Source organism: Flavobacterium sp. CFBP9031 (assembly GCF_034044945.1).
GTDB lineage: Bacteria > Bacteroidota > Bacteroidia > Flavobacteriales > Flavobacteriaceae > Flavobacterium.
The window spans coordinates 115,343-173,013 of sequence record NZ_JAXCWF010000013.1; the positions used below are offsets into that span (position 1 = coordinate 115,343).

Annotated in this window: 37 protein-coding genes and 1 pseudogene (2 of these 38 running past the window's edge); 18 read left to right on the forward strand and 20 right to left on the reverse strand. The window is 36.0% G+C overall.

What is annotated here, in order from left to right; all coding sequences use genetic code 11:
- The 3 genes in view from SOM12_RS20015 to SOM12_RS20025 are tightly spaced (at most 55 nt apart) and all read left to right on the forward strand, a layout consistent with a single transcriptional unit that may run on beyond the window.
- Positions 1–7,535, forward strand: the 3' portion of a protein-coding gene (locus SOM12_RS20015; protein ID WP_320495088.1) for a PKD domain-containing protein. Its footprint begins 3,286 nt before the window's first position; the window shows 7,535 of its 10,821 coding nt (coding positions 3,287–10,821); its start codon lies off the left edge, out of view; it ends in the stop codon at positions 7,533–7,535.
- Between the two features lie 55 nt (positions 7,536–7,590).
- The gene (locus SOM12_RS20020) at positions 7,591–8,514 is read left to right on the forward strand and encodes a type IX secretion system membrane protein PorP/SprF (RefSeq protein WP_320495089.1); all 924 of its coding nucleotides are present in this window, start codon (positions 7,591–7,593) and stop codon (positions 8,512–8,514) included.
- 12 nt (positions 8,515–8,526) lie between these two features.
- A complete protein-coding gene (locus SOM12_RS20025; protein ID WP_320495091.1) occupies positions 8,527–10,455 on the forward strand; it encodes an OmpA family protein in 1,929 nt (642 codons plus the stop codon).
- 99 nt (positions 10,456–10,554) lie between these two features.
- On the opposite strand, the gene SOM12_RS20030 is transcribed toward SOM12_RS20025, so the two are convergent.
- The 9 genes from SOM12_RS20030 to SOM12_RS20070 form a co-directional block, all read right to left on the reverse strand.
- Positions 10,555–10,968 carry a 3-hydroxyacyl-ACP dehydratase FabZ family protein gene (locus SOM12_RS20030; RefSeq protein WP_095927837.1) on the reverse strand — a complete coding sequence of 138 codons (414 nt, stop codon included), beginning with the start codon at positions 10,966–10,968 and terminating at the stop codon, positions 10,555–10,557.
- A gap of 145 nt (positions 10,969–11,113) precedes the next feature.
- Positions 11,114–12,094, reverse strand: coding sequence for a glycoside hydrolase family 43 protein (locus SOM12_RS20035; protein WP_320495092.1), 981 nt, complete (start codon positions 12,092–12,094; stop codon positions 11,114–11,116).
- A gap of 204 nt (positions 12,095–12,298) precedes the next feature.
- Positions 12,299–13,477 carry an aldose epimerase family protein gene (locus SOM12_RS20040; protein WP_320495093.1) on the reverse strand — a complete coding sequence of 393 codons (1,179 nt, stop codon included), beginning with the start codon at positions 13,475–13,477 and terminating at the stop codon, positions 12,299–12,301.
- A 23-nt stretch (positions 13,478–13,500) separates the two neighbouring features.
- Positions 13,501–14,523 (reverse strand): glycoside hydrolase family 43 protein, encoded by a 1,023-nt coding sequence (locus SOM12_RS20045; protein ID WP_320495095.1) that lies wholly within the window; start codon positions 14,521–14,523, stop codon positions 13,501–13,503.
- 99 nt (positions 14,524–14,622) lie between these two features.
- Entirely contained in the window at positions 14,623–16,431 is a 1,809-nt protein-coding gene (locus tag SOM12_RS20050; RefSeq protein WP_320495097.1) for a glycoside hydrolase family 2 protein, read from the reverse strand.
- 354 nt (positions 16,432–16,785) lie between these two features.
- On the reverse strand, positions 16,786–17,808 hold the full coding sequence (locus SOM12_RS20055) for a glycoside hydrolase family 43 protein (RefSeq protein ID WP_095927554.1): 1,023 nt from the start codon (positions 17,806–17,808) through the stop codon (positions 16,786–16,788).
- A gap of 124 nt (positions 17,809–17,932) precedes the next feature.
- A complete protein-coding gene (locus tag SOM12_RS20060; RefSeq protein WP_320495098.1) occupies positions 17,933–19,108 on the reverse strand; it encodes a cellulase family glycosylhydrolase in 1,176 nt (391 codons plus the stop codon).
- Between the two features lie 272 nt (positions 19,109–19,380).
- Positions 19,381–20,904 (reverse strand): RagB/SusD family nutrient uptake outer membrane protein, encoded by a 1,524-nt coding sequence (locus SOM12_RS20065; RefSeq protein ID WP_320495099.1) that lies wholly within the window; start codon positions 20,902–20,904, stop codon positions 19,381–19,383.
- Positions 20,905–20,920: 16 nt separating this feature from the next.
- Entirely contained in the window at positions 20,921–23,935 is a 3,015-nt protein-coding gene (locus tag SOM12_RS20070) for a TonB-dependent receptor (protein WP_320495100.1), read from the reverse strand.
- Between the two features lie 395 nt (positions 23,936–24,330).
- Here SOM12_RS20070 and SOM12_RS20075 point away from each other — a divergent pair, with 395 nt between their 5' ends.
- The gene (locus tag SOM12_RS20075; RefSeq protein ID WP_320495102.1) at positions 24,331–28,260 is read left to right on the forward strand and encodes a two-component regulator propeller domain-containing protein; all 3,930 of its coding nucleotides are present in this window, start codon (positions 24,331–24,333) and stop codon (positions 28,258–28,260) included.
- A gap of 73 nt (positions 28,261–28,333) precedes the next feature.
- Here the strand turns inward: SOM12_RS20075 and SOM12_RS20080 are convergent, their stop codons facing one another.
- The 7 genes from SOM12_RS20080 to SOM12_RS20110 all read right to left on the reverse strand — a co-directional run bounded on the left by SOM12_RS20080 (position 28,334) and on the right by SOM12_RS20110 (position 36,024).
- Entirely contained in the window at positions 28,334–29,041 is a 708-nt protein-coding gene (locus tag SOM12_RS20080) for a LytTR family DNA-binding domain-containing protein (protein WP_320495104.1), read from the reverse strand.
- Positions 29,041–30,201, reverse strand: coding sequence for a sensor histidine kinase (locus SOM12_RS20085; protein ID WP_320495105.1), 1,161 nt, complete (start codon positions 30,199–30,201; stop codon positions 29,041–29,043). The genes SOM12_RS20080 and SOM12_RS20085 overlap by 1 nt, the downstream gene beginning before the upstream one ends.
- A gap of 49 nt (positions 30,202–30,250) precedes the next feature.
- On the reverse strand, positions 30,251–30,979 hold the full coding sequence (locus SOM12_RS20090; RefSeq protein WP_320495107.1) for a CPBP family intramembrane glutamic endopeptidase: 729 nt from the start codon (positions 30,977–30,979) through the stop codon (positions 30,251–30,253).
- Positions 30,980–31,184: 205 nt separating this feature from the next.
- Positions 31,185–33,389, reverse strand: a complete 2,205-nt coding sequence (locus SOM12_RS20095) for a TonB-dependent receptor (protein ID WP_320495109.1) — start codon at positions 33,387–33,389, stop codon at positions 31,185–31,187.
- Between the two features lie 68 nt (positions 33,390–33,457).
- Positions 33,458–34,084 carry a GNAT family N-acetyltransferase gene (locus SOM12_RS20100; RefSeq protein ID WP_320495111.1) on the reverse strand — a complete coding sequence of 209 codons (627 nt, stop codon included), beginning with the start codon at positions 34,082–34,084 and terminating at the stop codon, positions 33,458–33,460.
- Between the two features lie 398 nt (positions 34,085–34,482).
- Positions 34,483–34,869 carry a DoxX family protein gene (locus SOM12_RS20105; RefSeq protein ID WP_095927562.1) on the reverse strand — a complete coding sequence of 129 codons (387 nt, stop codon included), beginning with the start codon at positions 34,867–34,869 and terminating at the stop codon, positions 34,483–34,485.
- Between the two features lie 141 nt (positions 34,870–35,010).
- Entirely contained in the window at positions 35,011–36,024 is a 1,014-nt protein-coding gene (locus tag SOM12_RS20110; protein ID WP_320495113.1) for a zinc-binding alcohol dehydrogenase family protein, read from the reverse strand.
- Positions 36,025–36,429: 405 nt separating this feature from the next.
- Between SOM12_RS20110 and SOM12_RS20115 the strand changes: the two genes are divergently transcribed.
- On the forward strand, positions 36,430–36,987 hold the full coding sequence (locus SOM12_RS20115; RefSeq protein ID WP_320495114.1) for a GNAT family N-acetyltransferase: 558 nt from the start codon (positions 36,430–36,432) through the stop codon (positions 36,985–36,987).
- A gap of 7 nt (positions 36,988–36,994) precedes the next feature.
- On the forward strand, positions 36,995–37,429 hold the full coding sequence (locus SOM12_RS20120; RefSeq protein ID WP_095927565.1) for a DoxX family membrane protein: 435 nt from the start codon (positions 36,995–36,997) through the stop codon (positions 37,427–37,429).
- 91 nt (positions 37,430–37,520) lie between these two features.
- Here SOM12_RS20120 and SOM12_RS20125 read toward each other — a convergent pair whose 3' ends face one another.
- Together SOM12_RS20125 and SOM12_RS20130 are read right to left on the reverse strand one after the other, a co-directional pair.
- On the reverse strand, positions 37,521–38,021 hold the full coding sequence (locus SOM12_RS20125; protein WP_320495117.1) for a hypothetical protein: 501 nt from the start codon (positions 38,019–38,021) through the stop codon (positions 37,521–37,523).
- 99 nt (positions 38,022–38,120) lie between these two features.
- Positions 38,121–38,984: a helix-turn-helix domain-containing protein gene (locus SOM12_RS20130; protein ID WP_320495119.1), complete on the reverse strand. Its 864-nt coding sequence runs from the start codon at positions 38,982–38,984 to the stop codon at positions 38,121–38,123.
- Between the two features lie 285 nt (positions 38,985–39,269).
- Here SOM12_RS20130 and SOM12_RS20135 point away from each other — a divergent pair, with 285 nt between their 5' ends.
- From SOM12_RS20135 to SOM12_RS20145, 3 genes are all read left to right on the forward strand, one after another.
- Positions 39,270–40,106 carry a sulfite exporter TauE/SafE family protein gene (locus tag SOM12_RS20135; protein WP_095927568.1) on the forward strand — a complete coding sequence of 279 codons (837 nt, stop codon included), beginning with the start codon at positions 39,270–39,272 and terminating at the stop codon, positions 40,104–40,106.
- The gene (locus SOM12_RS20140) at positions 40,093–40,500 is read left to right on the forward strand and encodes a DUF1634 domain-containing protein (protein WP_095927569.1); all 408 of its coding nucleotides are present in this window, start codon (positions 40,093–40,095) and stop codon (positions 40,498–40,500) included. Before SOM12_RS20135 ends, SOM12_RS20140 begins: the two co-directional genes overlap by 14 nt.
- 107 nt (positions 40,501–40,607) lie before the next feature.
- Positions 40,608–41,630 (forward strand): LLM class flavin-dependent oxidoreductase, encoded by a 1,023-nt coding sequence (locus SOM12_RS20145; protein ID WP_320495120.1) that lies wholly within the window; start codon positions 40,608–40,610, stop codon positions 41,628–41,630.
- A gap of 401 nt (positions 41,631–42,031) precedes the next feature.
- Here SOM12_RS20145 and SOM12_RS20150 read toward each other — a convergent pair whose 3' ends face one another.
- A complete protein-coding gene (locus SOM12_RS20150) occupies positions 42,032–44,470 on the reverse strand; it encodes a TonB-dependent receptor (protein ID WP_320495121.1) in 2,439 nt (812 codons plus the stop codon).
- A gap of 239 nt (positions 44,471–44,709) precedes the next feature.
- Between SOM12_RS20150 and SOM12_RS20155 the strand changes: the two genes are divergently transcribed.
- The 3 genes and pseudogenes from SOM12_RS20155 (at position 44,710) to SOM12_RS20165 (ending at position 49,121) form a co-directional block, all read left to right on the forward strand.
- Positions 44,710–45,987, forward strand: a complete 1,278-nt coding sequence (locus SOM12_RS20155) for an acetyl-CoA C-acetyltransferase (protein WP_320495122.1) — start codon at positions 44,710–44,712, stop codon at positions 45,985–45,987.
- Positions 45,988–46,375: 388 nt separating this feature from the next.
- Positions 46,376–48,284, forward strand: a pseudogene (locus tag SOM12_RS20160) (fumarate reductase/succinate dehydrogenase flavoprotein subunit).
- A gap of 90 nt (positions 48,285–48,374) precedes the next feature.
- The gene (locus SOM12_RS20165; RefSeq protein ID WP_095927573.1) at positions 48,375–49,121 is read left to right on the forward strand and encodes a succinate dehydrogenase/fumarate reductase iron-sulfur subunit; all 747 of its coding nucleotides are present in this window, start codon (positions 48,375–48,377) and stop codon (positions 49,119–49,121) included.
- A 340-nt stretch (positions 49,122–49,461) separates the two neighbouring features.
- On the opposite strand, the gene SOM12_RS20170 is transcribed toward SOM12_RS20165, so the two are convergent.
- The gene (locus SOM12_RS20170) at positions 49,462–50,211 is read right to left on the reverse strand and encodes a 4-hydroxy-tetrahydrodipicolinate reductase (RefSeq protein WP_320495125.1); all 750 of its coding nucleotides are present in this window, start codon (positions 50,209–50,211) and stop codon (positions 49,462–49,464) included.
- Between the two features lie 362 nt (positions 50,212–50,573).
- On the opposite strand from SOM12_RS20170, the gene SOM12_RS20175 reads away from it, so the two are divergent.
- The 6 genes from SOM12_RS20175 to SOM12_RS20200 all read left to right on the forward strand — a co-directional run.
- Positions 50,574–51,005 (forward strand): DUF1810 domain-containing protein, encoded by a 432-nt coding sequence (locus SOM12_RS20175; protein ID WP_095927574.1) that lies wholly within the window; start codon positions 50,574–50,576, stop codon positions 51,003–51,005.
- 149 nt (positions 51,006–51,154) lie between these two features.
- Complete coding sequence (locus tag SOM12_RS20180; protein WP_095927575.1) at positions 51,155–51,505, forward strand: hypothetical protein; 351 nt, start codon at positions 51,155–51,157, stop codon at positions 51,503–51,505.
- 229 nt (positions 51,506–51,734) lie between these two features.
- Complete coding sequence (locus SOM12_RS20185) at positions 51,735–52,430, forward strand: ABC transporter ATP-binding protein (protein WP_095927576.1); 696 nt, start codon at positions 51,735–51,737, stop codon at positions 52,428–52,430.
- 1 nt (position 52,431) lies between these two features.
- The gene (locus SOM12_RS20190) at positions 52,432–54,732 is read left to right on the forward strand and encodes a TonB-dependent siderophore receptor (RefSeq protein ID WP_320495127.1); all 2,301 of its coding nucleotides are present in this window, start codon (positions 52,432–52,434) and stop codon (positions 54,730–54,732) included.
- A gap of 191 nt (positions 54,733–54,923) precedes the next feature.
- Positions 54,924–56,375: a DUF3526 domain-containing protein gene (locus SOM12_RS20195; RefSeq protein WP_320495128.1), complete on the forward strand. Its 1,452-nt coding sequence runs from the start codon at positions 54,924–54,926 to the stop codon at positions 56,373–56,375.
- A 1-nt stretch (position 56,376) separates the two neighbouring features.
- A protein-coding gene (locus SOM12_RS20200; RefSeq protein ID WP_320495130.1) for a DUF3526 domain-containing protein crosses the window boundary here: on the forward strand, positions 56,377–57,671 show its 5' portion. 55 nt of this gene lie beyond the right edge of the window; 1,295 of the gene's 1,350 nt are visible here — the first part of the coding sequence; its start codon is at positions 56,377–56,379; its stop codon lies beyond the right edge, outside the window.

Here is a 57,671-nt window from a genome sequence, read left to right on the forward strand (position 1 = left end):
CTCAACCTGCTGGAAGCGTAGCTGTAATAACAACTCCCACTGCACCATTGACTACTGTTACAGGTTTAACAGTGCCTGGTTTATATATTTTGGAATGGGTCTTTGAAAGCCCTTCCTGCAGAACATTGTCTGACATTGTAAGAATTGTAATGAATGCTCCTCCAAGTACAGCAAATGCAGGACCTGATGATACAGTTGCTTGTCAAACCACTTACAAAACAGCTGCTGTGCCACCAACAGTTGGTATTGGTACATGGACATTTGATTCTCAGCCTCCTGGTGGAAATGCTGTCATTGACAATCCAAACAGTCCTGTTACTACCCTATCTAATATTAATGTTTTAGGCACTTATGTATTGACTTGGACGGTTACTAACGGTCCTTTTACCAATCCTTCATTATGTCAGCCAACCTCAGATACTGTCAACATCACTTTTAATGATAATCCACCGACCGTAGCCAACGCCGGCCCCGATCAAGAAATCTGTAATGCTACAACAACAACGATGGCGGGGAATACTCCACTTATTGGCACAGGACTATGGACACAAGTTTCTGGACCTAATTCGGCTACAATATCAGCTCCAAATAATCCAAACTCGCTGATGTTAGGATTAATTCCTGGCACTTATACATTTAAATGGACAATAACCACAACCGGATGTATTTCTGAAGATACTGTTTTAGTGACCATTTATGCAAATCCTTCAACTGCAGAGGCAGGACCAAATCAAATAGTTCCCCAATTTACAGCTGTAAATTTAAATGCAACCGTTCCTACAGTCGGCACTGGTCAATGGAGTCAGGTTTCTGGGCCAAGCGTTATAGGTTTTATGGATGTAAACTCTCCTACTTCAGCAGTAACCGGAACTGTTCCTGGAATATATACTCTACAATGGACTGTCAGCAATGGTAATTGTGCTGTTTCATCAGATACTATGAACCTGACCATTTTATCGATTGCAGATCTTGAATTAACAAAAACAGTAACACCAACAACAGGAAGCGTTGGAGATGTGGTTACTTTCAATATAAATGTTTTTAATAACAATTCATTGGGCGGATCTGCTACAGCAACCAATGTTGCCATCCGTGATTATATTCCAATGGGATTTGCACTAGTTGCCGGAACGGTGACTTCAGGAGGAATCTACAATGTTGGCGATAACACCATTACTTGGAGCGGTGTAACAATTCCGAGTGGCAGTATCTTAAATTTATCATTTAAAGCTACTATTCTAGGCGGTGGATCTTATGTAAATAATGCAGAGGTTTTTGCATCCGATCAATTTGATCCTGACAGTACGCCTAACAACCAAAACCCTGCAGAAGACGATCAGGACAGCGCGACAGTAGTGCTTGATGTAGCCGATTTATCACTGCAAAAAACCGTTTCACCAACAACTGTCAGCATAAACGATAATGTTGTGTTTACCATTAGAGTTACCAACAGCGGCCCTAATAATGCAACTGGAATTACAGTATCAGACCAATTGCCTCCAGGCTATACTTATGTAAGTGACAATGGTGGCGGAAAATATAATAATGCCACAGGAATTTGGAATGTTGGCAATCTAAACAATGGAAACTCTCTTGCTTTACAAATTACAGCCAAAGTAAACGTTGTTACCTCCGCAAATGATTATATCAATACCGCTGAAATAGAAACGGCCCATCAGTTTGATCCCGACAGTACTCCTGGAAACGGATTACCAGAAGATGATATATCAACAGCTTCTGTTTCGCTAAAACAAGCAGATTTGGAACTTACCAAAGCGGTAACCCCAACTTCTGCGGCGGCTGGAGACCAAGTAGCTTTTACTATTAATGTACTTAACAGAGGACCTGGAAATGCAACAGGAGTTGCCGTACAAGATGTTATTCCTGTGGGATACACCCTTATACCGGGATCAGTATCTGCTGGGGGAACGTATCAGGTTGCTACAGCTACACTCGAATGGAAAAATCTACTATTGCCTGCAAACTCTACTGTTGATCTGACCTTTAATGCTTTTGTAAATCCATTAGGAAATTATTTAAATGTAGCACAAATAACAGCTAGTGATTTGCCAGATCCAGATAGTACACCAAATAACAACGTCGCTTCTGAAGATGATCAAGACGATGTAGAAATTACTTTTATTGGTCCTTCTGCCGATTTATCTTTAACCAAAAATGTAGTTACGGGTAATACAAGTCCTGTCGTTGGAAGCCAAGTCTCGTTTGAACTTAAAATAACAAACGACGGTCCAAATAATGCAACTGGAGTACAGGTAACCGATTTACTGCCTTCTGGTTTTCAATACGTAAATTACAGTTCGTCTGCTGGAACATATGACAGTACTACGGGAGTATGGAATGTTGGTACGGTCGATGTTGGCGTTACAGAATCACTTATTCTGGATGCAAAAGTTTTGCCAACCGGAGATTATAAAAATATAACACAAGTTACTGCCAGTAATCTTCCTGATCCTGATAGTACGCCTAATAATGACGATGGAGATCAAAGCGAAGATGATGAAGATAGTATAATACTAACTCCTATACCGCCAGCAGCCGATTTATCATTGACAAAAACAGTGAGTAATGCTACTCCTTTGGTAGGCTCTGTGGTAACGTTTACTATTATCACCACTAATAGTGGTCCTCAAGATGCAGCCCAAGTTCAAGTAACCGATTTACTGCCTTCTGGATATACTTTCACTACTTTTAATGCTACAAGCGGAACTTATGACAGTACAACTGGTTTATGGACACTAGACATATTAGAAAGCAGTGAATCTGAGACATTACAGATTAATGCAATAGTTAATCCAACAGGAGATTATACGAATATTGCAGAAGTCACCAATAGTGATACTACAGATCCTGACTCCACACCCAATAACGGAGTGCCAACAGAAGACGATTATGGAACTGCAACCACTACTCCTATTCCACAATCCTCAGATCTATCTTTAACAAAAACCGTTAATAATACTACCCCTTTAGTAGGTTCGTTAGTTACTTTTGAAGTAGTTGTAACCAATAATGGCCCTCAGGACAACTTTGGCGTACAAGTGACAGATATTCTTCCGTCTGGATATACTTTTACTGGATTTACCATTTCTACAGGAACTTACGATACGACTACAGGAATATGGACAGTGGGTAATTTAGTTACCGGTGATGCAGAAACACTTCAAATTGTAGCGAGGGTAAACCCAAGTGGCGATTATACAAATAAAGCCGAGGTCACAGCTGCTAATCTTCCCGACCCAGACTCAACTCCAAATAATGGAGTTACAACCGAAGACGATTATGCAGAAGTTACAACAGTTCCTGTTCCAACATCGGCAGATTTATCTTTAACTAAAACCGTAAACAATGCTACTCCACTTGTGGGTTCGCAGGTGATTTTCAGTATTCAGGTAACCAATTCTGGTCCGCAAGAAGCAAATTCTGTGGCCGTTACCGATCTACTGCCTTCTGGATATACCTACGTATCTTATAGTGCAACAACAGGTAGTTATGATTCGTCAACAGGAATTTGGACAGTTGGAAATATGCCTATTTCAGATTCTTATACTTTACAAATAACTGCCACAGTGAATGCTACAGGAAACTACACCAATAGTGCCGAAATTACAGCAAGCAGTCAGCCTGATCCTGATTCGACTCCTAATAACGGAATTACAACTGAAGACGATTATGCAGAAGCCACAACAACTCCAATAGCAACATCTGCTGATTTATCATTAACTAAAACAGTAAATAATACTACGCCTCTAGTGGGGTCACAAGTAACTTTTAGTCTTCAGGTAAACAACGCAGGACCACAAGCCACAGATAATGTTACAATAACCGATTTACTGCCTTCAGGTTATACCTATAACTCTTATAGTGCAACCGCTGGAAGTTATAATTCTTCGACAGGTTTATGGACCGTTGGAAATGTCGCAATTGGTGCTACTCATACTTTACAAATAACAGCGGTAGTAAATACTGCAGGAAACTACACTAATACAGCCGAAATTACAGCAAGCAATCAGCCTGACCCTGACAGTACGCCTAATAATGGAGTTACGACAGAAGATGATTATGCAACAGCGACAACTACTCCAACAGCTCTTTCTTCTGATCTTTCGTTAACAAAAACGGTTAGCGATTCAACTCCGATTGTTAATACAGAAATTACATTTGAAATAATTGTTACCAATAGCGGGCCAGAGGACAATACAAGTGTTCAGGTAACCGACTTACTGCCTGCAGCATTTACATTTACTAGATATACCGTTTCAAGAGGAACTTATGATCCAGCAACAGGTTTATGGAATATTGGAAACTTGCCAAAAAATCAATCAGAAACACTGCAAATTGCAGCAATAGCAAATGCAATTGGAAATTTTGTGAACATAGCAGAAGTAACCGCAGCTGGTCTTCCTGATCCTGATTCAACTCCAAACAACGGAGCAATATTGGAAGATGACTATGCAATTGCTCCAGTAGGTGTGAGAGCAGATACACCTCCTCCTCCGCCAGTTTCTGATTTATCATTGACAAAGACAGTTAATAATTCTGTACCGTTAGTTGGTTCTCAAGTTACTTTTGAAGTTATAATTACCAACAGCGGAAAAGATGACAATAAAGGTGTTCAAGTTACAGATTTGCTCCCTTCCGGATATACACTTACTGGATATACAATTTCTACGGGAACCTATACGCCAGCAACAGGTTTATGGAACATTGGCAATATCGTAAACGGAAAATCTGAAACTCTTCAAATTACAGCAACTGTAAACGGCTCTGGAAATTACACTAATATTGCAGAAGTAACTGCAGCTGATTATGAAGATCCTGACTCAACTCCAAACAACGGAGTTACCACAGAAGATGATTATGCATCAGTAACAACTACTCCAAACCCATTAGCGGCCGATTTATCTTTAACTAAAACAGTAAATAATGCGACGCCACTTATAGGTGCGCAAGTCATTTTTGAAGTAATTGCAACCAATAATGGCCCTCAAAATACTACAGGAGTGGAAGTGACAGATTTACTACCTTCTGGATATACTTTTACTAACTACAGCACCACAAAAGGAACTTACAATCCAGCAACTGGAAAATGGGCAATTGGTTCATTCTTAAACGGAGATTCGCAAGTATTACGAATAACCGCTGTTGTAAATTCGACAGGGAATTATGTAAATATTGCCGAAGTTACTGCTAGTAATCTACCAGACCCTAATTCGACTCCAAATAACGGAATCCCAACAGAAAATGATTATGCTGAAATTGCAACAACTCCTGTTGTTCCTATGGCCGATTTATCACTTACAAAAGCCGTAGTCGGCGGTAATATTAGTCCAATATTTGGTGCTACCGTTACTTTTGAAATAACCGTAAAAAACAGTGGTCCGCAAACTGCAACAGGTGTTCAAGTAAAAGATTTGTTGCCGAGCGGTTACGAATATGTCGTATACAGCTCAACAGCTGGGCAATATTTTAATACAACCGGAATATGGGATATTGGAACTATACCAACAGGAAGCTCAGAATCTTTACTCATAGGCGCAAAAGTGAACACAACAGGTGATTATAATAATATTGCCGAGGTTTATGCTTCAAATGAACCGGATCCAGATTCAACACCAAACAATAATGTTAGCGGTGAAGATGATATAAGTTCTGTATTATTAACGCCAGTTCCTGCTGTAGCCGATCTTTCTATTGAGAAAAAAGTAATCAATAACATACTTAATCCTGCTGTAGGATCGCAGATTTCATTCTCCATAACATTAACCAACTCAGGTCCAAGCAATGCTACTGGAATTATTGTCAAAGATGTACTTCCTTCTGGATATGATTATATTTTCTATAATTCGACTTCGGGAGCTTATAATCCGGCAACAGGAGAATGGACTCCTGGAATTATACTTGCTGGCAATAGTCATACTTTAATTTTAAATGTTTTTGTAAAAGCTCCAACAGGTACTGCAGACGAATATTTAAATATAGCAGAAATTATGACTGCAGATCAACATGATCCGGACAGTACACCAGGCAATGGAATTGCGACAGAAGATGATTACGACAGTATTTCTGTTACGCCTGTAATTGTAATGGCAGATTTATCTATTAAAAAAACAGCTCTTAATCAGGATGCCGTTCATGATGTGGGCTCAACGGTTATTTTCACAGTTACCGTTACGAATGATGGGCCTGCAGATGCATCTGGTGTAAGAGTAAAAGATTTGCTTCCCCCTGGATTTACCTATCAAACAAGTAGTCCTACAAGTGGTTTATACAATTATGTGACAGGTATTTGGAATGTCGGAAATATTCCAACGGGAACTGATCAATCATTAGATATTTACACCACAGTGAATAAGCCATCAGGTATAACAAATCAATACATAAATACAACTGAGGTTATTGCCAGTAACCTTCCCGATCCTGATTCGACTCCAAACAACGGAGTTACAACAGAGGACGATTATGACAGTTTACAAATCAAAGTTGCCGTTGCCGATTTAAGTCTGGAAAAAACAGCCAGCAACAAAAACGCCAATGTAAACGAAGTGGTAACATTTACTATTCAGCTTAACAATGAAGGGCCTAGCACCGCTACCGGAGTTGCTGTTGAAGACTTGATACCGCTTGGATTCAAGAACATTTCAAATATCAATAATGGAGGTATTTTTAGCAAAAATATTATCAAATGGGTCGATTTGACTGTTCCTGTAGGAGGCATTACGTTAACGTACGAGGCAACTGTTGCCAATCCGCTTGGACTGGAAAATGCTGATTTTGTTAATATCGCTCAGGTAACTGCCAGCAATCAATTTGATCCAGATTCGACTCCAAATAACGATAACGGAGATCAAAGCGAAGATGATGAAGATTCTGAATTTATCAATATCCCTTCCACTGATATAGCGATTAACAAGGAAGTCGATAAAACAGATGTTCCTATGGATACTCAGGTAACCTTTACCATTACAGCAGAAAACTTAGACAATTTAACGGCAACAAACGTAGAAGTTCAAGATGCTCTACCAAAAGGATATTCATTAGTAAATTCAACCGTAAGTTCAGGCACTTATGATCCTAAAACCGGCATTTGGAGCATTCCATCAATCAATGCCGGAGCTATACAAACCCTAACTTTAGCGGTTAAAGTCGTCGATTTTAATGATTATCTAAACACAGCACATTTGACAAAACTGGATCAGATAGACACCAATTCGGCAAACAATCAGGATAGCGCGACTGTTTCGCCAAACTGTCTGAAAATCTATAACGAGTTTTCACCAAATGATGATGGCCAGAACGATTTCTTCTACATCGATTGTATCGAAAGATATCCTAATAATCAGCTGGAAATCTTTAACCGCTGGGGTAATTTGGTTTATTACCAAAAAGGCTATAAAAACACTTGGGACGGAAAAGCGGAAGGTTCTGCCAAAACGCTTCCTGAAGGCACCTATTTCTATATTCTGGATTTAGGAGACGGATCTAAAAAAACCTCTGGATGGCTTTACCTCAAATAGAACCATCCAGAAAATGAAAAGTTTAAGAATAGGATTAACCAAAATAAAATTGGCTATGATTAAAAATATAAAAAAGGTTTTCGCGATAATAACTCTATTCTCGGCATATGGAGCCTTTGCACAGCAAGACCCGCAATACACGCAGTATATGTACAATACACTCACCGTAAACTCGGCATATGCCGGTTCGTTAGGACATTTAGCCATAACAGGAATTTACAGAACACAATGGGTTGGTATTGAAGGAGCTCCAGACACGCAAAGTTTTTCATTGGATACTCCAGTCGGAAAAAATGTAGGTCTTGGAATTTCGATCGTAAACGAAGAAATCGGACCCACAGAAGAACAATATTTGGATGCCAATTTCTCATATAGCATCAAATCTGGCGAAACACACAAACTTTCCTTTGGTATAAAAGGCGGCGGACGCGTCATTAATATCGACTGGTCTAAAGGAAGCTACAAAGATCCCGATGTGCAATTTCGTGAAAACATTACCAATAAATTCCTTCCTGTAGTTGGCGCTGGATTGTATTGGCACGGAGAAAGAGATTACATCGGACTTTCCGTTCCGAATTTCATGACCCGCGAACGTTATACTTATGATGATATCAGCGAAGATTTAGTCAATCAGAGAATACATGTTTATCTTATTGGAGGTTATGTTTTTGACCTTTCGGCACATACCAAATTTAAACCCGCTGTTTTCCTAAAATATGTGGCCGGCGCTCCAATTATTGCCGATATATCAGCCAATTTTATGTTCAACAATGCTCTAACGCTCGGTGTTTCCTATCGTACATCAGACTCCGTAAGCGGTCTGGTCGGAATCCAGATTACACCAATGATTATGGCTGGTTATGCCTACGATTACACCACAACCGCTTTGCAGAATTATAATAGCGGTACGCACGAAATTATGCTTCGTTTTGAACTGGTTTCACGCAAAAAAGGATTAAAATCACCAAGATTCTTTTAATACGGATAGTCTATGAAAAGAACAATTACTATACTCGCATTATTGGTTATACAGCTGATTCATTCACAAACCAAAAACAAAACTGCCGATGCTCTTTTTGATAAGATGTATTATGTGGAAGCTGCAAAATCGTATGAGCTTTCCATAAATAATGGTGATGCTTCCAAAGAAACGCTTCAGCGACTTGGAGATGCTTATTATTTTAATACCAGAATGTCAAGCGCATCAAAATGGTACGGAAAGCTGATTTCAGAATATCCAAATGAGGTTTCTGCCGAATATCTTTTTCGTTACGCACAGTCGCTGCAGGGAATTCAGAATTATGATCTGGCTAAAAAATGGATGAAGAGCTTCGCCGAAAAACAAAAATCGACCGATGCTAGAGCGAAGAACTTCTCGCTAAAAAATGTCACATTAGAAGATATCGAAAACATAAAACCTTCTTTTATACTAGAAAACTTAGACATCAACTCTACTTATTCTGATTTTGGTCCGATGTATTACAAAGGCGATTTAGTTTATTCGACAACAGTCGATTCTTCGTATTTAAAAACAGACAGATACGGATGGAACGATCAGCCTTATTTAAATATGCAGCTGGGCAAAATAAGCGAAACACAATCGAATGTGACTTTTAAAGAACGTTTCGGAAAAGACATTACAACCAAGTATCACGAAGCCTGTATCGCCTTTTCTCCCGATGAAAAAACGATTTATTTTACCCGAAACAATTATAACGGAAAACTGAAACGAGATAATAAAGGCATCAATAATCTTAAAATTTATTCGGCAACAGCTGTAGAAAGCGAAAATGGCGCCACAAATTGGACCAATATTCAGGAACTGCGCTTTAATAGCGATAGCTATTCAGTCGGACATCCTGCGGTAAGTAAAGACGGAAAAAAGCTCTATTTCGTGTCGGATATGCCTGGAACAATTGGTTCGACAGATATTTTTGTAGTCGATATTTTAGGCAATAATCAATTCTCTGAACCCAAAAATTTAGGCGAAAAAATAAACACAACAGGACGCGAAATGTTTCCGTACATCACCGATCAAGCATTGTATTTTTCTTCTGACGGATTTTTAGGTTTAGGAGGTCTAGACGTATTCGAAAGCAGAATAAACGATGGCGTTTTTGAGACACCAGCAAATCTGGGAGCGCCATTAAACAGCAATCGAGACGATTTTGGCTATATCGTTAACGAAGCCACCAACAAAGGTTTTGTCTGTTCGAATAGAAAAACAGGAAAAGGCGATGATGACATTTACTCTTTTGAAAGATCTTGCAATCAAGCCATAAGCGGTTATGTTTTTGATGCCATTTCAAACAACAGAATTGCAGGTGCCATGGTAACGCTGAAAAATGCAAACGGAATAAAAGTGGCCGAAACTGTTTCTCAATTGGACGGAATATACGATTTCAATAACAATGTAAATTGCAATACTCCTTATACGATTGAAGTTACAAAAGAGAATTATAATGCCAATACTAAAGCAATCGTAACAGCAAACAGTTCAGGAAAAACAGAAGCTCTTGTAGGCTTAGATCCTGCTTTAATTGTTCGCGAAAATGGAGTTCTAAAAATAAAAATCGGAATTATTTTCTTTGATTTAGATAAATCTGATATTCGTTATGACGCTGCAATAGAGCTCAATAAAGTAGTTCTCTTAATGCATCAGTACAACACGGTTGTGATCAAAATAGAATCGCATACCGACTCCCGTGCCAATGATCAATACAATTTAGAATTATCTGACCGAAGAGCAAAAGCCACAAGAGATTATCTAATTTCTCAAGGAGTTGCACCAGAAAGAATAGAAAGCGCAATTGGCTACGGAGAAACCCAATTAATCAACAATTGCTCCAACGGAGTTCCCTGCACAGAAGCACAACACCAAATCAACCGCCGAAGCGAATTCATCATCACAAAAATGTAAAAAGAAAAGCGTCCCAAGATTATCTCAGGACGCTTTCTTTATTTCTCAATCGCTCTTGCCTCTACCAGATCTTTTCTCTTGCTTCTATTCTCTATTCTCCTACTGCAACTTCACACACATCCATTCCCCTTTCATAATCAATCTATCCTCATCAAAAGCTTCACCCGATTGTTTTATGATTTTTTCGCTTGTGCGAATGTTTTTTACAACAAATTTAACGAGTTTATTGAACTCAACACCCGCAAAAAATTCAACATTATCCATACTAACCAATCCAAAAACGCCATCTGCAATCCCTAAAAGCTTTATACCTGCACCGCCACATTGTGCCATCGCTTCAATCAAAATAGTTCCCGGAACAAAATTAAAATCGGGAAAACTGCCCTGAAGCCAGGCATCTTTATCTGTAAACGTCTTTAAACCAACGATTGTGTCTGTGGTATAAGAAATAATTTCATCTACAAAGAGAAATGGAGCACGATGCGGAATTAAATCTTCTATTTTTTTAGTCATGTCTGTAATTTTTAACAATGTACGAATCTGAACTGAAATAGACAATATTAAAATGGCATCTGTGTTAAAAGCAGGTTAAAATGTTAAAAAAAGGGCCAACTCAAATTGAGTCAGCCCCGCGTTATCAACCCTAAAATCACAAGCTTTATTCTTGCAATAAAACAAAACTTTTAGCATCTGCTTTGATTTTATTTCCTTCAAAATCAATATCGATTATTCCCGCTTTTCTTGGAGAAACACCGCTATTGCTAAAATGTGTATGCAGTACATACTTCATTTTTCCGTTTGTATCATAGAAAACATCACCGTGACCTACTCCATTTATCCCCACATCTTTTCGGCTGATTATCGGGCTTTCAGTTGCTTTTTCCCAAGGCCCAAACGGACTCTTAGCTGTTGCATAACCTACTGCATAATCAGGGTTTCTAAAATCGTTTGCAGAATAAATCATGTAATACAAATCATTGTGTTTCAATACCGTTGGTCCTTCTGTAACTGGCCAAGAAACATTCTGGGTATTTTCCCACGGAAGACCGCCAGAAATACATTCTTTAAGGGTTTCTTCTTTAATTCCAGACCAGTCATCTTTAAGTTCCGCTACAAAAATTCGGTTTCCATTGGTCAAACGCACGTGATAAAGGTATTTTTTGCCGTCCTGATCAACAAAAAAGAAAGGATCGATCTGATTGCCCGAATTAAACATTGGAGTCTTAGAATCGTTTTTAAATGGCCCAAGCGGACTATTACTGCTTGCAATGGCAATATTCTCATCGGCGGTATAAATCATATGAAATTTATTGTTGTATTTAAAAACCTGCGGTGCCCAAAAACCTTTCGTCCCATAAGCGTCTCCTTTTTTTAATGCTAAACCATTTTGTGCTCCAACAGGCCCTTTCCATTTTTTCAAATCAGAAGAAGTGTACACCTGAAAACCTTCTCCGTTAGGAAAATCTCCCGTTGTGGTTCCGTACAAATGATAAACTCCATTTTCGTGAAAAATGGTCGGATCTGCCAACAAGATTGGTTTGTCTTTTGAAGCTGTTTTTTTGCCAGTTTCTTTCTCTTGAGAACAGCAAACAAAGACACAAAACAGACTTAAAAGCGTAAAATATTTTTTTATCTTCATTATTAAACTTTTTATTTAATTAATTCTATTTAAAAACTAAAAATCAAATAGTTAATGATACACTATAGAAAACCTCTATAATGGAAATTCATACTAAAAACCATTATTTTACTCAAAAATTCTCATCTTAATTTCGAAAAAAATAAGCTCTAAAATCTTCCTTAAAAAATGGTTCTTTAATCCTAACTTCTAACTCAAAACTTATTACTTTTCAGATGAAAATTGATACAAAGAAACCGTATGATACTTCTCTCCTGCTTTTAATGTTATTTGAGGGAATTTTGGCTGATTTGGCGCATCAGGAAAGTGCTGTGTCTCTAAGGCAAAAGCAGTTCTAAAATCATCCTTAACACCTGATTTAAAGGTGTTTTTACTCTGCATAAAATTTCCGCTATAAAATTGAATTCCAGGCTCTTCTGTATAAATATCTAAAGTAATACCTGAAATATCTCCTTTTATGGTTGCAGCATGAATAAATCCATCTTTTTTCGTTGACTTAAGCACATAATTGTGGTCATAACCTTTTCCGAATTTGAGCTGTTCGTCTTTGGTTTCTATTCTTTCGCCAATTTTATGTTTTGATGTAAAATCGAATGGCGTATTTTTTACCGATTTCAATTCTCCCGTCGGAATCAAACCTTCATCAACTGGTGTAAATTTGTCTCCGTAAATCTGTAATTCATGATTTAAAATTGTCCCGCTTCCCTCTCCATTCAAATTGAAAAAGGCATGATTAGTTAAATTGACAATTGTAGTTTTATCCGTCGTCGCTTCGTATTCCATTTTTACAGCATTGTTATCTGTGATCGAATAAGTCACTTTTACATTCAGATTTCCAGGAAAGCCTTGTTCTCCATCTGGCGAAGCATATGTAAAAACCAAAGTATTACCGTTTGTCTTTTCAGCATTCCAAACAACATCCTGAAACCCTTTTACACCACTGTGTAAAGCATTTTTCCCATTATTAAGCGGAATCTGATAGTGCTTTCCTTCGAGTGTAAATTTACCTAATGCAACTCTGTTGCCAACTCTTCCAATTGTAGCGCCAAAGTAAGGTTCTGTGGCGTTTTTAAAGCCCTTTGCACTGTTCATTCCAACAACAACATCAGTCGGTTTTCCGTTTTTATCTTTAACCCATAAACCTATTAATCGCCCACCATAGTTGGTAAAAGCAGCTTTTATATCTTTATTTTCGATCCAATACAAACTGACTTTTTTACCATCAATGATTGTGTCGAAGTTTTTAGTCTCTAAAACCGTTTTTACTGTATCTGATTTGATTTCTGAGTTTTCTTTTGAAACAATATTTTCTTTTTTACTGTCTTTACAGCTGAATTGAAAAAGTGCCAGCAACAAAAGTGTAGCAATTTGAATGTTTTTCATTTTTATCTTTTTTGAAAATGATTTTAATTTGATGGAATAGCCAATGACATTCCTTCGCTAACTGGCTCGCCTAAAACAGGAAATCCGTTTGCATCCCAGTCAATTTTCTGCATTCTTGGCGATCTTTTGTTCCCGCAACCTTCGCCCGGGTTTGAGTTAGCGTGATACAGAATCCAATCTTCTTTTCCATCAGGAGATTTAAAGAATGAATTGTGTCCTGGCGCATACACCTTGTTGATTGAAGATTGTTTGAAAATAGGCTCAGGAGATTTCTTCCAAGCATTCGCATCTAGCAAATTTTCTCCGCCGTTAAATGTTAACAATCCTAAAGCATAGAAATCAGTCCAGCATCCGCTTGCCGAGAAAACAATAAAGATTTTACTGTTTCTTTCTAAAAATTGTGGACCTTCGTTCACATTCACCTGCGGCGGATTTACCTTATCATGCAAAGCGCCGTGTGTTTCCCAATCGTTTGTTGGCGCAGAAATCATAACACGATCGCCATCAATCTCAAGCGGATTTTTCATTTTGGCAATGTAAATATTCTGCTGACCGTTTTTATCTCCTGCCCAGCCTGCCCAAATCATGTAAAGCTGTTTTTTATACTCGAATACATTCCCATCAATTGCCCATTTATCGGTTTTCGCAGCAATTTTACCTTTAAACTCAAATTTTCCTTTAAACGGATCTGATGATTTATTTTCTAAAACATACATTCTGTGATTGTTATTATCGCCATTATCGGCTGCAAAATAGCAATACCACTTTCCGTTGATGATATGAAACTCTGGCGCCCAGATTTCTGCCGAATAATTGGTGTTTTTGGGTGGTGTCCAAATCACTTTGCTTTCGGCATTTTTGATATCAGAAAGGTCTTTTGTTTTCCACAACACCAATTTATTTCCAAGCGTGTTGGTATAGTAATAATAGCCTTTGTAATACGTGCTGTAAGGATCTGCTCCCGATGGCAGAATGGGGTTTGTGAATGTTTTTTGCTGTGCAAAACTTATTGTTGTGAACAGAAAAAGGATTAGATATTTTTTCATTTTTAGTTTTTTGTTAGTCTTTGAATTTTCTCTCGCAGATTTGGCAGATTTTTTTTATCAGCGTAATCTGCCAAATCTGCGGGAGAAATAAATTTAATTCTAATTCAAAGCATTCATAACCTCCGTATTAATTTTATTCACCGCTTTAAAATCCATTTTGTCTACTTTTCGATCATAAGTCATAAAACCGTTTACTTCACCTTCAACATCTGTTGTCTGTGTGTAGACTGCTGCCGAGAATCCCGTTTTAACGTATTTTCGAAGCGTTTCCGCGTACTTTAGGTATTCAGTGGTAACTTCACTTGCATTTTTAAATTTAATGTAACCCCAGTTGTCATTTGCCCTCCATAAATGCCCTTCCAACGGAAGTCCGATTCCGCCATACTCTCCCAAGACTGTAACTCTTCGGGCATCGTACAAATACATTTCTGGCCCTGGATAATTATGCAAATCCAAAATATCGCCCGTCTGGAAGTGATTTCCACCGCTCGCAGAATTAATCAAACGCGTTGAATCATGGTTTTTTGTCCATTCTGTAATTTCAACGGTTTTAAATTGTCCCCAAGCTTCGTTAAACGGAACCCAAACCACAATACTTGGATACGAATACAAATGATCCATAATCTCTCTCCACTCTTTTCTGTAGATTTCTTCAGATTTTGCCGAACGCTGTAATTCTGTTCCCGAAAAATATTTTGTGTTTTGCCAAATCGGCTGGTCGTCTCCGCTCGGCATATCTTGCCAAACCAAAATCCCTAACTGATCGCAATGCGTATACCAGCGCTCCGGCTCTACTTTTACGTGTTTACGAATCATATTAAAACCTAATTCTTTGGTTTTAATAATATCATATTTCAAAGCTTCATCAGTTGGTGCGGTGTACAATCCGTCAGGCCACCAGCCTTGGTCAAGTGGTCCAAACTGGAAATAATCTTTGTTGTTTAACTGCATTCTCACGATTCCGTTTTCATCTCGTTTAGATGAAATTTTTCGCATTGCAAAATAACTTTTCACCTCATCAACGACTTTATTTTTGCTGATTAAGCGAATTTTAGTCTGATACAAAAACGGACTTTCAGGCGACCACAATTTCGGATTATTCAAAACAATATCATTGCTTTCGCCTACAACCGCTTTTTCTTTAGCAATCTCTTTTCCGTTATCGAAAACAGAAATCTCTACTAAATCTCCTTTTTCTGCTCCATTTACCTCAGCTTTAACACTAATCGTATTTTGATCAATATTTGGCGTTGTTTTTAATGCTGCAATGTTTTTAGCATTTACAGGCTCAATCCAAACCGTCTGCCAGATTCCAGTAACAGGTGTGTACCAGATTCCTTCTGGCTTTTTAACTTGTTTTCCTCTTGGCTGAGGCCCATCGTTGGAAGGATCCCAAACTTTTACTACCAATTTCTGATTTTTCCCTTTTTGGATGAATGGCGTAATATCGAATGAAAACGGCGTATATCCTCCCGTATGAGAACCGACTTTTACATCATTCACAAAAACTTCTGTTTTCCAATCTACAGCGCCAAAATGCAAAAGGATGTTTTTTCCATTCCAACCTGATTCAATCGAAAATTGAGTTTCGTACCAAAGTTCGTTTTTAGCTCCCACTTCTTTCATCACGCCAGACAAGCTCGATTCTGCCGCAAACGGAACCAGAATCTGCCCGTCATATTTTGAAGGCGCGGCTTTTCCAAATTCTTGAATGCTATAATTCCACAAACCATTCAGATTTTTCCATTGGCCGCGCTCCATAATCGGACGGGGATATTCGGGCAAAGTTTTCTTAGGATCAACCTGCTCTGCCCATTTGGTTTTGATTTTATCACCTTGTGGTTTCCATTGCGCATTTACCGCAAACATGGATAACAAGGCTAAAAAAAGGATACTTTTTCTTTTCATGCTTTATATTTTTATACTTGTAAGTTTTTTAAACCATATAAGTCATGTAAGTTCATTTTAGTTTAACTCCCTAAAAAAAAATGCCAAGAGCATATAAGTTTTTACTTTTATTTAAGACAAGATTTAATATGAACTTACATAACTTATATGGTGAAGATATTTACCGTAATATTTCTTCTAAATCAAAATGAATTACCGGGCTCATCTCCACATAAGCCCGATAATTACTGAACTAAACTAACTTAACTAACCAAGTTTTTTAATTGTGAATTGTTAATGGTAAATTGTAAATTACACAGAACTTCAAAAATGAAGTTTGGAAATAATTAATCATTAACAATTTACAATTCACCATTATTTTCCGAATTTCTTCACCAAACTGTCGTATTCTTTTTTAGAGATTGTAATCATGCAGCCGTGGCGCACTTTTTCTGGAAGACTATATTTGTCCCAATCGGAGAAAAAAGTATATCCTGAGGCTTGAAACCAAGGTCCGTTTAGGTTATCTGCGATTGATAATCCGTAGGAAACACCTGGGTATTGTTCGTAATACATGTACCATATTTTGTCATCAGGAGAAGGAATTAGCATTGGCGCTTCTCTAAAGTTTGGACTGATCGATTGCTGGGGCAAAGAATAAGGGCCTAAAAGGGATTTTGATTTGGCAATTCGGATGGTTTTTCCGGTTGTCCAATACAAAGTTGGATAGGTTTCGTCTTTGATCACGGCATAATAAGAATCGCCGACTTTACGAATAAAAACATCAATCGTTCCCATATCCCAGTCGAATAAGCGTTTTGGCGTTCCTTCGAAAGTTTTTAGATCTTTAGATAAAACATACAAGGTACGCTGACTCGCCCAATAACGTTCTCCGTCTTCTTTCGTTCCTTCCAAATGTGGCGTATGCCAAGTCATGATGAATTTTTCTGAATCTTTGTCGTAATACAATTTTGGTGCACCTATTCGCTGTAAAGCATTTGAATAATCAGGAGTGCTTTTTAAATCTGGTGTATAATCAGAATGTTTTTTCCAAGTAATCAAATCATCCGAAACCCAGATATTAATGCTTTTTGCGTCGTCTCCTGTATTTCCTGCAATGTAATATTTTCCGTCTGGCCCTTTGCAGATATCGGGATGTCCTTTATAATCTTCAAAAACACGTTTTCCGTTATTCAGGTTTTCCCAATGAAGTCCGTCCAAACTAACAGAATAATACAATCTGCCGTAATCGTTATGCGTCATGTGCGCAAACAAATAAGCTTCGTTTTTTGGTTTTTCATTTCCCTTTACTTGTCCCGGCGGATCTGGTTGTTGCGCTTTCGCGGAAAATCCGACCAGAATCATCATTAGAAAAAATAAGTTCTTTATTGTTTTCATAAACTGTTTTTTTAATGTGTCAATTAGTCAATTTGATAATTAGAAAATGAGAAAATGTGGTAATTAAAAAATTAGTCAATTAACACATGTCACGAATTATCTAATTATCAAATTGACACATTATCTAATTCTTCTTATTCGCCTCAGACGTCATTTTCTTAATCAAATCGGTTTCAGCTTTTATGTATGGCGTTCCGTCTGTGTGCAATACATCGTGAAACCATAATTTTGGCTCTGCTGTATAGGTTTTCGTCCAACTATCCCAAGCGTATTTAGTTTGTGTTTTTCCGTCTACAAATCCCCAGTTGATCATTCCTACGTTGTATTTTCTCGCAAGAGGCAAAAAGCCTTCAAAAGTGCTTCCGTTTGGTCTTGCCATATATTCTGTACAGATTAATGGTTTTCCGTAACGCTGTAATTGTTTGATTACTTTTTCGAAATCCTGAGGTGTGTTGTAATTGTGGAAAGAAACAATATCAGATTGTTCGATCTGCATTTTGTGCATTGGTTTCATTTTCGCTTCGTCGCTCCAATCTCCAACCCAAACCCCTGAAGTCAATGGCTGCGACGGATTACTTTCTCTCGCCCACACAAAAACATCTTTTAAAAGTGGCAAAATCAAATCGACTTTGTTTTTAATTTCTACTTTTTCGTAAGAAGGCCCAGTCATGTTATCTGGTTCGTTCCAAACATCCCAGCCTAAAATTCGTTTGTCATCTTTAAATTTGGCTACCGTTTCTTTTACATATTTCTCTAAACGCGGATATTGTGTTTTATCCTGAAGCGCTTTTTGCCCTGGAGCCTGCACCCATCCTGAATTGTGCGTATGCGGTTTTGGAGCGCGCTGTTTTCCTAATGCAGGAAACGGATCCCAACAAGAATCAAACAACACAAAAAGGGTTTTAATATGATGTTTGTCTGCAATTTCCAAAAATTGATCCATGCGTTTGTAAAGTCCTTCAGCATCCTGCTGATGCAGTAAATCGTGCAGATAGACGCGCATTACATTCATGCCAAGACCTTCAGCCCAACCCAATTCCTGATCAATTCTCTTTGGATCAAAAGTATCTTCCTGCCACATCTCTAACTGATTTATAGCTGTGCTAGGAGAATAATTTGCGCCAACTAACCAAGGCTGTTCTGCATACCATTTATTGGCCTGATCTTTTGTCCAGATTTCTCTTTTTTCTATTGATGCGATTTCGCTTTTCTTTTCTTCAGGAGTACTTTTTTTATTGTTGCAGCTAAGCAATACGAGTCCTGCTAACATAAATGTCAGACACAATTTTACTTTCTTCATTTCAATTTTATTTTTTTGAACAATCGTTCTTTATGATAAGGGAACCAGACTTTTACATCTGATCCCCTCAAAAAATCAGTTTTAACTCATTGAGTGATTTTTTCTATTCTTCAGCTTAATTTAAATCTCTCTAAATCTGCTTTAATCTGTATAAATCTGCGTGAAAAAATGGATGCAAAAAGCATTTCACGCAGATTTTAAAAGATTTTAGCAGATCAAATTAGATTTTACTTGTTGAATGAAATTATCTTTGTTTCCATCCAATCCGTAATTTAATATCCAGAATTCTGCTCTAGATTTGGGTTATTATCTACATCGCTTTGTGGAATTGGCATTCTATGATTTTTACCAACTGTGAAGTTTTTAAAATCTGGATCACGAAGCGCAATTTTATCAACAGAAGCTTGAGTGTTTAAATCTCCCCAACGTTTTAAGTCTTCCCAACGAACGCTTTCACCACATAACTCTAAAACTCTTTCCATTTTCAAACGCTCTAAGAATTTGTCATGATCGGTTCCAATTTCAGGATGTGCTGTTGCCAATGCATCCATGTTTGCACGAGTTCTTACCAAATCAACATACTGATACGCTTCAGCAGTGCTTCCTAATTCGTTTAGAACTTCCGCGTAGCGCAATAAAATATCCGCATAACGAACCAATCTGTAGTTTACCTGATTGTAGTAGTCTTCGTTATTTCTGTAATAATCACGGCTTCCTTTTCTAAACCAAGCTTCATTATTGTTCCACTCCCAATTTCTATCGTATGTTTTGTCTCCAAAATCGGCTAATAGTTGAGGATAGAATAAGGTCCATCTTAGCCTTTCATCCAGTTTTCCATTTTTATTGTTTTCTTGTTTAAAAGCATCAACTAACCAGATACGCGCTTGTCCGTCAGACCATCCAATTCCTCTTGGCGCAAAAAACTGAGAACGGTTACTAGAAACTGCTGCATTTTGTGCCTCATCAGTTCCCCCTTTTCTTTGATCTCCAAATTGAATTTCAAAAACAGATTCACCGTTATTTTCATTTGTGTCCGTAAAATTATCTCTGTAATTAGACACCAAACTGTACTTCGCTCCTGCTCCAGAAATTAAAAATTCAAGTGCTCCTTTTGCTTCTGCCCATTTGTGCTGCTGCATGTATACTTTTGCAAGAAAAGCTTTTGCAGCACCTTTATCTGGTCTCCCTAACTGATCGGCTGCCCAGTCTCTTGGTAAATCTTCAAAGGCTTCATTCAAATCTTTTTCTACTTGAGCCCAGATTTCGGCAACCTTTACTTGTTTCGGCAAATCGGCTGGCGTAGACGGATCTAAAACCAACGGCACATCTTCCCAAATTACACCTGCATAATAGTAATGTAAGGCTCTAAAGAATTTTGCCTGTGCGATAATTTTCTTTTTATCATCTTCATTCTGAAAAGCGATATTCGGAACATTGGCCAAAACCTGATTGCATCGAAAAATGGCTTTGTACGTATCTCTCCATGTTACGGCATTTCCTTCCCAAAAATTATAATTGATATAATTGAATCTAGTCCAATCTGCCAATTCTGTCCACGGACTTACGCTATACCCTTCATCAGAAGTTAAATCTAAACGGAAATAAATCCACCTTGCCCACAAACCATCTTTGTAAAACATGGCATAAATAGAGTTTACACCGGCTTGTGCATCGCTCTCCGTTTTCCAATATTGGTCTACTGTAATATCATTTGGGCTATTCAAGTCCAATTCGTTTTCACAAGCGGTAAAAACAAGACCTAAAAAAGCTGCGGTTATTATGATTATTTTTTTCATTACGCTATTTTTTTAATTAAAAGCTAAATTCTACACCAAAAGAATAAGTCTGAAGATTCGGGAAAGAACCATTATCAACACCTCTTTCAAAAATTCTATTATCACCCGTATTGCTAAACTCAGGATCTAAACCTTTGTATTTCGTGATTGTTAGAATGTTTTGTGCAGATAAAGTCAATCTTGCTCTTGTAATTCCTGATTTTTCTAAAACACTGCTTGGAAGATTGTATCCAAAACCAATGTATTTTAGTCTGATGAAATTGCCGCTTTCTAAGAAACGGTCGCTATCTCCTCTTGAATTTAAAGTCGAACCTTTTGTAACTCTAGGAAAATCGGTATTTGGATTTTCTGGTGTCCAAGGCTGAATTCCAGTTCTGTAATTGCTATTGTCATCAAAACGATCTACAACACTTCTAAATCCGTTGTAAACTGTAGCACCGTTTGAAGCAATCCAGTTCATAGAAAAATCAAAGTTTTTATATTCAGCTCCAGCATTTAAACCCATTTCAAATTCTGGCCATGGACTTCCCACAATCGCTTTGTCTTCGTTTGTAATTTGTCCGTCTCCATTATTGTCTTTAAAACGAATATCTCCAGGTACTGCATTTGGCATGATAACTTTCCCGTCAGCATTTTTGTAATTGTCAATTTCCTGCTGATTTTGGAACAGTCCATCTGTTTCCAAAACATACCACATTCCTACTGGGCTTCCGCTTCTGGTCATTGTGTTTCCAATAATGTTTTCGTTTTGTCCATTTCCTAAAGAAACCAGCTTGTTGTTTACCTTTGTGAAGTTTACAGAAGCATTAAAAGAGAAATCATTGATTTTTTTGCTGTAAGCCAATTCAAGCTCAAATCCTTTATTTTCTACCGTTGCAGCATTAGAGATTGGGTTTCCTCCATCATTTCCTGTAGTCAATAAGATTGGAAAACCAAATAATACATCTTCTGTACGTGCAATGAAATAATCAGCCGTAAAACGTAAATCGTTATTTAAAATTCCTAAGTCTAATCCAAAGTTGGTTTGTTTTAATTTTTCCCAACGCAATTGCGAGTTCGATAATTTTACTTGAGTTGCAGAAGGATATAAAACTTGGTCTTTTCCTAAAACAACCTGTCCGAAATTATTAATGAAACTTTTAGATTCGTATTCTCTAATATTTCCAGAACCTAATTCTCCATAACTTGCTCTTAATTTTAAATCTTTAATGAATTCTGATTTAAAGAAAGATTCGTTGCTAATTCTCCATCCCGCAGAAATAGAAGGGAAATTACCCCATTTATTGCCATCGCTGAATCTTGAAGACCCATCACGTCTGATTACGGCATTAAATAAATAGCGGTTATCGTAACTGTATTCTAACCTTCCTAAATACGAAGTTAAAGCCGCTTCATTAATGAAACCTCCCACAACTGGTGAATCTCCTTGGTTTAAAACCTCATAATATTGTCCAGTTCCAGAATTCATCGGAAGATTTCTTTTTGTTCCATAAATCTGGTCATAATTGTCTTTTTGATACGTCTGACCTACTAAAAGCGTAATATCATGTTTACCAAATTCTTTTTTGAAAGTCAATGTATTTTCAAACAACAAAGTCTCTGATCTTCCTTTGTTTTGATCGGTTTGAGAAGGATCTTGAGGCTGGTTTAATGTCCAACTTCCTTTTTTTCTCATGTATTTATAAGAATCGAAACTCGTTTCATATCCAAAATTGAAACGGTATTTCAGCCAAGGCACAAACTTTAATTCTGACCAAATGTTTCCTCTAATTCTAAAATTTTCATTAGTTACATTAGAAAAATCAGCCAAAGCCAAAGGGTTTGTTCCGAAAGTATCGGCAACACCTTGTTTTCCATAACCATATCCTCCAGGATTTGATGGATCGTAAAGCGGAATCGTTGGCGTCATTCTGTAAACATCGATAATTGGATTTCCAGACATTTCATCTGTTTTAGCATTACTGATCGCTAAGTTTTCTCCAATACTGAAAATTCCTTTTGTACCGCTTGAATTGACACGGAATGAAATTCTGTCAAAATCAGTTCCGATAACTGTTCCTTCATTTCCAAAATAATTTCCAGACATAAAAAAGGTCGAATTCTCATTTCCTCCAGAAAAACTCGCGTTGTAATCTTGAATCATTCCGGTTTGAAAAGTGGCATCCTGCCAGTCTGTATTAACAGCCATATTCAAGTTTTGTCTTGGGAATCCAGCATTATCATAAGCCATGTTGTTGTATTTGGCAAATTCCTCAGTTCCCATCAAATCGTAACGAGGCATAACCTGAAGACTGCTTTTTGCTGATACTTCAACCTGAAGCGGTCCTTTTTTACCTTTTTTAGTCGTAATAATAATAACACCATTTGCCGCTCTAGAACCGTAAATCGCTGCTGCAGAAGCATCTTTTAAAACCTGAATCGATTCGATATCATTTGGGTTAAAGTCTCTGTTTGCAGAAGTTACCAAACCGTCAATTACGTATAATGGGTTTGTATTTTGAAGGTTTTTAAGTCCGCGAATTTCAATATTGGCTTCTTGTCCTGGGCGCCCGCCTCCGCGAACTTTAACTCCAGTAACCAAGCCTTGAAGTCCGTCTGCAACTGTTGTAACTTGTCTTTTCTGAATTTCCTCAGGTTTAACCAATGCAACTGCTCCTGTAAGATCTTTTTTCTGTTGCGATCCGTAACCTACAACTACTATCTCATCGAGTTTCATGGCATCTTCTGCCATTGTAACATTTATAGAAGTTTTGTTGTTAATTGCAATTTCGATTGTTTTATAGCCCTGCGAACTAAAGACTAGTGTCTGATTTCCGTTGGCGGTGATTTTATAACTCCCGTCAAAATCAGTAACAGCACCATTTTGAGTTCCTTTTATCAAAACATTCGCAAAAGGAACCGCTTGTCCGTCTGCGGTAGTTACTTTTCCCGTAACATTTACTTGCTGGGCAAAAGCGGACTGCAGTAATAAACTAAAGAAAACCAAGAGGTAATATCTCTTCGTTAAAAAGTGAGTGAACTTTGTTTTCATTGATTTTTGCATTTTAGATAGTTTTATTTCTTTTTGTGGTTTGGTTTAATGAAATATGGCACTTTTTTAACCGTCTGGAATACGGGCAAAAAAAGAACTAATATTCTTTGGTTGTAATAAATTGTTCATTTTGTTTCAAAATTAGTAATGGTTAGATTTTTCAAACTTTATTTTATTGATAGTATATTTTTATCCTTAAAAAATTATCAATATCGTTTATTTGAAAATTCAAAGTAGACGCTTTTTATTCAAAATAAAATGCTTCATTTGTGTCAATATCTCTCTCAAATGATTCAAATTGTATTAAAAACAGTCCGTTTTCATTCAGATGCAACATTTTGTAGAATATTGACACGATATGCCGAAATATTGATTTTAGCCTTAAAAACAGACCTATGCGTAAATTCTTTCTTTTTTTATGTTTCAGCTTTTTTTCGATAAATTTTTCGAATGCGCAAGATTATTATTTTAAACATTTTCAGGTTGAAGAAGGACTTTCAAACAATACCGTTTTAACCTCAATTCAGGATAATGATGGTTTTATGTGGTTTGGAACCAAAGATGGTTTGAACCGTTTTGATGGCTACCGTTTTAAAACCTATAGAAGCAACGGAGACCCAATACATAGTTTAGGAAGCAATTATATACAGTCGCTGCACGAACATAACGGTACGATTTGGGTTGGGACTGATAAAGGTTTGTATCATTACGACAAAAAGCAGGATAATTTTACGATTTTGAATGAAGCTATAAATGATCGTATCAATGACATCAATCACGACCAAAAAGACAACATTTGGTTTGTTTCTGGCAACATTTTGTATAAGTATGCACCAAAAAAGAAGGAAACAACCACTTTTAACCCGAACAAATATTTCATCACCACTTCGATTACGAAGGATTATAAAGGCGAAATCTGGGCTTCTTCTCTAAATAAAATCTATCATTATTCGGAAGAAAACCTTTCTTTTGAGAATATTCCGTTAAATCCTCCAGCCGATAAAGCCAATTTTAGAATTACGGTTATTTATGCCGTTGATCGCGAAAACATCGTAATTGGTACGCTCGATCACGGCGTACTGCTATATAATAGAAAAGATAAAACGACAAGTGAACTTAAATTTGGAATCAAAGAACCGGTTTTCGTGCGTCAATTCAGAAAAAAAGGAAACGATGAACTTTGGATTGCGAGCGAATCGGGTGTGTATGTATATAATCTAAAAACTAAAACCGCTGTAAATCTTAAGAAAAACTATAACGATCCGTACGCGATTTCAGATAATGCGGCTTATTCAATAACAATTGATAAAGAAAACGGAATCTGGATTGGAACGTATTTTGGCGGAGTCAATTACCATCAGAAACAATATACACAGTTTAAAAAGTATTTTCCGCAGAACAACCAGAACTCTATTAGCGGAAGCGCAGTTCGAGAAATTCATAAAGATGATCATGGCGATTTATGGATTGGAACCGAAGATGCGGGCGTAAATCGTTTTAATCCAAAAACCCAAAAGTTTACTACTTATCCCGTTTCCTATTATAATATTCATGCTTTAATGCCTCGAAAAGACAAAATCTGGGTCGGAACTTTTGAGCATGGTTTGGATGTTTTGGACAGAAATTCTGGTGCAGTTATCAAACATTACAGCGCAAATGATGGCCGAAGCGGACTGCACAGCAATTTTATTTTTTCTTTTTATGAAATGAAAAACAATGACCTGATTGTAGTGACAACATCGGGACTTTATCGCTATAACGAACAGGCAGATAATTTTGAAATACTGAAATTCTTTCCGGAAACGTATCATTACACGAATATGAAAGAAGACAACGACGGCAATCTCTGGGCTGGAAGCTATCGTGACGGATTGCTGTTTTATAATCCGAAAACGAAGAAAAAAGAGGTTTTTACGTATGATTATAAAAATCCAAAAGGGATAAGCAATAATACGATAAATGCCATTTTTGAAGACAGTTCTAAAAACTTATGGATTGCCACCGAAAACGGACTGAATCTCGTAAACAGGCAAAACCATACTTTTACCAAATTCACAACCAAAAACGGAATGCCTAGCAATGTTTTCTACTCTATTTTGGAAGACGATTCTAAAAATCTGTGGCTGACAACATCTAAAGGTTTGGTAAAATTTGGTCCAGATCATAAGGCAATCAAGATTTTTACCACCGCAAACGGATTATTGAGCGATCAGTTCAATTACAATTCGGCTTTTAAAGATGCAAACGGCGATATGTATTTTGGAAACCTAAACGGAATGATCAGTTTTAATCCGAAACATTTCAGTAAAAATAAATACACGCCTTTTATTTACATTACCAATCTTCAGATTAATAATAAAGATATCGAAGTTAACAGCCCCGACTCTCCTATTTCGCAATCTATTTCGTTTCTAGACGAACTGGAACTCAACAACAGCCAGTCGACTTTTAATTTGGAGTTTGCATCTTTAAATTATACTGCACCAGAATTGACCGAATATTGGTTTCAGCTCGAAAACGTTAATAATGATTGGGTTTATCTAGGAAGAAACAACAAAGTTTTCTTTACCGAACTAGCGCCTGGCGATTATGTTTTTAAAGTAAAATCCTTGAATAGCTTTGGAGTTTGGAGTAAAGAGATAAAACTCAAAATTACAATTCTGCCTCCATTTTATGCCAGCAGTTATGCGTATATATTTTATTTTATACTGTTCTGCGCCGGATTGTATTACATTATCAGATATTCTCAAAATCTGACTCAGATTAAAAATAATCGCAAGATAAAACATCTAAACGACGAAAAAGAGAAAGAAATCTATCAGGCAAAAATTGATTTTTTTACGAATGTAGCACACGAAATCAGAACGCCTTTGACTTTGATTAAAGGTCCGCTGGAAAAGCTTTTAGGCATGAAATACGAATCGGAAGAAGTGCCGCAATATCTTTCGATTATGAAGAAAAACACTTCTCGTTTATTGAAATTGGTCAATGAATTACTCGATTTTAGAAAATCTGAAATTGGCGGTTTGAAATTGACTTTCGTCGAAGCGAATATTTCTTCGATGGTTCGAAATTTCCATTTGAGATTCAGCCAATTAATTGAAGAACGTGAACTGGAATTTGAATTGGAATTAGGCGAAAAAGACATTCATGCTTTTGTTGATAAAGAGGCTTTCAAAAAAATTCTCAGTAATTTGATCAACAACGCTATTAAATATTCGAACAAAAAAGTCTTTATTTCTTTATTTAGAGATGAAAAGAAACTCCATTTGATTGTAAAAAATGACGGAAACATTATTCCAATTCATTTAAAAGATAAAATTTTCGAACCCTTTTTCAGAGTTGATGATAGCAGTACGGCTTCAGGAACTGGTATCGGACTTTCGTTAGCGCATTCTCTAGCGCAATTGCACAACGGAAGCTTAGAATTGATCGAAGATGCGAATTACAATATCTTCGAGTTGGTTGTTCCGCTACATCAAGAAGAAGAATTTATGCTTTACGCCGATGCTGAAAAAGAACAGATGGAAAGCGAAACGCCAAAAGAAGCTGTTGAAATCAAAAATGAAAAAGCTCAGGTTTTGGTCGTGGAAGACAATGAAGATCTTCTAAGTTTTATTACAACCGAATTGGCAGGAACGTACACTATTTTAAAAGCAGAAAACGGTGAAGAAGCCCTCAAAATAATTCATAATCAAAACATTCAGCTGGTAATTTCGGATGTGACTATGCCAATCATGGACGGAATTACGATGTGTAAAAAGATTAAAACCAATCTGGAAACGAGTCATATTCCGGTAATTCTTTTAACAGCTAAAAATTCGCTGAAATCACAAATCGACGGACTTGAAGTTGGTGCAGATGCTTATGTAGCCAAACCTTTTTCGATGGATTATCTGAAAGTGCAAGCCAATAATCTGATTGAAAACCGCAGACAGATTATGAATTATTATGCAAGTTCTCCGCTTTCGCACATTAAAAGCATTGCTCACAATAAAACCGATGAAAAGTTTCTGAAAAAACTCGACGACGAAATTCTTAAAAACATAACCGATCAGGATTTAAGTGTAGAATCACTAGCCGAAATCATGAATATGAGCCGCTCGACTTTATACCGAAAAATCAAAGACATTACAAATCTGAGTCCGAACGAATTAATCAATATCGTACGATTAAAAAGAGCTGCCGAGCTATTATTAAACGAAAACTACAAAATGTACGAAATCGCAGAAATGGTAGGCTACAAATCGCAAACGAGTTTTGGACGAAATTTCCAAAAGCATTTTAATATGTCACCAACGGATTATATCAATGCGAATAGATAATTAGAAAATGTGTCAATTAGATAATTAGTCAATTAACCTCATTATCTAATTGGCACATTGGCTCATTAGCACATTATTTAATACCTAACAGTTGATACAATTCCTCTTTTTTATTCAAAGCTGCAGAAATAGTTCTCCCATCAATCAGTTCCACCACATTTCCGTTGAGGCTTCTCACCGCTTCCAAATTTAGAATAAAAGAACGCTGCACGCGAAAGAACATTGGCTGTTTCAAAACTTCTTCCATTGACTTTAAAGTTCCTAAAGTTGTGTATGATGCGCCGTTGATAACAAATTTCAGATAATCGCCTTGCGCTTCTACATAAAGAATTTCACTCAAAAGAATCTTAATCAGTTTTCCTTCCGATTTGATAAAAATTCGATCGGAATTGATTTGATGAACCGAAGTTATTTTCTTTAGCGAAAGATATTCTTTGGCACGATTTACCGCTTTCAAGAAACGATCAAAACGAACGGGTTTTAAGAGATAATCGACTGCTCCGGTTTCAAATCCTTCCAAAGCAAAATTGCGATGTGCTGTGATGAAAATAATAACTGGAGCATTGGTAAGCGATTGCGCCAATTCTAAACCATTAAATTTGGGCATTTCGATATCGCTGAAAACAATATCAACTTCATTTTTCTGCAGAAACAATAATGGTTTAGACGCTTCTGCAAACGAGTCTTTTAGTTCCAAAAACGGAATTTCAGCAATAAAAGATTCGATAATATCTCTTGCAATTGGCTCGTCATCAACAACAATGCATTTCAGTTTTTCCATTATTTTCTTAAAACTATTTTTAAATCGACTTTAAACGAGTTTTCCAGTCTTTCAATTTCTAATTTATATTGATCGGGATACAGCAATTCTAAACGTTTACGCGCATTCTTTACTCCTATTCCGCCAAAATCAGAATCGTTTTCCATTACTTCCGAATCATTCTCTAAACTAAACCAAAAAGTATTATTTTCCATCTTAATGTCAAGTTTTACAAAGGCATTTTTGCTTTTTAAACCGTATTTAAAAGCATTTTCTATGAAGGTAAATGTTAGAAGCGGTGCAACAAAAAGTCCTGCAGTTTGTCCTTCAATAGTAACTTGAATATTCGTTTCATCTGCATAACGCATTTTTTCTAAAGCGATATAGTTTTTGATAAAATCCAATTCTTTTTCCAAACGGACAATTTCGGTATTCGATTCGTAAAGCGTATAGCTCATAATATCCGAAAGGTTCAAGATTAATTCTGGAGCCAGATTGTCTTTTCTAACCGTAAGTCCGTAAAGATTATTCAAGGTATTAAATAAAAAATGCGGATTTAACTGCGCCTTCAGAAAGTCTTTTTCAATTTGAATATTCTGAATTTCCAAAGCTGTTTTTTCTCTTTCAATTTGAAATTTCTTGTTATAGAGTTTCGTGATTTCGACCAATATTTTAGCAAAACAAAAAGGCGAAAGCAATGAAATAATAATTATGGTCTGCGAAAGCATTCTTTTTGGAGAAACTGCTTCTAGAAAAGTTTGATTTGCGCTCATTTTAATAACGCCTTTCAGTTCTCCAAAAGTAATTTCAAGACCTAAAGCATAATAAATCAGTGAAATAAAATACGTTGCCGCCATCCAGACAAATATGGAAATTGGAAAAACCAATAATAGCAGTATTATAATTCGGTTTTTGCTTCCTGAAAATATCTTTGGTAACAAAAGATAAAACAGCATATAAAACACAATCATATTTACCAATGCCATTCTAATTGTTAGCAAAATAGCATCAAAATAGACTAATTTATAGCCAATTACATAACTCAAAAAAAGCAATATAGAAAAACCTAACCACATGAAAACGTGCAGTAAAATTCGATTTCTTCTCGTAAAAAAGTGATCAAAATTCAGCTGCGCCATTTTATCTAAAAAATATCCAGAAGTCGATGTGGTATTTGGCATGTAAAAGATTTGTAAAGCAGTTTCAAATATAACTTTAATTTGGCAGGTTTTATAAAATTCTAATAACCGCATTAATCAAATTAATCGTGTTATGCCCTAGAATAGAATAAATAAGATTTCCTGAAAACTGTCTTAAAATACCAACGCTCAAAGAAGAAATTAATGTGAGGTATACCATTGTAATAATATCGAACTTCAAATGTAAATCCTGATCTAGAATTGCTCCGTGAGAAACTCCAAATAAAACCGTTACGATAACAAACGCCCAGCCAAATTTGATGCCTCGATAATTCCATGTTGGCGCAAAAGCTTTATCTAAAAGCCATAAAGAGATTCCTCTAAAAAGTATTTCTTCTGTTAATCCAGGCATTGTGGCTTGAAAAAGAAAAGTTTCTAGATTGAAGGCATTTCCTTTTGGAAATAAAATGAGTTTAAAAATAATGTCGAAAAAAGTGAATCCGAAGAAAACCAATAATCCGAATTTCAAATTTGTTGGCGAATTGGTCTTAGAAGTGAATCCGATTTTGATTCTTTCTTCTTTTGAAACCGAAAAGATAATAATCAATGCTAAAACTAAGCTCAGGAATTTTCCTGCCCAATTGAACTTTAAATCAAGATTTATCAATTGTTTTCCTGAAGCCTGTAAAAACACATCGGCAAGAAAATATAAAATGAAAAATCCTAAATATTTTAAATTCAGTTTTTCCGATTTGAAACATGCAATAACAATAATCGGAGCGATTAGCAAAATCCAAAGAAGGGGTGTAAATAATGACATAATTTTGATTTTAAAGGTTTTAATTATGATCAAAAGTATATCGCGAGTATATCAATTAAAATTGTCATCGGTAGAACACACGATCTGCTCGGTGAAAATGTTATTTTACCCGATAATAGAATTTGATAATTAGAAAATGTGCCAATTGGATAATTACTCGCATTATCTATTTGGCACATTTTCTAATTGACACATTGACTAATTTCTACCACATATATTTCAATATCAATCTTGCATTAAACGGCGTTCCTGCTGTAAAATGAATTTCTTCTACAGGATCGGTTTCATTTGCCAGTCTTGATTCGGTTAAGAATTGTGTTTCTTTCCATTTTGTATTGAAAATATTGTCGATGTTTACGCCAATCGAGACTTTCTTTATTTGATAATTCACAGAAAAATCGGTAATGCAATACCCTTTTGCTATAACCGAATTATCTTCGTTTGCTGGTCTATCGCCTAAAAAACGGGTTCTTAAACTTCCTGAAAATCCTTTTAGATCTTTTACCGAAATTCCGTTCATCAACGTATTTTTTGGAGCCAATGGCAGGTAATCGCTTCCTTTAGGTTCGTCAATTGCTCTTGCGTGCGTATAAGTGTAATCGGTATTCCAGAATAACCAATTGGTCAATTGATATCTGAAACCAAAATCGAAACCTTTTCTTTCTGTTTTTCCGCTTGGTTCAACAACCGCTTCGTCTCCAACATAAACAAACTCCTGCGCTAAATACAAATACCAAATTGCCGAATTAACAATCATACGTGGAAATGGTTTCCAATTGATTCCTAAATCTGCTCCGTACGTTTCTGGAAGAATCTTTTCACCACTTTGCGCCACTACTACTCGAGTATCGTTGCTGTGAAATCCTTTTCCTAATTTCAAGAAATAGTTTAATTTTTCATTCTGATTATACAAAAAGTTCAGTTTCGGACTCACAATTGCTTTGGTCTGCGTCTGATTGGTGTAAGTTGGAGCTAATTGATCTTCGTAACCAAATTTGAAATAATCTAAACGCAAACCTCCGTTTACCAGCCATTTTCCTGCTGTAAAATCAAGACTTGAATAAGTAAATAAGTTAGTTTGATTTACCGTTCCTAAACTCAAATATTCTAAAACTGTTTTTCTGTCTAATGTATGAGACAACTCTACATCTTTATTATTATCATTTCGAAGTCCAGCGCCCAATTTAAAACGCCATTTTTCATTTAGTTTCTGATCGTATTCCGACTGAAAACCTACAATAGTTCTATTTTCTTTCTGTTTAATCTGATCGCCGTTTACAGGATCATTCAAGAAAAATGTAAAATTAGAATACAGTTCAAAATCATATTTACTCAAATAAGCACTGCTTTTAATATGTGTGTCTTCGTCAATTTTTGCATCGTACTGCAAATTGAAATTGGTTCTATCAGTATTCCCTCCTTCATTAGAATCAATTGCTCCAAAATGCGAAATGGTTCCGTCGTTTACCGCACGGTCTGGAATCTGTCCGCTGGCATCCCATTGGCTTTTAAAATGGGAAACCGAAATAGCCAGACGATCTCCATTCTCCATTTTAGCATTGTATTTTCCAAATAAATTAATTCGGTTAAAGTTCTGAGGCGCATCAAAATAACCATCTGTCATCATGTATTCTCCCGCAAAATAAGCCGATTGGTTTTCTTTGTTCAATAAATTAAACATCGCAACGGTACGGAAGGTATCAAACTGTCCTCCTTCAAAAGAAATAGAGCTGTTCTGCAAAGCATTTTTAGTATTAAAACCAACATATCCTGCAGTTGTAAAATCGCCTTTATCTACAAAATAGGCTCCTTTATCAAAATCAATATTATCTACTGTTTCTGGAATCACAAAATGCAGATCTGAATACCCTTGCCCGTGTGCGTGCGAAACCATGTTTACGGGCATTCCGTCAACAGTGATATTAATATCGGTTCCGTGATCACAGTCAAAACCTCTTAAAAAGATTTGTTCGGCTTTTCCTCCTCCTGCGTGCTGACCGATGAAAAGTCCTGGAACTTTTCGCAGCAGATCTTGAGAATTTGAAATTGGCTGAATTTCAAAATCAATTTTAGAAATGGTATTCAAGTATTTTAGATTATTGCTAATCTTAACTTCTTCCAACAAAAAAGGTTTTTCATTTATTGAAATCGTTAAGAAATCCAAAGAAGCAAGTTTAATTTTTTGAGGAGAAAATCCTTTTTTTGTAATCAGCAAACTATCATTTACCTCCACTCCTTCCAATGTAAATTTTCCGTTGGCATCAGTATGTGCGTGTGTTTTTGAGGTTAAATCACGAATTAATACTTCTGATAAAGATTTTCCGCTTCCGTCATTTACAATACCGTTGACAGATTGTGCATTAATAGAAACAGAAAGAATAAAAAAGAAAAGTGCTGATAAAGATTTCATTGCTATTTTGGTAACTAAATTGGTAATTTGAGCGCAAAAATAGCATAAAAAAGATTTTTCCAGCTTATTTATCGAAAATCTGAAACAGTAGATCCGTTTTTCTTCGGATCGTACAGCATAGCGGTACACAAACAGTTTTTTCTGCCCTTGCTTAATAAAATAGGACAGTTGATACAGCTTTTACAGTTTTCCCAAAAAAGGTCATCATTTGGCAATTCAGCGTAAGTAACGGGTTCAAAGCCAATTTCGTGATTCATTTTCATAACGGCAAGACCTGTAGTTAGGCTGAAAATAAGCGCTTTTGGATATTTTTTACGGCTGAGTTCAAAGATCTTTTTTTTAATCTTTTTTGCCAGGCCAGTGTGTCTAAACTCAGGCGCAACAATTAATCCCGAATTAGAAACATATTTTCCATTTTCCCATGAAGATATAAAAGCAAAACCGGCCCATCTTCCATCTCGTGTAATTGCGATAACGGCTTCACCTTCTCTCATCTTTTTTTCAAGAAGCTCGGGCGGTCTACTTGAGATTCCCGTTCCGCGAGCTTTGGCAGATAATAATGTTTCTTCGCAGATTTCATTTAGATAAAAAACATGTTTGCCTTTTGTTTCTTCTAAAATAAAATCATAAGATTCGGCAGCTTTTTCATGGGAAGAAAAAACAGTTGCATCTTTTCTATACTCGATAGTTTTCATGATACCTAAACTATTTTAGCAATCAGCATAACGGTGATAAAAAGAACTACTGTAAAAACCATTAAGTTAACGAATCGATCTTTATTTCGTCTAGATTTATTTGAAAAGTACGTTTTTGTGATTTCTTTATTTCTTTTATTACTTGTTTTCATATTTCTTAAATGTTGTATAATTAAGGGCTTGTTTAATAATCCACAACATAAAAACAAAAGGCATGCCATAGCATCTCAAACTACGATAAACCATTCGTTATAAAACAAATAATAAAAAATCGGCTTTAATCAATTTGCAAAAGCTTATCAAAATGATAGGATATTTTTCAAAATGAAAGGGATTTAAATAAAAAAGCCCTAAATCGAAATTTAGAGCTTTTTTATATTTATAAGTGACCTAATAAATTAGTCCCATTGATTGTTTTTAGAAAGGGCAAATTTACCTGCTCCAGTAAAAAACAAGGCAATAGCTCCAAAAAGGTAAAGCATTAATAATTCTAAAGCATAACCTCCGTGATCGCTAATGGTGAAAATGTCCTGAGCGTGGGCTGTTGCAACTGCAACCACACAAGTGATCGCCAAAAGAACTGCAGCAATTCTAGTTCTAAATCCTAATAAAATAGCAATTGGAGCTAAAACTTCACCAATGTAAACCGCATATCCAAATGCGCCCATGTTATCTACAAGGAAAGAAATTCCGTGAATCAATTTAGAAACACCGTGAAAAAGCATCAATCCACCAGTACTAATACGCAATAGCAATAATCCAAGGTCTGTGTTTTTTGAAATCATAAAAAATTTTGTTTAGGTTAAAAATTATATCAAAATTGGGTTTATAAGCCGACTAAAATACAAAAATTTCCCTATGAAAAACAATCTTATTTAAAACAATTCCAAATAACCGTTTTTAGACTATCACAAACGTGATTTACTTTAAAACTTTATCGCAATTTTTCCAATTGTTTTTCCCGATTCTAAAAGTTCGTGTGCTTTCTTTAGATTTTCGGCTGTAAGTCCGTTTAAAGTGGTGTTTAAAGTCGTTTTCAAGATACCGTCATCGAGTAAATCGGCTACAATATTCAGAATATTATGCTGCTCGATCATGTCTTCCGTTTGATACATAGAACGCGTATACATCAATTCCCAAGAAAAAGAAACACTTTTGCTTTTCAGCTTTGTTAATGCAACTGGGTCGCTGCTTCCTGTAATGGAGGCAATATGTCCTTGCGGTTTAATCAATTCGACCATTGTATCCCAATAAGCATTGGTGTCGACAAAATCTAAAATAAAGTCAACGTACTCAAAGCCAGCCTCTCGAACCGAAGAAATCAAATCTTTATGGTCTACAACAAAATCAGCTCCCTGCTGTTTGCACCAAGCAATCGTTTCTGGACGCGACGCTGTTGCGATAACGGTTAAGCCAGCAATTTTCTTGGCTAGCTGAATGGCAATCGAACCAACTCCTCCTGCTCCACCAATAATTAAAATTGATTTTCCTTTGTCTTTATCAGCGCTAATTCTGATTCTGTCAAATAGAATTTCCCAAGCCGTTAAAGCCGTTAACGGAATTACAGCAGCTTCTTCAATACTTAATGCTTTTGGTTTTTTGCCAACAATTCTTTCGTCTATAATCTGATATTCGGCATTGCTACCTTGTTTGGTAATATCTCCAGCATAATAAACCGGATCGCCTACTTCAAACAAAGTAACATCCTGTCCGACAGATTGAACGATTCCGACAGCGTCCCAGCCTATAATTTTTGGAGTTTCTAAAACGGTGTCTTTCGCACTATTTTGGCGAATCTTAAAATCGACTGGATTTACTGAAATCGCATCAATTTTAACTAATAAATCGTGTGGCCCAGGAATTGGTTTTACGGCTTCAAATTCGATAAAACTTTCTGAGTTTTCTATGGGTAATGATGTTTTAAATCCTATTGCTTTCATTTCTTTTTAATGTTTAAATTAAAACTATATTACAAAGATAAGACGAGTTGAAATCTCTTGATTGGTATATATTGAGTGTATATTTGTATATATTAAGCATATTGTGTTTTTTGTTTCACGCAGATTTTACAAATTATAGCTGATTCTGCAGATTTTTTATTTAAAATCTTCTAAGATCTGCTTAAATCTTTTAAAATCTGCGTGAAATAATTTAAACACATAGAAACATAGAATTTTAAATGTAAATTAAGAATACAAAAAAGAAACTAGTTTCTACACATAGCTCTCAAATTTTAAAACACAAAGCTATGTGCATTTAAACAAGTGAAACGCCTTTCAACACAAAGAAAAGCTATGTTTCTATGTGTTTAAATAAAGCCTTAAATTTGTAAAAAACATTTTACTATGAATATCAGAAAAGCCGAAAAATCAGACTCAAAATATATTGCTCCTATATTATTGCTAGCAATGGAAGACATCATCTATAAATTTATAGCTAAGGAAGATTACGCTTCCGCGAAAGACTTTCTGCAATATTTCGTTGAACGAGAAAACAATCAATATTCTTATCAAAACTGTTTTGTGGCAGAAGACAATAATGAAATCATTGGTGCAGTAAACATTTATAATGGTGCTGACATTGAAGAATTACGAAATCCTATTATTGAATACGTTAGGAAACATTATAATCCTGAATTCGATCCTGAATTTGAGACCCGTGAAGGTGAATATTACATAGATTCGTTGGGCGTGAATCCGAAATATCAAGGAAAAGGAATTGGTTCTCAATTATTGCAATTTTTGATAGATAAATACGTTCATAAAAATAAAGAGGTTTTAGGTCTGCTGGTTGAGGAAGACAATCCGAGTGCTAAAAAACTGTATTTAAAGCTTGGTTTTAAAGTAGTTGGAAACAAAACTTTGGTTAAGAAGAACCTAGAACATCTTCAAATCAAAAATTAATTATAGAATGAAAAATATCACAATATTAGAAGCAGGTTTAATTTTAAGAATAGTTTTAGGAATCACAATGCTTTCGGCCGTAGCGGACCGATTTGGAGTTTGGGGCGCACCAGGATCTCACGCAGTTGCCTGGGGAAATTGGGAAAATTTCGTAATCTACACCCAATCTCTAAATTCTTTTGCCAACAAAGCCACAGCAGAAGTTCTAGCAGGAATTGCCACTTTCTTTGAAGTTTTACTAAGTCTACTATTGTTATTTGGTTTCAAAACCAGACTTGCGGCTTTAGGAACTACGCTTTTAATGTTCTTTTTTGCATTTGCTATGTCGGTTTCTGTTTCTGTAAAAGCACCTCTCGACTATTCGGTTTGGACAAGTTGTGCAGCGGCTTTACTGCTTGCTAATATTGGTAAAACATCTTATGCCGTTGACAATAGGATATAGTTTTCGATAAAAGCGTTCTAGAAACTTTGTCAAAGTCTAAAACTTTGACAAAGTTAATCGCTTCGAAAAGTTCAGCTTAAAAAACATCTATTCACATCTTTTTTCTGAGGTAAATTCGTTTCGGAAATTGATCTTCTATACTTTCTTTCCCTTCAAATTCTTCGTAATTTATTGATCGTAATATATCGATCAAAGCAGTATCTATGGCAAAAGCACTCACCCAAATTAAATCGTGTTTTCGCTGAGAAGCAATTTCTTCAGCACGTTTAATAAGCACTTTTAAATCTTCTTCATCAAAATAAACAACCTCACTCAGATTGATTGCTTTTGACGCTCCAAGGTTTTCGTTTAATATTCTCGACGAATCTAATTTTAAATACGATTGCGGAGTTTCGCCAAGATAAGCCATCAGAATCTCGATCGAAAAATCGTTCTGAATTCGAAACAACTCTTTTTTCGAAAGATGCTCTTCGGCATATTTTTCTCCTAACTCTTTTTCCTTAAATAAATTGGTATAGAATTGAACGGCCTTGTCTTCCATCCAAAAGACATTATCGTTGATTATGACAACAAATTTTGCAATTTTACTCATTTCTTTTCTTTAAAAATAAAAAGCAAAATTGCACCGAATGTTAGTCTAAAAAAAGAGCGATAGGGCTTCTGTTTTGTGCAAAATGTCGGCTGAATGATTTTAATCAATCTGTTTTTTTCGATATTCCAAAGGCGAAATACCTTCGTAGTTTTTAAAAAATCGTCCAAAAACAGATTGATCAGAAAAATGAAGTAAATCGCTGATCTGATTGATGGACATTTTTTTATTCTGCAACAAAACTTTAGCTTCCAGAATCACCATTTCGCTAATCCAGTCACTAGCCGTTTTTCCGCTATGCTTTTTAATGACTTCAGACAAATATTTTCGGCTTACATTTAATTCATCCGCATAATGTTGCACCGTTCTAAAATTCAGAAAATCTTTAAAAAGAAGCTCTTTAAACTTTTCATATAAAGGGCTTTGTACTTCTGTGGGAATTTTTTCTTTCTGAATACCATCAATTTCATAAATTAAAATGTACAAATAACTTCTCAAAATAGAGGCTTGATGCTTAGACTGATCTTCTGATACTTCTTTGATTAAGCTAAAAATGCGTTCAAACTTGCTTTCCTCTCCTTTTGCGAGTGGAGAGATATTGCTATCACTATTTTCAAAAAAAATATATTGTGTTAGAAAAAAGACGTTTGCTTGATTTTCTAGAAAAAACTGCGGTTTAAAAAATATTATATCGATTAGAATTTCGTCCTCATTTTTAGAAAAACTTCTTATTACCGAAGGCCCTAAAGCAATAATAGCTGGAGCGTGAACCACTTTTGTTTCGAGCCCAGTATGCATGATTATACTTCCTTTTCTTAGAAATTCAATTGCATAGCTTTCGGCACGATAAGGCTCGGTAATGTAAGGATGCTCACTCGTCTGGATATAGAAGTACTCTTTCTGATCTGCGTACGAAAATAAACTCTTGTGATGTGTTAAGGAATATGTGAGGATTTTACTCTTCAATACTGCTGTTTTAGTTCATTAGGATTCCAAATATACCGTTTTTTTAGTGTTCAGTCGCAGTTTGCAGTCTTTGCGGTAACAAAGGCTAGCTTTGTCAAAGTTTTAAACTTTGACAAAGCTTCTCGGCTCTTAACCTACCTGGGACTGAAAACTGAACACTAAAAAACTGAACACTGAACACTAAACACTGAGCACTAAAAAAATTTTTAAGGTATATTTAAGGTCATAAAGCTATTTCGAACAAATTTGTATTCGTAAATTAGCCATTACAAAAACATATCTTAAATGACAATACTTACCTTTACGCTGATTATGATTCTGGGTGCCTTTTTAGCAGGCTTTATTGGTTCATTATCAGGCTTAGGAGGCGGTATCATTATTATTCCGCTTCTTACTATTCTTCTTGGTGTCGATATTCATTATGCCATTGGAGCTGCTTTAGTCTCCGTTATCGCCACTTCTTCAGGTTCTGCAGCCGCTTATGTAAAAGAAGGAATTACCAACATGCGAATGGGAATTTTTCTCGAAATCGCTACTACTATAGGAGCCGTTTGCGGAGCATTGCTTTCTACTATCGCCCCTACTTCTTTTATTGCGGTTTTATTCGGTTTAACACTGATTTTTTCTGCCATTAATTCGCTTCGAAAAAAAGAAGAACACATTGTTTTAGAATCTAGTCCGCTAGCTAAAAAACTTAAATTAGACGGAACTTATCCTGCTCATGATGGCGAAGTGATAAAGTACGGAACCAAAAATGTAATTGGCGGTTTTAGTATGATGGGAGTTGCTGGAATGATGTCGGGTCTTCTCGGAATTGGTTCTGGCGCTTTTAAAGTAATCGCGATGGATAACATTATGCGTGTTCCGTTTAAAGTATCTACAACAACCAGTAATTTCATGATGGGAGTTACAGCAATGGCGAGTTCTGTAATTTATATTCAAAAAGGATATATCGAACCTGGAATTTGTATGCCGGTTGTAATTGGAGTTTTGTTTGGCGCAATGGCTGGAGCTAAAATCTTAGTGCGAACAAATCCGAAGAAATTGAGAATATTTTTTGCCTGCCTGATTTTTGTTTTGGCAATAAACATGATTTATAACGGACTAAATGGAAAAATCTAATATGGTACAAGAAGAAAAATTTGGAGAAAAAGATTTTCAAACTATTATAGGAAACTTGCTTCGTTATGGGGTTTGGATTTCGTTATCGGTTGCTTTTATTGGCGGAATTGTATATTTAATTCATAATGGAAGCCAAATTGAAGATTATTCTGTTTTTAAAGAAAATGACCGCAATATATTTGAAGTAATTACCGCTATTTACAATGGTGCAATTCAAGGAAACGGAGAATCGTTAATATTTACAGGAATTATTTTCTTGTTCATGACACCCGTTTTACGCGTATTGCTTTCGCTATTTTCATTTTTATTGGAAAAAGATTACTTGTACGTTGGCATTACATTAATTGTAATCATGATTATCATTATCAGTATTTCATTTGGTTTCTCACATTAAAAAAATTTTAGATTTTAGATTGTAGATTTTGGAGTTTGGGATTTAGAGTTTGGAATTTGGAGTTTGGGATTTGGAATTTGGAATTTAAAATATTGAAATTTAAAGACATGGAAATAGGAATAGACAGTTTTGCTTCGGCGATGTATGGCGATAACAACACGCTGAGCAGTGTTGATGCTATGGAACAGCTTCTGCAGCGAATTGAATTTGCAGATCAGGCTGGTCTTGATGTTTTCGGAATTGGAGAACATCATAAAAAAGAGTTTTTAGATTCTGCTACAGCTGTCATTTTGAGTGCAGCGGCGGCTAGAACAAAAAATATCCGACTGGCAAGTGCTGTGACCGTTTTAAGTGCAGCAGATCCAGTGAGGGTTTATCAGAGTTTTGCGACTTTAGATTTAATTTCGAAAGGAAGAACTGAAATTGTTGTCGGGAGAGGATCTGCCATTGAAGCTTATCCCCTTTTCGGATATGATTTGAGAGATTATGATGCTCTTTTTAAAGAAAAACTCGAACTGCTGCTTCAAATTAGAGACAATGAATTTGTTTCTTGGGAAGGAAAATTTCGTCCTGCTTTAAATAATTTACCTGTTTATCCAAGAGCTTTACAAGAAAAATTGCCCATTTGGCTTGGTGTTGGCGGAACACCAGAATCTTTTATAAGAGCTGGTTCGTTAGGACTTCCGTTAATGGTTGCCGTAATTGGCGGACAAACACATCGTTTTAAACCTTTAGTCGATTTATATCGTGAAGCAGGAAAAGCAGCAGGTTATAAACCGAATGAATTAAAAGTAGGCTTGCATTCGCCTGGATATGTTGGTACAACAACGGAAAAAGCAATTGAAGAATACTATCCTGGTTATGCCGAATTATGGACAAAATTAGGATATGAAAGAGGTTGGCCTCCTATAACCAAAGGCAAATTTGATGGCTTAATTGATGATTTAGGTGTTTTAATTGTAGGTGGTCCAGAAAGAGCTACAGAGAAAATTCTGAAACACAGCGAAGCTCTAGGCGGCGTGGACCGATTTACTTTCCAAATGGACAATGCGGGATTGACACACAAACAACTAATGAATGCCATTGAATTGATTGGTACAAAATTGATTCCTTTGATACGCAAGGCATAATTATTAATCTCGCAATCCCGATAGCTATCGGCAGCTAAGACGCAAAGTCTTTATTTTAAAAAGCCACAGATTATTAAGATTAAAAGGATTTTTTTCCATTCCTAATTTTTGAATAGCATCCAGCTTTAGCTGGATGAAAAATAGAGCAAAAGTCAAAGGCTTTAGCCAAACATCACTGGTTTGGCTAAAGCCTTTTTTCAATCTTCATTTGTAACCTTCAGTTAAAACTGGAGGCAATTCAAAAGAATTATACTTCTCAACCTTTGTAACTTTGTAACTTTGCTTCTTAGAATCTTAGAATCTCAGCATCTCAGAAACTTAGCATCTTAAAAAAAAGCACCCAACAATTAAGTCAGATGCTTTTGGTGTGATTTGCAATTTTTCAACGATAACAAACCAATTTAGAGCTTATAAGTAACACCAACTCTAAAATTTCTTGGCGCTTCAGTCTGCCAGTAATAAGCATTTAACCAGCTATAGTATGAACCGCTATATAGATATTTATCTAAGATATTGAATACGTTTGCCGCAACTTTAAATTTACCCGTTTCATAAGATAAACCTCCATCCAATTTAAAGTAAGAAGGTAGTTTTTGAAGACCTGCACTCCAAGTATCAGTCTGGCGTCCGTCAAGGAAAGTTCCTCCAATAGAAGCACCAAAACCTTTTAATTTTCCATGCTGAAGCGTATAATTTAACCAAGCATTTGCGGTATGTTTAGCATAACCTGGAACAATATCCCCCACCTTAATACCATTAGCTTCAGAAACATCTGGATCAATTTTAGTTACAGTTGACTCTGTAAAGGCATAATTTGCGATAAGATTTAAACCATCAAAGATTTTTCCTCTCAAATCAAATTCAACACCACGCGCTCTTTTTTCACCTAGAACTATTTTATACTGTTCGTTTGGCTCATTATTAGGATCTGCCGTTAACTCATTCTTCTTTAATATATTGTAAACAGATAAACTGGTATTCCAAGAACCGTCAAACCAATCCTTTTTAAGTCCAAATTCAACATTATTTCCTGTAAGAGGTTTTATATCACCGCTTCTCACAACACCCGATTGAGGTGTAAAGGCTTGATCGTACAACCCGTAAACCGCAAAATCATCAGTAATAGAATAACTCAAACCTGCACGAGGCGTTATATGACTATCCTCAATTGGTTCTGCCTCATAGCTGCTAGTCTGACTAATCCATGTGTATCTTGCAGCAAGAGTCAATCTTAATTTATTCTCCAAAAAGCCAAGTTCATCCTGAATATATCCAGCAGCATATTCTGAACCGTAAAGTCCGCCAGCTCTTTGGCTTAAAGGAGTATCGTGATCAAATTGCGGGAAACCATTTGAAGGCGTTCCGTAATTCGGATTATAAACATTAAACGGATTATCAACTGTATCTAAATCATGCGATTGTCCCCAGTCTGCCATATAATCTTTGCTTCCTAAGTCTACTCCACCCAATATTTTATGAGAAACATTTCCTGTATTGAATTTTCCGTTCACAAATATTTGACCTAAGTACATATTACTTTCTGCGTCCCAGATGCCAACATTTCTAATGATTTCTCCATAAGCAAGATTTCCTTCCGGAACACCATCAAAATCTCTATCAGCAGGTCCTGGGCCAACAACTCCTGGCCATGAACTATATCCTTGCTGAATATATTTAAAATAAGAAGTCTGTGCAGTAAGTTTCCAGTTTTCATCAAACTTGTGCTCAAACTGAAGATATCCGCTATGATCCTGAATATTGGTATCAGGCAATCCTGGCTGCGTCATAGTAAAACCTACAGGTAAAGTTGCATAACCACCTGCTTGTGGTCCAAAAACATAATACGAACCCACTTCGGTCATATTTGCATACTGGAAATTATATTCGGCTGTGATTTTTGTTTTATCATCAATCTGATATGAAATTACAGGAGCAATTACATAGCGGTTATTGCGCTCAAACGGACGGTGCGATCCTTTGTTTTGGGCAGCTCCGTTAAATCTATAAAGCAATTTTCCTTTTTTATCTAATTTTCCGTCAAAATCAACGCTTACTCTATAAAAATCGTAGCTTCCGCCAAGTACACTCACCTCGCCTTTTGTAACTCCCGTTGGTTTTTTAGTCACCACATTATACAATCCGCTAGGATCTCCGCTTGAAAGCATGAATCCTGCTGGTCCTTTTACAAACTCAATATGATCTACAAAACTCATATCTTCTGTTAAGGGTCCCCAGAAAGAAGAAACTACGTTAAATCCGTTTCTAAAAGCCTGAATTTGAGAACCTCTCATCGTAATATTCGTATACAAATCTCCCCAGTGTTCCAAACGTACAGCTCCACTCACGTTACGAATTACCCCATCGCTCATACTCGTAATTTGCTGATCTTTTAAAGTCTGACCGCTTACAATTTGTATATTTTGAGGAATTTCTAAAACAGGAGTTTGAAGACGCAATGACAATGAAGGGTTATCTTGCTTGTATTTATTCTTTCTAATGACCACTTCTTCAAGATCTTCTTGACTTTCAGAAAGAGAAAAATTCCTAGTGGTAGTTTGTTTTGAATTCACTACAATCTTATCCTCAACAGCTTGAATTCCTACTCCATTTAATACAATGGTATACGTTCCAGGTTTTACATTTTTAATTTCATAATGTCCTGAAACAGTTGTAATATCTGAATATTTTGTTCCTTTTAACGCTACAGCTATATTTTCTGCTGGTTTATTGCCACTCAAAGAAACTTTTCCGTTTACAGTTCCAAGCTGTTGTGCCATTATATTTAATGAGCTCAAAAACAGCACGAAAAGATAAACTTTTGCATTAATAATTATTTTCATTTGGTTTTGATTTTAAATTGAGCGACAAAAGTAGATGCAAATCTCAACTTTTCCAAATTATTTTAATTCATTCTAAATAAATAAAACAAATTAAACTAAATCAGTAGGAATAAATTCTGAGAATTGCCATTTCTAAGTTATTTCTTGATAATATTAATCTACATTAAGTTTGAAACCAAAATCTATTTCTATCTTTATATTTCAAAATTTCAATGATCAAAAACAAATAACTTCCTGATATGAAATCAAATACAATAAGAAAAGTTGCCATTGTGGGCTATAACAGAATTCCTTTTGCGAGAGCCAATACGGCCTATTCTAATGTTGGAAACAAAGAAATGATGATCGCAGCACTCAACGGTCTTATTGACAATTACAATCTAAAAGGAAAATTATTAGGCGAAGTTGCTGGAGGTGCTGTGATTAAACATACTTACGACAACAATTTGATTCGTGAATCTGTTATGCAAACCAGTCTTGATCCTGCAACTCCTGCATGCGATTTACAGCAAGCTTGTGATACTGGAATTGAAAGCGCTATTTACATTGCTAACAAAATTGCTCTCGGACAAATTGATTCTGGAATTGCTGGCGGCGTAGATTCTATCAGCGATATGCCAATTGCAGTTAGTGAGAAACTTAGAAAAATTCTTTTAGAAGCTAGACAAGCAAAATCATTGGGCGGAAAAATTAAAACTTTTCTAAAACTTCGTCCAAAAGATTTATCTCCTTTAGTTCCTAGAAATGAAGAATCTCAAACTGGCCTTTCTATGGGCGGACATACTGAAATCACGGCGAAATATTATAAAATATCAAGAGAAGAACAAGATGAGTTTGCTTTGAAAAGTCATTTAAACATGGCAAAAGCGTATGACGAAGGTTTTTTCGATGATATGATTACGCCTTTTAACGGATTAGAAAAAGACAATAATCTAAGAAGAGACAGTACAATTGAAAAATTAGCCAAATTAAAACCCGCTTTTGATAAAGTAAATGGTACGCTGACCGCAGGAAATTCAACTCCATTAACAGATGGTGCCTCTTGTATTCTTTTAGCTAGCGAAGAATGGGCAAAAGAACAAGGACTTCCTATTTTAGCCTACATCACTTTTGCCGAAATCGCCGCAATTGAATACGTTAAGAATCAGCAGAATCTTTTATTAGCGCCTTTATTTGCTGCTTCAAGAATGCTCGAAAAAGCAGAATTAAACCTTCAGGATTTCGATTATTATGAAATTCACGAAGCTTTTGCTGCACAAACTTTGGCCACTTTAAAAATCTGGGAAAGCCCAGAATTGAGTGCCGAAATTGGCTTAAAGAAACCACTAGGCGCAATAGATCGAAATAAACTGAATGTAAAAGGAAGCAGTTTAGCAGCCGCTCACCCTTTTGCTGCAACTGGAGGAAGAATTATTGGCGTAATGGCAAAATTATTAAACGAGAAAGGCTCAGGAAAAGGATTAATCTCTATCTGTGCCGCAGGCGGTCAAGGAGTTACTATGATAATCGAAAAATAACTTTTTTCCATTTTTTCCTAAACATTTCAATTCAATTTATAAATCTGCCGAATCTGCAAAATCTGCGGGAGTAATTTTTGCTCGCAGATTTTGCAGATTCAGCAGATTTTTTTATTTAGAATCTTCGTGAAAGATTTAAGTATATAACTGCTAAAGTTTTTGTTTCACGCAGATTAAGCAGATTATTACGGATTTTTTTATTAGAATCTGCTAAGATCTGCTAAAATCTTTTTTAATCTGCGTGAAAAATTTAAACATGCAACTCTACTTAAAAAACCATTTTTTGTTTAAATATATCATACAAAAAAAACAACTAAATATCAATATTTTATACTAAATTTAGTTTTCTTTTTAAGCTTTTGCATGAATTCATTTTAAACCACTAAAAATGATGGAATCAAAAATACCCGAAGGTCCTCTTGCTGATAAATGGAGTCTCTACAAGTCTAAAGCCAAACTAGTAAATCCCGCAAACCGAAAAAAGCTAAATATTATAGTAGTCGGAACAGGTTTGGCGGGCGCTTCATGTGCGGCATCTCTTGCCGAACAAGGCTATAACGTAAAGTCTTTCTGTTTTCAGGATTCTCCTAGACGTGCACATTCTGTTGCCGCTCAAGGCGGAGTAAATGCTGCAAAAAACTACAAAAATGATGGCGATAGCACGTTTAGAATGTTTTATGACACTATAAAAGGTGGCGATTTTAGATCTCGTGAAGCCAATGTTTATCGTTTAGCAGAATGTTCGGCCCATCTTATCGATCATGCTGTTGCGCAGGGCGTTCCTTTTGCAAGAGAATATGCGGGATATTTAAATAACAGATCTTTTGGTGGCGTTCAGGTTTCTAGAACTTTCTATGCTAGAGGACAAACTGGGCAGCAACTTTTATTAGGCGCTTATCAAGCCTTGGAACGTCAGGCATCTTTAGGAAAAGTTAATTTGTATACCCGTCATGAAATGCTCGAACTCGTGGTTATTGATGGTAAAGCCAAAGGAATAATTGCACGAAATCTTGAAACTGGAATTCTAGAACGCTACGCTGCTGATGCTGTCGTATTGGCTTCTGGAGGCTATGGAAAAGTATATTATTTGTCTACTTTGGCAATGGGCTGTAATAGTTCTGCACTTTGGAGAGCGCATAAAAAAGGGGCTTTTATGGCAGGTGTGAGTTGGATTCAGTTTCATCCTACTTCGCTTCCTCAACATGGCGAAAACCAATCTAAACTGACTTTAATGTCAGAATCGTTGCGAAATGATGGCCGAATCTGGGTTCCGAAAAAAGTAGCAGACGACCGAAATGCAAATGCTATTCCCGAAGAAGAACGTGATTATTACTTAGAACGACGTTATCCCTCTTTTGGAAATCTAGCGCCAAGAGATATTTCGTCACGGGCTGCAAAAGAAAGAATCGACGCTGGTCATGGCGTTGGACCAATGAAAAATGCCATTTATCTCGATTTCTCGGATGCTATTAAAGCGCAGGGAAAGGATAAAATTGAAGCCAAATACAGCAATCTTTTTGCTATGTATGAAAAGATTACGGGCATAAATGCTTATAAAGAACCCATGCTGATTTCGCCTTCAGCACATTTCACAATGGGCGGACTTTGGGTCGATTATGAACTTATGACTACGATTCCAGGCTTATTTGCTTTAGGCGAAGCTAATTTTGCAGATCATGGTGCAAACCGACTCGGAGCAAATTCGCTGCTTCAAGCTTGCGTCGATGGTTATTTTATCGCGCCTTACACTATTCCGAACTATTTGGCAGGAGAACTAAATTTAAGCAAACCTGATACTTCTCATCCTGCTTTTGAAGAAGCTGAAAATGCGGTAAGAAGACAGTTAGATCGTTTTCTACATACTAATGGAACGCTTTCAGCAGATTATTTCCATAAAAAAAGGACGTCTTTTGTATGAAAAATGCGGTCTTTCGCGAAGCAGAAAAAAACTGGAAGAAGCGATTATCGAAATTCGGGATCTTAAAACTTCTTTCGAAAAAGATCTTAGAATCACAGGCGACAATACTTTAAATAGCGAATTAGAAAAAGCTGGCAGAATAGCCGATTACATCGAATTGGCAGAATTAATGTGCTACGACGCCTTACAGCGCAAAGAATCCTGTGGCGCTCATTTCAGAGAAGAATACCAAACCGCCGACGGAGAAGCCGTCCGCAACGACGCTGATTTCTGTTATGTCTCCGCTTGGGAGTGGAAAGGTTTAAATAACGAACCTGAACTTCACAAAGAACCTTTAACGTTTGAATCGGTGGAACTTGCGGTGAGAAGCTATAAATAATGGTGAATTGTTAATTGTAAATTATTAATTAACAGCTCATAAATCGCGATATCTAATTTATAATTAACAATTCATAATTCACAATTATATATGAAACTTTATCTTAAAATATGGCGTCAGTTTAATTCTTCTACCAAAGGGGAAATGACAGATTATGAAATTGATGGAGTATCTGAACATATGTCGTTTCTGGAAATGCTGGATCTTTTGAATGAATCGCTTATTCAGCAAGGAGAACGTGTTATTGAATTTGATCACGATTGTCGCGAGGGAATCTGCGGGCAATGTGGCGTAATGATAAACGGACGAGCTCACGGCCCTTTAAAAAATACCACAACTTGTCAGCTTCATATGAGAAGTTTTAAAGATGGCGATACCATTTATATTGAGCCTTTTCGCGCGAAAGCTTTTCCTGTTTTAAGAGATTTAAAAATTGACAGAAAAGCATTTGATTCCATTATCGCTTCAGGAGGATTCATTGGAGCTTCAACGGGCCAGGCGCCAGAAGCAAACAGTATTCCAATTTCGTATGAAACTGCCGAAGCTGCTTTTGATGCCGCTGCTTGTATTGGATGCGGGGCTTGCGTTGCTACATGTAAAAATGCTAGTGCAGCTTTGTTTGTTGGTGCCAAAATAACGCATTTAGCACTTTTACCGCAAGGAAAATTAGAAGCTCCTAAACGTGCCCTTTCGATGGTAAAACAAATGGATGAAGAAGGTTTTGGAAATTGTTCTGATACTAGAGCCTGCGAAATCGAATGCCCACAAGGAATTTCTGTGCTTTCGATTGCTAAAATGAATTTAGAATATATGAAGGCTTTGACTTTTAGGAAGTAGTATTGAATTTCTCGCAAAGACGCAGAGACGCAAAGTTTTTCTTTTTTTAAGTTTTTTAAGTTCTAAAACTCTGCGACTCTGCGAGATTAGAAAAATACTTTAAATACAGTACGCTTATCCTTCGACTTCGCTCAGGAAGACAAACAGCACGAATCTTTTTCAATAAAACCTTCGCGACTCTGCGACTTTGCGAGATTAAATATACTTTTAATACTTTACGCTTATCCTTCAACTTCGCTCAGGAAAACAAACAGCATTAACCATTTTTCAATAAAAAAACTTTGTGCCTTAGAGTCTTTGTGGCAAATAAACTAAGCGTCTTAGCGGTAAAAAAAAAAACTTAAACCGTAAAATAAGGAGTCAAGATATCTTCAAAATTATAAAGTCCTTTTTCTTTTTCTTTTAGATTTTCGGCTACAAAAATAACTCCGTTTCCGAAAGCTTCTCTCGAGATCGATTCGTGTATTAAACGCACCGTTTGAAAAGGAAAACCAAAAATAACTTCATGTTTTCCAACGATTCCCCCTGCCCTCACAACATTAATATCTTCCTTGTCAACATCTAGTGCTTCTGCAATTTTTACTGCGGTTCCAGACGTTCCTTCTTTAGCTTTAAAGTGCTCTTCATTTACTTCAATATCTACCCAAGGTGCAATTTTCTTTAAAAATTTTGCAGCAAACAATAAATAATTAACGCCCAAGGTGATATTTGGCGACCAGAATACAGTAGTTTTATCTGCCAGTTTCTTCAATAAATTCAATTCTTTTTCCTTGTAATGAGAAATGGCAGAAATTATTTTCACTTTGTGTCTTGCTGCTGTTTCTCCATAAGTGTAAATTCCTTCACTAGAAGAAAAATCGATTATGGCATCTACAGGATGTTTTTGTAATAATTCTTCAACAGAGGTATGCGAACTAGAATAGATTAAGCCGGGTTCGTCTGACTGGATTCCAAAAAATTCGGGAACTGATCTGTGCTCCAAAACATTACTTTGTCTTAAAACCCATTCAAGGCTGAATTTTTTATTTTCTAATAGTATTGAAGCTACTGATTTTCCAGTTTTCCCAAATCCGATTAATCCTATTTTCATAAGCATTTATTATTTTATGGGCGAAGCGTGCCCGGTTGAAAATATTGATATTGTAAAGTAGTCAATATCAATCCTAATTTTATTCTTTTAGACGGTTCTTAAAACCGCTTGTTCATAAAAATAGGAAAATCATAACAGAATTACCAACAAAAACTTCATTTTATAACAATAAAAATGGCTATTAATACGATTTTTTCTGTTAATAGAAAATTTAAACGCCTAATTTTTAAAGTAAGCGCTCTTTTAAATTATTCTCTTAAAAATGTTAAAAAATGACTTTAAAAAAAAGATTTGATCACATACAAGTAAATATATTTTGCCTAGTTTTATGGCCTGATATCCCCAAATTAATATCATAAAGAATGTCTTACAATACTAATGGATTACTTCGGTTCTTAGATGCTCAAAACAAGTTGTATTTAACAGCTCTAAACGAAATCAAAAAGGGTAAAAAAGAATCGCCTTGGATGTGGTTTATTTTTCCGCAGATAAAAGGAATGGGTTCGAGCGATAACTCCAAATTTTACGAAATCAAAAATGCCGATGAAGCAATTGCTTTTCTGGAGCATCCCATTTTAGGAAAACATCTGGTAGAAATCACTTCAGAACTTGCCAAAAAAGAAGAAAGTGTTTCTGATATTTTTGAAGGTCTTGATGTAGAAAAACTTCAATCGTGTATGACTTTGTTTGCCAGTGTTCAAAACACAGAACCTGTTTTTCAGGAAGTGCTTCACAAGCATTTTGATGGCTCATCCGATTTTCATACGCTGCAATTATTGTATAGCAATTTATAGAAGTAAGAATCACTTTGCAAATCTGCAGGTTGTTCCAAAAATAAGGCCTATTTAACTATATTTCTAAATAAGATATTTATATTTGCAACGCTGTTGCGTTTATTTATTTGATAATTAAACTTTTAAATATCCAGCAGAAATAACACGGAATGAAAAAGAAGATTACAGCCGTAAATTTCCTAATGTCTTTTGCAGTATTGTTTGCCATGCTGTTTCAGACGGTTCACTCCTATGAGCATATTTTAAAGCAGTCGGCAGAAAAACATTGCGATCACAAATATACTCCTGGTCAAAAAGAAATAACACACAGCCATTCGGTTGATGCAAATTGCCATATTTGTCATTTTGCTTTCAGTACGTTTATTCCCAACGCATTTCAGCACTTTACGTTTTACAAAACAGTTGCCGAGACTTCCTATATATTCTTATATTTTGAGGGAATTTCCACATTTTTCAAGGGCAGTCTTTTTGCCTTACGTGCGCCTCCTGTATTCTTTTAATTACTGCACTTTTTTAAACTCAAAACCTTTGCTCTATTTATTCTAATAGAGTAAAAGAAAATTCACATTACCGTTTTTTAATTTGGAATCTTTAGCTCCCAATTAAAGACCTTCATTCATTGCAGTAATTATTCAATAAAAAACTAATGCTCAAGCTTTTAAAACTCATTAAAAGCCTGAGATTTCTATATCTATTTTTAAAAATCATTTTTTTAAACAAACAAAACTTATGCTTACAGCAACAAACCTAACTAAAAAATACGGCGATCATACGGCTTTGAATGCCTTAAACTTAACCATAAAAGAAGGCGAAATCTTTGCTCTTTTAGGACAAAATGGTGCAGGAAAAACGACAACAATCAATTTATTTTTAGGTTTTATCGAACCAACATCTGGAGAATTAGAAATCAACAATATATCGGTTACAGCAAACAATCAGGAAACTAAAAAGCATGTGGCTTATATTCCAGAAACCGTAATGCTGTATCCAAATCTTACTGGCTTAGAGAATCTTAAATTCTTTTCGTCATTAGCAGGATTTAACTATTCTGATGGCGAATTAACTTATTTTCTAGACAAAGCAGGACTTCAAGCCAAAGCACATAATCAAAATTTAAGCGGTTACTCTAAAGGAATGCGCCAAAAAGTAGGAATTGCAATTGCGATTGCAAAAAAAGCGAAAGTGCTTTTGTTAGATGAGCCTACAAGCGGCTTAGATCCCAAAGCCTCTAATGAATTTTCTCAGATTCTAAAAGAGCTTTCTGCAGACGGAACGGCAATCTTAATGGCAACTCACGACATCTTCAGAGCAAGAGAAGTGGCTTCGCACATTGGGATAATGAGGCAGGGAAATCTTGTTACTGTTATTGAAGCAGATAAAATCTCTGCAAATGAGTTGGAAGATTTGTATTTACAGACGGTTTAAGATGAAAAATATATTCTCTTTTTTACTTTTAATCGGCGGTACACATTTCATCCAGGCTCAAAATAACAATAACAAAGTTAAAGACAGTATTGCAAAAGATTCTCTGGAAATGGAAACCCAACGAAATGAATTGCAGACTGTTGAAATTGTGGGGCGTTCGACTAAAAAATACAACAGCGACTATTCTTTTGCTGCCACTAAAACTGCGGCTTTAAACAAAGATATTCCGCAGTCCATTTCGACTATAACCAAAGAATTAATTGCCGACAAAGGCGCATTTTATCTCGCTGATGCAGTAAAAATGTCTAGCGGCGTAATTCCGGCAAGTTATTACAACCAATACACGATTCGTGGTATTAGTCAAAACGAAGAAGGACAAATAATCAATGGAATGCGAACGCGTCAGTATTATTTTCTGCAGCCTTTAACAAGCAATATTGAGCGTATTGAAGTTATTAAAGGCCCGTCTAGCGCTACATTTTCTTCTGTTGATCCAGGCGGAAGCATTAATATGGTTACCAAAAAGCCTTTGGCAGTGGACCGAAAAGAAGTTAGCATGAGCGTGGGCAGTTTTAGCACTTTGCGCGGAACGCTTGATTTTACTGGACCCTTAAACGTATCTAAAACACTTTTATATCGTGTAAACGGCGCTTATCAGCAGGCAAAATCATTTCGTGATTTAGTCAATAATAAATCGTTTTTAGTCTCGCCTTCTTTCAGTTATATCCCAAATGAAAAAACGGCAATTAATACCGAACTAATTCTGAGCGATATGACGGGAGTTTTGGATCGCGGACAGCCTATTTTTGGTGCTGTTGCCGGAAAAACAAGTCTGAACAAAACACCAATAAGTTTAAATCTTGGTGCGCCTGGTGATTTTTTCAAGTCGAAAGAAATGATTTTGATGACCAATTTTGCGCATAAATTCAATTCTAAAATTGGTTTTAATGCATCCTACATGAAGCAAACCTGGAAAGAAGATCTGCAGGAACACAGAACTACAAATGCTTTTGCTGTAGACATGAACAATCAGCCTGTTACCAATCTTGCCATGATGCAATTTGTACAGCGTCAGCAAAACTGGGATGTCGACAACTTAAGCGCTTATTTTAATTTCGATTTTAAAACAGGCAAACTAAATCATAAGCTACTAACAGGTTATGATTTAAGCAGCTGGAATAAAAACAAAGGTGGCGGACAAAACGCAGGTAGAGGCTATTTATTGAAAGATGGAACGGTTGCCAGTACTTTTGTTTTGGCAAATGCATCCAATTACCAAACTGTTACGATTGATGGCATTGTTTTGCCCAAACCCAATGTTGATTATTTTAATTTGAATAATCCGATTTACAGAATTACAAGTCCTGACGATTATACTTTGAATGTAAGAACGGCACTGCCATCGGCATTAACAACTACAAATGCTATTTACATCCAAGATCAGATTCAGTGGGAAAAGTTTACTTTTTTATTAGGTTTACGAAACGAATGGTTTGAAGACATTACGAACTATGAAACTAGCAACGAACTTACTGTTAAAAAAACAGCTTTACTGCCCAGAATCGGAATCACTTATGCTGTAAATAGTGCGATAAATGTGTATACGACTTATCTAGAAGGCTATCAGCCACAATCTAATACCGTGACGCTAATGCCTCAAACGGGTTCTTTGCCAGGCGGAAGTCTGTTTGATCCTCTAGAAAGCGATTTGAAAGAAATCGGGATAAAAACCACTTTTTTAAACAATAGCATGACTTTTAATGCTGCTGTTTACGAAATCAATCAGCGTAATATTTTAATGAACGCAAATGATCCGGCAAATCCGGATTTATTGGTAACGCGAGGTGCTGAAAGAAGCCGTGGTTTTGAATGTGATTTAGCAGGCTATATTACACCAGACTGGCAGATTAATGCTTCTTACAGTTACATCGATGCCGAAATAACTCAAGACAGCAATCCTGCTCTAATTGGTGCACGAAAGCAAAATACACCAAAAAATAGCGCCAATTTATGGACACGCTACAATTTTGCTGCTGATTCTGCTTTAAAAGATCTCGGAATTGGATTTGGAGTTCAATATCAAAGCAGTAAAGTGCCTTGGTTTACAAGAGATTTTACACTTCCTGATTTTACCATTTTTGATGCGGCTTTATTTTACAAACCCAACAAAAGCAATGTCCAAATTGCTCTAAATGCAGGCAATTTATTAAACAAAACCTATTGGCTTGGCGCACAGAATTACCTGCGTTTATTTCCTGGAAGTCCTAGAAATGCAAGCCTTACCGTAACTTATAAATTTTAATTCTATTGAGATGAAAAATATTTAAACACATAGAAACATAGATTTTGGTTTATTTTAAAAAAGGTGTTTCACTAGAATAAATCACATAGCTATGTGTTAGAAACTAGTTTCTTTCCATTACCTTCTTTTAGAAAAAAATCTATGTTTCTATGTGTTTAAACCATTCACTCAACAGATAAATTTTAATTAATATGAAATTATTACATACAGAACTCCTTATAGCCAGGCATTTTAAAAATTCTGTTTTTAAAAATCCGGCACTTTATATCATTACCTTTTTTATTGGCGCATTACTTTTATTCGCTGCTTTTTCGGGCTGGGACAATTACAAAAGCCAAAACGAAACCAGTGAAAAATATCAGCATGAATCTCGCGAAGACTGGTTGAAAAACCCAGACAAAAATCCGCATAGAATGGCGCATTACGGCAATTTTGCCTTTAGAAAAAGCACTTCTTTAAGCGTTTTTGAATTTGGAATGGAACCTTTTTTTGGAAATGCGATTTTCTTAGAAGCTCATAAACAAAATACGGCTAATTTCTCTGAGGCAGGATTTTCAAACAGCATGCTTCGATTTGGCGAGATCAGCATTGCTATGGTTTTGCAAGTTTTACTGCCTTTATTAATCTTTTTTATCGGATTTAATGCTGTTGCTTACGAAAGAGAAAACGGAACTCTAAAAATACTTTTAAGCCAAGGAATTAATTGGAAACAGCTTTTATGGGGCAAAATCTTGGGTGTTGCTAGCGTTGTTATGCTTCTTTTTATTCCAACCATTATCGTATTGGTTTTAATTTGGCTCATGCTTCAGAATTTTTCAATTTCGGCAGATGAGACGATCAAAATGCTGCTGTTTATTCTATTTCATTTTATTTATCTAATGTTCTTTTGTATTGTTGCCGTTTTGGTATCGGCGTCAAGCAAAACTTCAAAAAAAGCATTAGTTTCTTTAATTGGAATCTGGCTTATTTTAACGATTATCTTGCCAAGAACAACACAAGCTATTGGAGCTTATTTGTATGAAGCGCCATCAAAAATTCAGTTTACCAGCAATATCGAAAAAGATATTTTAAAACAAGGTGACAGCCACAATCCAAACGATTTGCACTATAAGGCAATAAAAGATTCTTTGTTACGAGTTTACAAAGTCGATTCGGTACAAAAACTTCCTTTTAATTATTCTGGGTTTATTATGACCGAAGGTGAGCGAATCAGCTCGAATATCTACAACAGACATTTAGAAGATTTATTGAAGGTATATGCCCAACAAAACAGCTTTTCTAAAGCCGTTTCTTTTCTGAATCCGTACATCGCCATGAAAAATTTATCGATGGGATTATCGAATACGGATTATGATTCTTACATCGATTTCCAGAAACAAGCGGAGAAATACCGTTACATAATGGCGCAGAAAATGAATGCGTTGCAAGTTAAATACATCAGCAATAAAAAACCTGGTCCAAATGATAAACCGCTAATAATTGGCAAAGAACACTGGACAGATCTTGAAGAATTTCATTATGAGCCTAAAAGCATTAGCGAAGTTTTAAAAACCGAAATCGTTTCTATTGTATCTATTCTTTTATGGGTAATTCTATTGTTTGTTTTGATCAGAATTGCTGCTAAAAATCTAAAAGCCATCTAATATGCTAGTACTCTTATTTAAAAATTTTATACGATCAAAAGGTACCAAAATTGGATTACTTTTTTTATTAATCATTGGTTTTATTAGCCTTTTAATTGGCCATCAATTTCAGGAAAAACAACAAAATAATATTACTGAAGCGGCCGTTTATCAAAAAGAACATATTGCCAGAAATGCCACTTTCCACAAAGATGAAATAGGGCTCCTGCTCTACTACATCAAGTTTTCATTGGTCAACAATACTTTGCCAATTAACAGTTTGGCCATTGGGCAGCGAGATGTTAATCCATCTATTCAAAATGTTACCATTCGTGGTTTAGAAGGTCAGAAATACGATTCGGAACTCAATAATCCGAGTAATTTATTGTCTGGAAATATCGATTTTAGTTTTGTTCTTTTGTACCTGTTTCCGCTTTTGATTATTGCTTTTTCTTATAACATTATTTCTGAAGAAAAAGAATCAGGAACTTGGAAGATTGTTGCCGTACAAAGTCCGAATACTTTTTTTTATATCCTGAAACTATTCTATGTTAGAATTTTAAGTTTAACGGCACTCTTAACTTTGATTCTTTTGGCAGCGGTTGTCTTTTTACAGATTCCGTTGGATCAATCCTTCTTTGTGTTTTACGGACTTTCTATTTTGTACATTTTATTTTGGTTTGCGGTTTGTTTTTTCATTGTATCACTGCAGAAAAATTCTAACTTCAATGCTGTAATTCTGTTAACCATCTGGCTGTTTCTCATAATCATTCTTCCAGCCGCAATCAATACTTATATTATCAACAAATATAAAGTTCCCGAAGCTTTAGAGTTAACCCTCACCCAACGAAATGCGTATCACGAAAAGTGGGATATGGATAAACAGGAAACGGTAGATAAATTCTACAAACATTATCCGCAGTTTAAAAAATATGCACTTCCTGATACAGAATTTAGTTGGCTTTGGTATTATGCGATGCAGCAAATGGGCGACGACGAATCGGCAATTCAGTCCAAAGAATTAGAATCGAAATTAGAGCAGCGAAACCATGCCAGCGAATTAATAGCGCTGTTTATTCCAACGCTTCATACACAGATTCAGTTAAACGAAATTGCAAAATCAGATTTACGCAATCAGCTTTTGTTTTTAAAAGAAACAACTAAATTCCACGAGAAACTACGTCTGCATTTTTATCCAAAAATATTTGACAATGCGCCTGTAAATCAACAAAAGTGGGAAGATTTTAAAGTAGAAACGTTTAAAGACAACTCTGAAACGAGTTTTATGAAAACGATTTTACCTTTATTGCTTTTCAA

What these genes read in the sequence shown, in the direction of transcription:
- SOM12_RS20020 (WP_320495089.1), top strand. Translation starts at nt 7,591, where the DNA reads ATGATTAAAAATATAAAAAAGGTTTTCGCGATAATAACTCTATTCTCG.
- SOM12_RS20025 (WP_320495091.1), top strand. Translation starts at nt 8,527, where the DNA reads ATGAAAAGAACAATTACTATACTCGCATTATTGGTTATACAGCTGATT.
- SOM12_RS20030 (WP_095927837.1), bottom strand. Translation starts at nt 10,968, where the DNA reads ATGACTAAAAAAATAGAAGATTTAATTCCGCATCGTGCTCCATTTCTC.
- SOM12_RS20035 (WP_320495092.1), bottom strand. Translation starts at nt 12,094, where the DNA reads ATGAAGATAAAAAAATATTTTACGCTTTTAAGTCTGTTTTGTGTCTTT.
- SOM12_RS20040 (WP_320495093.1), bottom strand. Translation starts at nt 13,477, where the DNA reads ATGAAAAACATTCAAATTGCTACACTTTTGTTGCTGGCACTTTTTCAA.
- SOM12_RS20045 (WP_320495095.1), bottom strand. Translation starts at nt 14,523, where the DNA reads ATGAAAAAATATCTAATCCTTTTTCTGTTCACAACAATAAGTTTTGCA.
- SOM12_RS20050 (WP_320495097.1), bottom strand. Translation starts at nt 16,431, where the DNA reads ATGAAAAGAAAAAGTATCCTTTTTTTAGCCTTGTTATCCATGTTTGCG.
- SOM12_RS20055 (WP_095927554.1), bottom strand. Translation starts at nt 17,808, where the DNA reads ATGAAAACAATAAAGAACTTATTTTTTCTAATGATGATTCTGGTCGGA.
- SOM12_RS20060 (WP_320495098.1), bottom strand. Translation starts at nt 19,108, where the DNA reads ATGAAGAAAGTAAAATTGTGTCTGACATTTATGTTAGCAGGACTCGTA.
- SOM12_RS20065 (WP_320495099.1), bottom strand. Translation starts at nt 20,904, where the DNA reads ATGAAAAAAATAATCATAATAACCGCAGCTTTTTTAGGTCTTGTTTTT.
- SOM12_RS20070 (WP_320495100.1), bottom strand. Translation starts at nt 23,935, where the DNA reads ATGAAAACAAAGTTCACTCACTTTTTAACGAAGAGATATTACCTCTTG.
- SOM12_RS20075 (WP_320495102.1), top strand. Translation starts at nt 24,331, where the DNA reads ATGCGTAAATTCTTTCTTTTTTTATGTTTCAGCTTTTTTTCGATAAAT.
- SOM12_RS20080 (WP_320495104.1), bottom strand. Translation starts at nt 29,041, where the DNA reads ATGGAAAAACTGAAATGCATTGTTGTTGATGACGAGCCAATTGCAAGA.
- SOM12_RS20085 (WP_320495105.1), bottom strand. Translation starts at nt 30,201, where the DNA reads ATGCCAAATACCACATCGACTTCTGGATATTTTTTAGATAAAATGGCG.
- SOM12_RS20090 (WP_320495107.1), bottom strand. Translation starts at nt 30,979, where the DNA reads ATGTCATTATTTACACCCCTTCTTTGGATTTTGCTAATCGCTCCGATT.
- SOM12_RS20095 (WP_320495109.1), bottom strand. Translation starts at nt 33,389, where the DNA reads ATGAAATCTTTATCAGCACTTTTCTTTTTTATTCTTTCTGTTTCTATT.
- SOM12_RS20100 (WP_320495111.1), bottom strand. Translation starts at nt 34,084, where the DNA reads ATGAAAACTATCGAGTATAGAAAAGATGCAACTGTTTTTTCTTCCCAT.
- SOM12_RS20105 (WP_095927562.1), bottom strand. Translation starts at nt 34,869, where the DNA reads ATGATTTCAAAAAACACAGACCTTGGATTATTGCTATTGCGTATTAGT.
- SOM12_RS20110 (WP_320495113.1), bottom strand. Translation starts at nt 36,024, where the DNA reads ATGAAAGCAATAGGATTTAAAACATCATTACCCATAGAAAACTCAGAA.
- SOM12_RS20115 (WP_320495114.1), top strand. Translation starts at nt 36,430, where the DNA reads ATGAATATCAGAAAAGCCGAAAAATCAGACTCAAAATATATTGCTCCT.
- SOM12_RS20120 (WP_095927565.1), top strand. Translation starts at nt 36,995, where the DNA reads ATGAAAAATATCACAATATTAGAAGCAGGTTTAATTTTAAGAATAGTT.
- SOM12_RS20125 (WP_320495117.1), bottom strand. Translation starts at nt 38,021, where the DNA reads ATGAGTAAAATTGCAAAATTTGTTGTCATAATCAACGATAATGTCTTT.
- SOM12_RS20135 (WP_095927568.1), top strand. Translation starts at nt 39,270, where the DNA reads ATGACAATACTTACCTTTACGCTGATTATGATTCTGGGTGCCTTTTTA.
- SOM12_RS20140 (WP_095927569.1), top strand. Translation starts at nt 40,093, where the DNA reads ATGGAAAAATCTAATATGGTACAAGAAGAAAAATTTGGAGAAAAAGAT.
- SOM12_RS20145 (WP_320495120.1), top strand. Translation starts at nt 40,608, where the DNA reads ATGGAAATAGGAATAGACAGTTTTGCTTCGGCGATGTATGGCGATAAC.
- SOM12_RS20150 (WP_320495121.1), bottom strand. Translation starts at nt 44,470, where the DNA reads ATGAAAATAATTATTAATGCAAAAGTTTATCTTTTCGTGCTGTTTTTG.
- SOM12_RS20155 (WP_320495122.1), top strand. Translation starts at nt 44,710, where the DNA reads ATGAAATCAAATACAATAAGAAAAGTTGCCATTGTGGGCTATAACAGA.
- SOM12_RS20165 (WP_095927573.1), top strand. Translation starts at nt 48,375, where the DNA reads ATGAAACTTTATCTTAAAATATGGCGTCAGTTTAATTCTTCTACCAAA.
- SOM12_RS20170 (WP_320495125.1), bottom strand. Translation starts at nt 50,211, where the DNA reads ATGAAAATAGGATTAATCGGATTTGGGAAAACTGGAAAATCAGTAGCT.
- SOM12_RS20175 (WP_095927574.1), top strand. Translation starts at nt 50,574, where the DNA reads ATGTCTTACAATACTAATGGATTACTTCGGTTCTTAGATGCTCAAAAC.
- SOM12_RS20180 (WP_095927575.1), top strand. Translation starts at nt 51,155, where the DNA reads ATGAAAAAGAAGATTACAGCCGTAAATTTCCTAATGTCTTTTGCAGTA.
- SOM12_RS20185 (WP_095927576.1), top strand. Translation starts at nt 51,735, where the DNA reads ATGCTTACAGCAACAAACCTAACTAAAAAATACGGCGATCATACGGCT.
- SOM12_RS20190 (WP_320495127.1), top strand. Translation starts at nt 52,432, where the DNA reads ATGAAAAATATATTCTCTTTTTTACTTTTAATCGGCGGTACACATTTC.
- SOM12_RS20195 (WP_320495128.1), top strand. Translation starts at nt 54,924, where the DNA reads ATGAAATTATTACATACAGAACTCCTTATAGCCAGGCATTTTAAAAAT.